Here is a 57,671-nt window from a genome sequence, read left to right as displayed (position 1 = left end):
AGAAAACTGAAAGTGAAGAAAGCTATCAAGCTAACACTCGAAAGCTAGAACGCCTAGCAGAAATCGTCAAGGACAAGTTGTTAGCAGCAGATTCGATTTACGCGGTCTTTTCAGAAAAAACGGGGGAAGCGTATCTTTTCTCAACGACCTATGATAAAGGTGAAGAGGGCTATCTCTGTTCAGACCCGATGATCATGCTATATACGCCGCGTTGGTATCACCAATTTAAGGAAACCATTGATCGTCGACCAAATTCAGTTGTGAAACTGATTGAAAATACAGCAGATAAAAAAGGAATTGAGAATTTTCTTGGGACAGCCTTTTACTTAAATGGAGCTTTGGGAGCAGCCTTTAATACCAAGGAAGTCAGCATTAGTGCTTCTGTTTTGGTTCAGAAACCAGATTTTTCGAACCTACCAGAGATACAAGTTCCTGTTATGAATCCTGATATTGTAAGATGGATGCTGTTGATGGGGCAGATGGATAAGCCTACAACAGATGACGAAGAAGTAATATATAAGCTCTATTATAAATTCTTCTCAGCAGCCATGCCAAAAGCCAAACTCCTCATTCCTTTAAATGCTACTTCGGGATTCCCCGATAAGAGTCAGGGAGCCAACTCCTTTGTATTGAAAGAAGACGCTAAGTTCAGCATCCCAGTCAGAGAAGGAAAAGATGGGCGCAATTCTGTGCCAGTATTTACTGATTGGAAACGTCTGCGAATGGTCTTTGATGAAAAGTGGAATGGCATGATTGAAGAAGCTGGTGGCATGATTGAAGGCTTTGACTATGCCATAAATCCAACGGAGTATTATGAAGCGGGTGCCTATGTTAGCCTAACAGCTTTTAAGGAAATGCAAAAGTTTAGTGAGGAACTAGAAGGCAGAGATAAAGATTAGAGAGTTTCTTTCATTGGGAAACTATATAGTTTTATCTACATCTTACCTGAACCACTACCCTTTTTCAAAGATTTTGAAAGGAAATGGAATGGCGAATAGAAGTTATATTTACTTAAAAAACGGAGATGAAGCTCGTATCTTAACAGAGGGAATTTACACGATACCTTATTTTTGGCAATTGTTTTGGGATGAAGAAGATTTAAAAGCTCCTATTGCTCTCTGGGAAACAGCAGAAGAACTTGAAGAAGATGAAGAACAAGCAGAAAGATTTTACCAAGAGCAGAATGTAGATATCTTGCTTCCTATTGAAAAATTCCAGCAAAACGCCCTCCAAAATCGGTCTTTTTTAGAAGAAAATGCTTCTCAGACCTTACAATTATATGATGCCTTTGTTCGTTATATTCTTGCAAACGTAAAAGATGGTGATGTGCTCGGATTTGATGTCTTAGATGTTGTTTTTATGGACCAAGTGTCTGTTGTTTCTGATAAACTGTTAAAAAATATACGAGCTATTCGGGAAAATCAACCCAAAGATTTAGATTTTTCTTTGACAGAAAAGAACTTAATTGGTCTTGCTATGGGCTTTCCTGATTATTATGCTTCAGAATTATTGCCAGAAGACAATATTCTAGATTCGGTTGCCTATCAGGATGAACTGAAGAAAATGAACCCCCAAGAAGATAAGAAAGCGATCGATATGACTGGAGCCGATTCACAAGGGAACAAGTCTCGTGTTCTTTTAGTGTTTTGGATTTTGTTGGCACTAGGAATTATGTGGGTTTTATATATTGTTTTTAGCTAATAAATAGAAAAGAGAAAAAATGAGAATTGCAGATTATAGCGTGACCAAGGCAGTGCTGGAGCGTCACGGTTTTACCTTTAAAAAATCCTTCGGACAAAACTTTCTGACCGATACCAACATCCTTCAAAAAATTGTGGACACTGCTGAGATTGATAAGCAGGTCAATGTCATCGAAATCGGTCCCGGAATTGGAGCTCTCACTGAGTTTTTGGCAGAAAATGCTGCAGAAGTGATGGCCTTTGAGATTGATGACCGCTTAGTTCCCATCTTAGCGGATACCTTGCGTGATTTTGATAATGTGACGGTTGTCAACCAAGACATCCTCAAGGTGGATCTCAACCAGTACATCGCAGAGTTTAAAAATCCAGAGCTTCCAATTAAGGTAGTAGCCAACCTTCCATACTACATCACGACTCCCATCCTCATGCACTTGATTGAGTCTAAAATTCCTTTCCAAGAATTTGTGGTCATGATGCAAAAAGAGGTCGCCGACCGTATTTCAGCTGAGCCCAACACCAAGGCTTATGGGTCTTTGTCTATTGCAGTCCAATACTATATGACAGCTAAGGTGGCCTTTATCGTACCACGCACCGTCTTTGTGCCAGCGCCAAATGTCGACTCTGCCATCCTCAAGATGGTGCGTCGCGAAGAACCAGCAGTGGCCGTCAAGGATGAAGATTTCTTCTTCTCTGTCAGCAAGGCTAGCTTTGTCCACCGCCGCAAAACGCTTTGGAACAACTTGACTAGTCGCTTTGGCAAGACCGAAGAAATCAAAGCCAAACTAGAAGTAGGGATTGAAGCTGCAGGCCTGCAACCATCTGTGCGAGGAGAAGCTCTTAGCTTAGAAGATTTCGCCCGCTTAGCAGATGGTCTTCTAGAAGCAGGAATAAAATAACAGAAAAGCCATAGGTTATAACCTATGGCTTATTTGCATCGTAAGGAAAGGACGGGATTTGAACCCGCGCGTGAAGAAAATCCACTTGCCGGATTTCGAGTCCGGTGCCGTACCAAGCTGGGCCACCTTTCCAAGATGCGGAGAAAGGGATTTGAACCCTCACGCCCGAAGGGGCACATGCGCCTGAAGCATGCGTGTCTGCCGTTCCACCACCTCCGCATAGTTCTATTATACACTTTTTAGGAAAATTGCCAAGGAAAAAAAGGAAACACGTCAAAGTCCCTAACATGAAAACCATAGACAGTATGAGATTACAACCTGTTACAGGAAGTGCTTGTAGATTTTCTTATCAAGCAATCCAGCCTTATTTCTCATTTTTTGGTATAATAGGAGTATTAATCTCAAAGGAGTGCGATTTGCAAGGAACCATCGTCAAGGCCTTGGCTGGCTTCTACTATGTGGAGTCAGACGGCCATATTTACCAGACACGGGCTCGTGGAAATTTTAGGAAAAAAGGACAGACTCCTTATGTGGGGGATCAGGTAGAGTTCTCTGCTGAAGAGAATTCGGAAGGCTACATTTTGAGTATTGCCCCTCGAAAAAATAGCCTCGTGCGCCCTCCGATTGTCAATATTGATCAGGCAGTAGTCATCATGTCGGCTAAGGAGCCGGATTTTAATGCCAATCTCTTGGATCGTTTTCTGGTCCTTCTAGAACACAAGGGGATTCATCCCATTGTGTATATTTCCAAATTGGACTTGCTAGAAGATCTGGAGTTTATCCATTACTACCAAGGAATCTATCAGGCTATTGGCTATGATTTTGTCTTGTCGATTGAGGAACTTTTGCCCCTTTTAACCCATAAAACTACCGTCTTTATGGGACAGACCGGTGTAGGAAAATCGACCTTGCTCAATAAAATCGCTCCGGATCTAGAGCTTGAAACGGGTGAGATTTCAGATAGTCTGGGGCGCGGTCGACACACGACCCGAGCTGTCAGCTTTTACCATTTAAATGGAGGAAAGATCGCAGATACGCCTGGCTTCTCCTCCCTCGATTATGAAGTGACAACCAGTGAAGACTTAAATCAAGCCTTCCCAGAGATCGCCGATGTGAGCCACTCTTGTAAATTTCGTACCTGTACCCATACGCATGAGCCCGCTTGTGCGGTGAAACCAGCCGTTGAAAGAGAGGAAATTGCGCCTTTCCGTTATGAGGATTACTTGCAATTTCTAAGTGAGATTGAAAACCGTCGCGAAACCTATAAAAAAGTTTCGAAAAAAATGCCAAAATAGGAGACACTACAACGATGAAAACAATGAAAATTGCACCCTCAATTTTGAGTGCCGATTATGCTAATTTTGAAAGTGAATTGAAACGCTTAGAAGCAGCTGGAGCTGACTATGCCCATATCGATGTCATGGATGGCCATTTTGTGCCCAATATCAGCTTTGGAGCTGGTGTCGTAGAGAGCATGCGTCCGCATAGCAAGTTGGTCTTTGATTGCCACTTGATGGTCACCAATCCCGAACACCATATCGAAGAATTTGCCCGTGCAGGTGCTGACATCATCAGCATCCATGTGGAAGCTACTCCTCATATCCACGGAGCTCTTCAAAAAATTCGTCAAGCGGGTGTGAAGGCTAGTGTCGTGATCAACCCAGGGACTCCTGTAGACAGTATCAAACATGTCTTGAACTTGGTGGATCAAGTCTTGGTTATGACCGTTAATCCAGGATTCGGTGGCCAAGCCTTCTTGCCTGAAACCATGGACAAGGTGCGCGAATTAGTCGCTCTTCGTGAAGAAAAAGGTTTAGACTTTGATATCGAAGTGGATGGTGGAATTGATGCTCAAAGTATTTCCCAAGCAAAAGAAGCCGGGGCCAATGTCTTTGTAGCGGGCTCTTATGTCTTTAATGGGGAGGTCAATGAGCGCGTTCAAACGCTCCGAGATGCTGTAAATGGGTAACATCGCAATACTGGCAGGAGGTGACAGCACGCTCTTGCCAAAAGATCAAGAGCTTTACGTAGGTGTCGACGGTGGCTGTTTGAAGTTACTGGAACAAGGCCTGCCTTTAGATATAGCTGTGGGGGATTTCGATTCTGTCTCTGAGACTGATTTGCATCAGATCCGAACCCAAGCCAAGCAGGTTGTTCAGTCCGTTCCTGAAAAGAATGATACGGATTTGGAATTGGCCTTGAAAGCGGTCTTTGAGGCCTATCCAGATGCTGTTGTCACTGTTTACGGTGCCTTTGGTGGTCGCTTGGATCACTTTTTGTCCAATATCTTTTTGCCGACCGATCCAGACCTAGCTCCCTACATGGAGCAGATCCAATTAGTCGATGGTCAAAATCGCTTGATCTACAGACCAGCTGGTTGCCATGAGATTCAGCCAGATCCAGCCATGTCTTATGTTGGCTTTATGCCTGTCGGACAAGGCCACCTAGAGATTACAGGAGCCAAGTATCCGCTCCATCAGGAGAATTATTTTTTGAAGGCCATGTATGGCTCCAATGAATTTTTGGATCAACCGATTCAAGTGAGTCTTGACCGTGGCTATCTTGTCATTGTTTATAGTAAAGACAGAGGTTAATATGAATATCATTCTGCTTCTGATTGGCCTGCTCAATCTGGGCCTCCTCATCTATCTCTTGCAACGGTCAGATGATACAAGACCGGCTTTAAGAGAGTTGCTGGAAGACCATGAGGATCATTTGACAGACCAGTTGGACTATCGTTTTGAAAAAGAAAGACAAGCAAGCCAGATTGCCAATCAGCAGTTAGAGATCGCTCTGACAGATCGTTTAACCGAGATGCGAGTGGAGATCCACCAGCAGACGACGGCTCTGCGCGCTGAGATGAACGAGCACTTTACTAAAAATCGGGACAAAACAGATGAGCGCATGCGCCAGATCCAAGAGTCCAATGAAGTGCGGCTAGAACAGATGCGCCAAACGGTAGAAGAAAAATTGGAGAAAACCTTGCAGCACCGCTTACAGACCTCCTTTGAGACGGTTTCAAAACAATTGGAGTCGGTCAACAAAGGGCTAGGAGAAATGCAGACGGTGGCGCGGGATGTCGGAACCCTTAATAAAGTTCTCTCCAATACCAAGACCCGTGGGATTATGGGCGAATTGCAGCTGGGTCAAATCATTGAAGATATCTTGACACCAGCCCAGTATGAGCGAGAATTTATCACTGTACCCCAGTCCAGTGAGCGCGTAGAGTACGCTATCAAGCTTCCGGGACAAGGAGAGGAACCAGTCTATTTACCAATTGACTCTAAGTTCCCTCTGGAAGACTACTATCGTCTGGAAGAAGCTTATGAATCAGGAGAGAAAGAGGAGATCGAGCGTTACCGCAAGGCCCTTCTTGCTAGTATCAAGCGTTTTGCCAAAGATATCCAACAAAAATACCTCTTTCCACCAGCGACAACGAATTTTGGAATTCTCTTTTTGCCAACCGAAGGCCTTTATTCGGAAGTCGTTCGCAATCCAGAATTCTTCGATCGCTTGCGTCGGGAAGAACAAATTTTAGTAGCTGGTCCAAGCACGCTATCTGCCCTTTTGAACTCCTTGTCTGTTGGCTTTAAAACGCTCAACATCCAAAAGAGTGCAGATGACATTAGTAAGGTGTTGGGATCGGTCAAATCAGAATTCCATAAGTTTGGAGGGATTCTCGCCAAGACCCAGCGTCATTTAAAGAATGCTTCCAATAATATTGATGATTTGCTAACCAGACGGACCAGTGCCATCGAGCGGACGCTCCGCCAAATCGAAAGCGATGAAGACCTGCTGGAACTAGATGTATATATAGAAGATGGAGAAGATGATGGTCAAAATTAACCAAATGAAAAAAGATGAATTGTTCGAAGGATTCTATTTGATCAAGTCAGCAGAAGTGCGTCAAACGCGGGCCGGGAAAAACTACCTCGCCTTTGTCTTCCAGGATGAGACCGGTACAATCGAAGGTAAACTATGGGATGCCCAACCTCACAATGTAGAGAGCTTTACAGCTGGGCGCGTGGTCCATATGGCTGGTCGTCGGGAGGTCTACAATAATACTCCGCAAGTTAATCAATTGAATATGCGCTTGCCACAAGCAGGAGAGCCCAACAATCCAGCAGACTTCAAGGAAAAACCACCAGTAGATCCCAAGGAATTGCATGAATACCTGTCAAACATGATTTTCAAAATTGAAAATCCAGTTTGGCAACGGATTGTCCGTGCCCTCTATGGAAAATATGAGAAAGAGTTTTATAGCTATCCAGCTGCTAAGACCAACCACCATGCCTTTGAAGCAGGCCTTGCTTATCATACGGCGACCATGGTCCGCTTGGCAGATAGTATCGGTGATATCTATCCTCAGTTGAATAAGAGTTTGCTCTTTGCAGGGATTATGTTACACGATTTGGCCAAAGTGATCGAGTTGACGGGACCTGAAAATACGGAGTACACTGTTCGAGGCAATCTCATTGGTCACATTGCGCTGATCGATGAAGAAATCACCAAAGTCTTGCAAGACTTGAAGATTGATGACCAAAAAGAAGAAGTGATTGTCCTTCGCCATGTGATCTTGAGTCACCATGGCTTGCTCGAATACGGTAGCCCTGTTCGCCCCAAGATCATGGAAGCAGAGATTATTCATATGATCGATAATTTGGATGCAGAAATGATGATGATGACGACAGCTCTTGGCTTAATTGGACCTGGCGAGATGACCAATAAAATCTTCGCTATGGAAAACCGATCTTTCTATAAACCGAATATCGATCAGTAAAAATAGAGATAAATACGGAAACTATTCCAAAAAAAAGAAAAAAATTAGGGAAAAACGGCCTTCTGTAAATCAGAATGTTCGTTTTTTTCGCTTCTTATGGTATAATGGTAGAAAAAAACTACATGGTGAGAAAATGAAATTAAGAAGAAGTGAACGGATGGTCGTAATTTCTAATTACTTGATCAATCATCCTTATGAATTAACGAGTCTCAATACTTTTGCGGAAAAGTACGAGTCGGCTAAATCCTCTATCTCAGAAGATATCGTGATTATCAAACGGGCTTTTGAAGAGATGGAGATCGGAAATATTGAAACCATTACAGGAGCTGGAGGAGGAGTTGTCTTTACACCGTCTATCTCCGATGAGGAATCTAAAGAAATCGTTGAAGATTTATGTAAACAGCTGTCTGAAAGTGATCGTATTCTTCCAGGTGGCTACATTTATTTATCCGATCTATTGAGCAATCCAAAGATTTTAAATAGCATCGGTCGCATCATTGCCAAAGCCTTCCGTAATAAGAAGATCGATGCTGTTATGACTGTTGCGACTAAAGGGGTTCCCCTAGCCAATGCAGTTGCAAATGTCTTGAATGTTCCATTTGTTATTGTTCGTCGTGACTTGAAAATCACAGAAGGATCAACCGTCAGTGTCAACTATGTATCAGGTTCCAGTGGAGATCGTATTGAAAAAATGTTCCTTTCAAAACGTAGCCTAAAAGCAGGAAGTCGGGTCTTGATTGTTGATGACTTCCTAAAAGGTGGTGGAACGATTAACGGAATGGTCAGCCTCTTGTCTGAATTTGATTCTGAATTAGCAGGAGTTGCAGTCTTTGCAGATAATGCTTCAACCGACCGTGAATTCTTTGAGCACAAATCCTTATTGCGCGTGACCAACATCGATGTAAAAGAAAACAAATTGAGTGTCGAAGTTGGGAATATCTTTGATTAAGAGCAACAAAGGAGGATCAAAAAGTGAAAAGAATTTTAGATCGATTTGATAATAGTCCTTTGTGGATTCGCTTGGTGACAGTTCTGTCTCTATCCTTTATTTTGGTAGCTGGTTTGTATACCGTTAAAAAGAATACGGCTGCCCAGGTAACGACAGAAATTCAACCTGCTAAAAAAACAGGTTCCCTTCCAGTGAAAAAGGAAACAAAGGAAGAAAAAGAAAAGAAGGAAGAAAAGAAAAATACAGAAGCTGCTGAAAAAGCAGTCGTTCAAATGGAAACAACTCCAAGTCAAGATTCTGTGAACGCTGCCCAAGCTGCTGTGAAGAAAGTCAAAGATGCGACTCAAAAGCAATCGCTTGAGGCCCGTATCCAATACATCGCTAACTATTATGGACTGACCTATGAGAGTGACACAGCGGCAACGCAGCAGACTCAAACAGACGCTAATGCCAACGCTGGAGTAGCTGAAGCCAATGCGACAGTTCAACCACAACAGCAACAACAGTATGCTCCGGCTGCAGATGCAGGGGCAGAAGTACCTGCTGAACCTGGTCAATAATGAACTTTTTCGACTTCTTTAAAAAATAAAAAAACATCTTGCAATCAAAGTGCCGTCATGTTATAATAATAGACGGTACTTTTTACTTTTGGTCTCTCAAGAGTGTACAGGGACGTGCTGACAAATGTTGCAAAAGTACACACAGATGGTAGCTGTCACCAAGTGTACCATCACCAAAAATAAAAAATTTCACAGGAGAATGTAGATGCCTACAATTAACCAATTGGTTCGCAAACCGCGTAAATCAAAAGTAGAAAAATCTAAATCACCAGCTTTGAACGTTGGTTACAACAGTCATAAAAAAGTTCAAACAAACGTTTCTTCACCACAAAAACGTGGTGTTGCAACTCGTGTTGGAACAATGACACCTAAAAAACCTAACTCTGCCCTTCGTAAATTTGCCCGTGTACGTTTGAGCAACTTGATCGAAGTAACTGCTTATATCCCAGGTATCGGACACAACTTGCAAGAACACAGCGTGGTTCTTCTTCGTGGTGGACGTGTAAAAGACCTTCCAGGGGTACGTTACCATATCGTCCGTGGAGCACTTGATACTGCAGGTGTAAACGATCGTAAACAAGGCCGTTCTAAATACGGTACTAAAAAACCAAAAGCATAAGGAAAGGGGATAAAGAAAAATGAGTCGTAAAAACCGTGCGCCTAAACGCGATGTATTGCCAGATCCGCTTTACAATTCACAATTAGTTACTCGTCTTATCAACCGCGTTATGCTTGATGGTAAACGTGGTACAGCTGCTTCAATCGTTTACGGAGCTTTCGAACAAATTAAAGAAGCTACTGGAAACGATGCTCTTGAAGTATTCGAAACAGCTATGGAAAACATCATGCCTGTACTTGAAGTACGTGCTCGCCGTGTCGGTGGTTCTAACTACCAAGTCCCAGTTGAAGTTCGTCCAGAACGTCGTACAACACTTGGACTTCGTTGGTTGGTAACAATCGCTCGTCAACGTGGTGAACACACAATGGTTGATCGTCTTGCAAAAGAAATCTTGGATGCAGCGAACAACACTGGTGCAGCTGTTAAGAAACGTGAAGATACTCACCGTATGGCTGAAGCTAACCGTGCATTCGCACACTTCCGCTGGTAAGATCATGATGCTAGGAACGGCAAGGATGCAAAGTGAAAATAGGAAACTGACGCAGTATTCGATGAATACAAGGAAGTTTATCTTTTTCACACAGCATCCCGTTCCGGCTCAAATCGGCTAACTAACTTTAGCCCGAGTTCAATTAAGCTTCGTCAGCTCTTGAACCCAATTCAACTCTTCTTACAAGTTGGAACCAAAACTTAGCATGAAAACACTGAGAACGGGTAGGTCCTGCCTATCCGTTTTTATTAAATCATGTTATAATAGAATATAGAAATAAAAAATATAGGAGAAACAAACCTCATGGCACGCGAATTTTCACTTGAAAAAACTCGTAATATCGGTATCATGGCTCACGTCGATGCTGGTAAAACAACTACAACTGAGCGTATCCTTTACTACACTGGTAAGATTCACAAAATCGGTGAAACTCACGAAGGTGCGTCACAAATGGACTGGATGGAGCAAGAACAAGAACGTGGTATCACTATCACATCTGCCGCTACAACAGCTCAATGGAAAGACACTCGTGTAAACATCATCGACACACCAGGACACGTGGACTTCACGATCGAAGTTCAACGTTCACTCCGCGTTTTGGACGGTGCTGTAACCGTTCTTGACTCACAATCAGGTGTTGAACCTCAAACTGAAACAGTTTGGCGTCAAGCAACTGAATACGGAGTTCCTCGTATCGTATTCGCTAACAAGATGGATAAAATCGGTGCTGACTTCCTTTACTCAGTAAGCACACTTCATGACCGTCTTCAAGCAAACGCTCATCCAATTCAATTGCCAATCGGTGCTGAAGATGACTTCCGCGGAATCATTGACTTGATCAAGATGAAAGCTGAAATCTATACTAACGACCTTGGTACAGATATCCTTGAAGAAGATATTCCAGCTGAATACCTTGAACAAGCTCAAGAATACCGTGAAAAATTGGTTGAAGCAGTTGCTGAAACTGATGAAGACTTGATGATGAAATACCTTGAAGGGGAAGAAATCACTAACGAAGAATTGAAAGCTGGTATCCGTAAAGCTACAATCAACGTTGAATTCTACCCAGTACTTTGTGGTTCTGCCTTCAAGAACAAAGGGGTTCAATTGATGTTGGATGCAGTCCTTGACTACCTTCCAAGCCCACTTGATATCCCTGCAATCAAGGGTGTAAACCCAGATACAGACGAAGAAGAAGAACGTCCAGCATCTGATGAAGAGCCATTTGCAGCTCTTGCCTTCAAGATCATGACTGACCCATTCGTAGGTCGTTTGACATTCTTCCGTGTTTACTCAGGTGTCTTGAACTCAGGTTCATACGTATTGAACACTTCTAAAGGTAAACGTGAACGTATCGGACGTATCCTTCAAATGCACGCCAACACTCGTAAAGAAATCGAAACAGTTTACTCTGGAGATATCGCTGCTGCCGTTGGTTTGAAAGATACAACAACTGGTGACTCATTGACAGATGAAAAAGCAAAAATCATCCTTGAATCAATCGAAGTTCCAGAACCAGTTATCCAATTGATGGTTGAGCCTAAATCTAAAGCAGACCAAGACAAGATGGGTATCGCCCTTCAAAAATTGGCTGAAGAAGATCCAACATTCCGCGTTGAAACAAACCCTGAAACTGGTGAAACAGTTATCTCTGGTATGGGTGAGTTGCACTTGGATGTCCTTGTTGACCGTATGAAACGTGAATTCAAGGTTGAAGCTAACGTTGGTGCCCCTCAAGTATCTTACCGTGAAACATTCCGCGCTTCTACACAAGCACGTGGATTCTTCAAACGTCAATCTGGTGGTAAAGGTCAGTTTGGTGATGTTTGGATCGAATTCACTCCAAACGAAGAAGGTAAAGGATTCGAGTTCGAAAATGCGATCGTCGGTGGTGTGGTTCCACGTGAATTCATCCCTGCAGTAGAAAAAGGACTTCAAGAATCTATGGCGAACGGTGTTCTTGCTGGTTACCCAATGGTTGACGTGAAAGCTAAGCTTTACGATGGTTCATACCACGATGTCGACTCATCTGAAACTGCCTTCAAGATCGCTGCATCTCTTGCACTTAAAGAAGCTGCTAAGACTGCACAACCAGCTATCCTTGAACCAATGATGCTTGTAACCATCACAGTTCCTGAAGAAAACCTTGGGGATGTTATGGGTCACGTAACTGCTCGTCGTGGACGTGTAGATGGTATGGAAGCACACGGTGCAAGCCAAATCGTTCGTGCTTATGTGCCACTTGCTGAAATGTTCGGTTACGCTACTGTCCTTCGTTCTGCAACTCAAGGACGTGGTACCTTCATGATGGTATTTGACCACTACGAAGATGTACCAAAATCAGTACAAGAAGAAATCATTAAAAAAGCTAAAGGTGAAGCTTAATTTACCAATGCTTAAAAACTCTTCCCACTTTGGGAAGAGTTTTTCTTCGTTCCAAAAGTGAGTACAAGTAAAATAGCGCTTTTCCGATCGATCAAGACTTTGTGAAAAACTTTAATAAAAGAGGCAGTGATCTATGATAAATCTTGCTTTTCGTTGGGAAATAGTTGCTTTTTAATGCAATAAAGTATATAATAGAGACTGTTAAAAGATGTTTGGCGCTGTGTCAAGTTACTCTTTTCACAAAAAATTTTTTTGATTTTCATAAGGAGGAAATCACGAATGGTAGTTAAAGTTGGTATTAACGGTTTCGGTCGTATCGGACGTCTTGCTTTCCGTCGTATCCAAAACGTAGAAGGTGTTGAAGTTACACGCATCAACGACCTTACAGATCCAGTTATGCTTGCACACTTGTTGAAATACGATACAACTCAAGGTCGTTTCGACGGTACTGTGGAAGTTAAAGAAGGTGGATTCGAAGTTAACGGTAAATTCGTTAAAGTTTCTGCTGAACGCGATCCAGAACAAATCGACTGGGCTAACGACGGTGTAGAAATCGTTCTTGAAGCAACTGGTTTCTTTGCTACTAAAGCAGCTGCTGAAAAACACTTGCATGCTGGTGGTGCTAAGAAAGTTGTTATCACTGCTCCTGGTGGATCAGATGTTAAAACAGTCGTATTTAACACTAACCACGATATTCTTGATGGTACTGAAACAGTTATCTCAGGTGCTTCATGTACTACAAACTGCTTGGCTCCAATGGCTAAAGCTCTTCAAGATAACTTCGGTGTTGTTGAAGGATTGATGACTACTATCCACGCTTACACTGGTGACCAAATGATCCTTGACGGTCCACACCGTAAAGGTGACCTTCGTCGTGCACGCGCTGGTGCTGCTAACATCGTTCCTAACTCAACTGGTGCTGCTAAAGCAATCGGTTTGGTTATCCCTGAATTGAACGGTAAATTGGACGGAGCTGCACAACGTGTTCCTGTTCCAACTGGATCAGTTACTGAATTGGTAGTTGTTCTTGACAAGAACGTTACTGTTGATGAAGTGAACGCAGCTATGAAAGCAGCTTCAAACGAATCATACGGTTACACTGAAGATCCAATCGTTTCTTCAGACGTTGTAGGTATGTCTTACGGATCATTGTTTGACGCAACTCAAACTAAAGTTATTGACGTTGACGGTAAACAATTGGTTAAAGTTGTTTCATGGTATGACAACGAAATGTCTTACACTGCACAACTTGTTCGTACTCTTGAATACTTCGCAAAAATTGCTAAATAATTCATGCGTATGATGAGAGGAGGGAAACCTCCTCTTTTTTTGTACTTTTTTTAGGGCTTTCTCATCATATTATAGGAATTGCTAAAATTGATTGACAGTGCTAAATAGATTAGGGTATCCTATCCTTGATTGGAGATTTCTAATACAAGAAAATGAAAGCGATTACAGATCGTGGAGGAAGGAGCCAATGGAAATCGCTCAAGAAAAAGAAAAAAACCATACAAGGAGGTCAAGATGAAAGGTCATCTATTTGAAAAGAAAGAACGATTTAGTATACGAAAATTCAGTGTGGGAGTTTGCTCCGCATTGATTGGGTTAGCATTTTTGGGAACAGGCGCTGTCTCTGCAGATGAGACGGTTTCTACTAGTGAACAACCCTTGGAAACCTCTTCAGTAGCGACTGAAGATGTTAATCATCTAGTGAGAGAAGCTGGCGTCTATACTGCAGATGCGGCCTTACCTGCTGCAGAAACGGAAAAACCAGCCGCAGAAGCGGTCACTCCGGAGGCTAGTCCTACAAGTACAGAAGCTAGCTCGACAACTACAGATCATCCAGCCGTTTCAGAGACTGAAAAACCGAAAGCTGCTGCAGAAAAAGTGGCTGATTTACCAACCAATGAAGAAAAACAATTAAGACCCAAAGAAGTTAAGTTCGATACCTGGGATGATCTCTTGAAGTGGGAACCAGGAAAACGAGTGGATGACGATATGAACAGAGCAAGCGTCCCACTTGCGAGTCGTTTCCAAGGAAAACAAATTAATGAACAAGCCAACCCTGAAGCGAAGATCCAAGCACTGTCAAATATGAACTCCAAAGCAAAGGATCATGCGTCTGTCGGCGGGGAAGAGTTTAAAGCCTATGCTTTTGATTACTGGCAATATTTGGATTCCATGGTCTTTTGGGAAGGGCTGGTTCCATCAGCAGATGTGATTGATGCTGCCCACCGAAATGGGGTTCCTATTTATGGAACACTCTTTTATAACTGGTCTAGCAGCATCAAGGATCAAGAACATTTTGCAGAAACCTTGAAAGAAGATAGTGAAGGCTCTAAAACTTTCCCGATCGCTCGTAAATTAGTCGAACTTGCTAAGTACTATGGCTTTGATGGTTACTTTATCAACCAAGAAACGACTGGAAATCTTGTAGAACCATTGGGTCCAAAATTGAGAGATTTCCTTCTTTATACCAAGGAATATGCGAAAAGTCTGAACTATCCGATTAAGTATTCCTGGTATGATGCTATGACCTATGAATATGGCCGTTACCATGAGAATGCGTTGGGAGAATACAACTACAATTTCATGCAGCCTGAAAATGGGGAAAATCCAGTGGATACCTTCTTTGCCAACTTTAACTGGGGTAAATCAGAAGTTGATTATTCCATCAGTACAGCTAAATGGATTCATCGGAATCCTTATGATGTTCTAGCTGGACTCGAACTCCAAAAAGGAGGCTCTTATAAGACTAATGTAGACTGGAATGCCATTTTAGATGAACATGGCAAGTTGCGTCTATCTCTTGGTCTTTATGCGCCAGATACCATTACAGGTCTAGGAAAGACTGGTGAAGGTTACCATACCCATGAAGATCTATTCTGGACAGGTTTCCAAGGAGATCCGACTAAAGGAAAACCAGCAGACCAATCTTGGTACGGGATGTCCAATCTAGTAGTGGACAAAACTCCTATTACAAGTGAAAATTTCAATACTTCCTTCAATACTGGACACGGAAAACACTGGTTTGTGGATGGCAAGATTTCTAAAGAAGGGGAGTGGAACTACCGTTCTGTTTCTGGCTACCTTCCAACCTGGCGTTGGTGGGTAGAGCATAGTGAGGATAGTGCGCCATTGAAAGGTCGTTATGATTTTGATCAAGCTTACAATGGAGGAAATTCTCTAGCTTTTGAAGGAGATTTAAAAGCCAATAGCAGTCAAAATGTCATGCTCTATTCGACCAAGATTCCTGTGACAGAAACGACAAAATTGAGCGTCAGTCATAAAGGTGGGATCGGAGCAGCTGCCTGGGTAGCTGTTGCCACCAAAGAAGACTACTCTGAATACGAATGGAAAGAATTGACACCGAGTGCGGATTGGTCTACTCAAACCTTTGATTTGGGAAGTTTGGCTGGCAAGACCATTTATGCTGTGAAGATGTTCTTTGACCATGATACGGATGTCAAAGACTACAAATTTAATCTCGGCCAATTGTCGATTACGTCGAACCAAGAGAAACCAGCTACTCCAGCAGAAGTATCCGTTCGGGCAAAACGCCTACAAAATGCGCAAGAAGCAGAAGCAGTCCTCAATTTTAAAGGGGTAGCAGATGCGGATTATTATGAAGTCTATGAAAAAGATGGTGACAACTGGCGTCTCTTAACAGGGTCTTCTGCGACAACCGTCTATCTACCAAAAGTTAGCCGTTCAGCAAGTGCTGAAGGAAAGACGCAGGAACTCAAGGTTGTGGCAGTTGGAAAGAATGGTCAACGTTCAGATGCGGGAACCGTGGCCTTTGATTGGGGCATGACCGTGTCAGATACCAGTCTACCAAAAGCCCTAGCGCCAAACGTAGTCATCGGAGCCAAAGTGATCGGTTCGAGCTTCCCAGATGCGGATGGTAGTGAAGGCATTGAAGGCATGTTAAATGGGACCATTACCAGTCTTTCAGATAAATGGTCTTCTGCTCAATTGAGTGGAACCGTCGATATCCGCTTGACACAACCACGGACCATTGTTCGTTGGGTCATGGACCATGCCGGTGCTGGTGGAGAATCTGTCGATGATGGCAAAATGAATACCCGTGACTTCGACCTTTACTACAAGGACGAAGCGGGTGAATGGAAGCTCGCTAAGGAAGTTCGTGGCAATAAAGCCCATGTATCTGACATTACACTGGATCATCCGATCAAGGCTCAAGACTGGCGTCTCCATGTCATTACAGCAGATAACGGCACCCCATGGCAAGCCATCCGGATTTACAACTGGAAGATGTATGAAAGTCTGGATACGGAAACGGTCAACATCCCGATGAAACATGCTGCAGCGCAAAACTTAGGTAATCATTTTGTCCAAGTCGGTTTCAAAGATGTTCCGGCCAATACTACTCTGACTCTTTATGCCGATAAAGAAGCCACTAGTCCAATTGCGACCATGACAGCCGATCAAGCTGGAAATCTCATATTTAAACCGCTCGCTTTTGAATCAACCCCGTCTCTTCTTTACTATCGCGCACAAGTTCCTGGTAAAGATATCAGTAATGTTTTGGCGATCGAAGTTCCAAAGAATGATAAAGAAATTGCGGGACTCCAATTTGAAGATGGATTGACCAAGAAGGTCTACCGGGAAGGCGATGCCCTTTCCTTGAAAAGGGCGACTCTCCGCGTTCATTATAAAGATGGCCAAGCAGATCAACTGGTCAACCTCACCAACTCAGGTGTAGAGATTCATGGATTTGATAGTAGCAAGCTGGGAGAACAACACCTAGAAGTCTCTTACCTTGGTCAGAAATTAGATAAGACTCTCACTGTTTTTGTGGTCAGTGCAGAGGAAGCAGGCGAAAAAGCGGTTGCTGGTCTAGAATTGACCGACAAACCAAAAGTGGAATATATTGTCGGAGAAGCATTGGAGAAAGAAGGCGGACGCTTTACAGTCGTCTTTGAAGATGAAACGACCGAAACGCACGCCTTGACCGATGAAGGGGTTGAAGTAACTGGATTTGATGCGACCAAGGAAGGCCGTCAAACCATCACTATCCATTACAAAGGAGCTAGCACAAGCTTTGATGTCCTCGTCAATCCAAAACCAGCTCTCAACGATGAATACCTCAAGCAAAAATTGGCTGAAGCTGAAGCTGCAAAAGCCAAAGTAGACTTTACATTTGCCAGTCCTGAAGTCAAAGAAGCCTTGTTGGCTGGAATGGCTGCTTCTGAAAAAGTCTTGAAAGAATATGATACCAGCACACAAGATCAAGTCAATGAGCAGTTGAACCAATTGACCGCTCTCTTGAAAGCCTTGGATGGACAAGCTAATCTAGTCAAAGAGAGAGAAGCTCTTTCTACTCTGACAGAGGAAGCGACCGCTCTATTAGCAAGTAAGCCAAATCACCCTTCTGGTGACGCTTTGCAGGCACTGGTTGAGAAAAATAAAGAACTCCTAGACTCTTCAGAGCTCACTCCTGAAGCGCTCGCAACCGCAAAAACAGGTCTAGAAACCTTGATTGCGCTCCTGAAAGAAGATAAGCCAGCGGTCTTTGTAGACCCTGCGACTGGAGTCGAAGTTCAATTCTCCAACTTAGAGCCAACCGTTGTCAAAGGACTGAAAGTCGCAAAAGTTGAAGCCAATCAGGCAGAAAAAGAAGAGCTGAAGGGTCGAGAAGGAATCGTCTTTGATATTGAAGGCGTGGATGCCAGCGGTCAAGATATTGATACCCACCATCCATCCCTTGTGAAAATCCCTGTGGATAAGGATAAAGAAGTGGAGCAAGTTCTCTTCTTCCCAGAAGGTCAAGCTCCTCAATCCTTGGCCTTTGAGAGAGTTGGAGATGTAGTCATCTTTACAGCTCCTCACTTTACTCACTATGCGATTGTCTATAAGCCAGCACAAACGGAAGGACCAGATCAACCGATCCAACCAGAGGAACCGGCTAAACCTGATCAGCCTGTTCAACCAGCTGCCCCAGTAACTCCGGATCCAGCTAATCCATTGAAGCCTACAGAGTCTTCTCAAGTGGATCAGTTGGCCCCAACGACTTCTACTCAAGCGGGTCATCAGGAGGAAGAACACAAGGATATGGTCGATCAAGAGATCCATCAGTTGTTAAGTGCCCACCAAGGAGCGAACTCACAGCCAACAGTTCAGCAAGGAACAAAAGATGCCAGCAAAGAAAGTCAATCGGAACACTTGCCAAATACGGCAAGCCTAGAAGCTTCCTTTGCAGCTGAAGCTGTTCTCCTAGCAGCCTTAGGCGGCTTCCTCTTGGCTGGTAAGAAGAAAGAAGAGTAAGTCTTTTACAGGATTCTTTCGTTCACTTAAAAAGTCACTCTCAAAAAACCTCTCTGGTGAAAACCAGAGAGGTTTGATCTTGTATTTAGAAGTGTCGTTCGGATCCTGTGAATTAGAGGGGAAAAGCATTGGATTTTTCTACCTCTTTTACAGCTTTTGTGATATAATTATCATGTATTAAAAAAAGAAGGAGTCATATCTAATGGCAAAATTGACTGTTAAAGACGTTGACTTGAAAGGGAAAAAAGTTCTCGTTCGTGTTGACTTCAACGTTCCTGTAAAAGATGGCGTGATCACTAACGATAACCGTATCACTGCAGCTCTTCCAACTATCAAGTACATCCTTGAACAAGGTGGACGTGCAATCCTCTTCTCTCACCTTGGACGTGTAAAAGAAGAAGCAGATAAAGAAGGTAAATCACTTGCTCCTGTAGCTGCTGACTTGGCTGCTAAATTGGGTCAAGAAGTGAAATTTATCCCAGGTGTTACACGTGGTGCTGAATTGGAAGCAGCTGTTAACGCTCTTGAAGATGGACAAGTTCTCTTGGTTGAAAACACTCGTTTCGAAGATGTTGACGGCAAGAAAGAATCTAAAAATGATCCTGAACTTGGTAAATACTGGGCATCACTTGGAGATGGTATCTTTGTAAACGATGCCTTCGGTACAGCTCACCGTGCACACGCATCTAACGTTGGTATCTCTGCAAACGTTGATAAAGCCGTTGCTGGATTCCTTCTTGAAAACGAAATTGCTTACATCAAAGAAGCAGTTGAAGCTCCAGAACGTCCATTCGTAGCTATCCTTGGTGGATCAAAAGTATCTGACAAGATCGGTGTTATCGAAAACTTGCTTGAAAAAGCTGATAAAGTCCTTATCGGTGGTGGGATGACTTACACATTCTACAAAGCTCAAGGTATCGAAATCGGTAACTCACTTGTAGAAGAAGACAAATTGGATGTGGCGAAAGCTCTTCTTGAAAAATCAAACGGCAAATTGATCTTGCCAGTTGACTCAAAAGAAGCAAACGCATTTGCTGACTACACTGAAGTGAAAGACACTGAAGGTGAAGCAGTAGATCCAGGATTCCTTGGTCTTGATATCGGTCCTAAATCAATCGCTAAATTCGACCAAGAATTGACTGGTGCGAAAACAGTTGTATGGAATGGTCCTATGGGTGTATTTGAAAACCCTGACTTCCAAGCTGGTACAATCGGTGTGATGGACGCTATCGTGAAACAACCAGGCGTTAAATCAATCATCGGTGGTGGTGACTCAGCTGCTGCAGCGATCAACCTTGGACGTGCAGACAAGTTCTCATGGATCTCTACTGGTGGTGGTGCTTCTATGGAACTCCTTGAAGGTAAAGAACTTCCAGGATTGGCTGCTCTTACAGATAAATAATCTAATGAGAATTAAGAGGCTGGGACAAAAGTCCCAGCCTCTTAATTGTCTTTGCATTGTCGAGCAAGACGCAGTGGTCGAGTGGGCTCTACTACGCTGATTTCATCAGCTTTTATAGCCCTACTCAACTGTGCGGAGGTGGGACGACGAAATCGAATTCTAACGAATGACCGATTTCTGTCCCACTCTCTTTTCTTTCTATTTTTACCTGTTCTCTCCTTTCTGAAAATATGGTAGAATAATAGAGATAGAAAGATAGGTGACCATGGATTACTTTAAACGACACAAATTTGATTGGTCCAAATTCCGTTTGGGGATGAGAACCTTTAAAACAGGGATTGCCGTTTTTATTGTACTACTTATTTTTGGAATATTTGGCTGGCGCGGCCTTCAGATCGGGACCTTGACAGCTGTTTTTAGTTTGAGGGAAGACTTTGATAAGAGTGTCCACTTCGGGGCTTCGCGTGTCATGGGCAATAGTATCGGAGGTTTTTATGCTGTTTTGTTCTTCCTTTTAAAAACGCTCTTTCATGGGGCGTATTGGGTGACTCTGATTTTTGTCCCAATTGCGACTATGTTAACCATTATGACAAATGTCGCTATGAATAATAAAGCAGGAATTATCGGAGGAGTTTCGGCAATGCTGATCATTACTCTCTCGATTCCTAACGGAGAAACCTTCTTGTATGTTTTTGCCCGAATATTTGAGACCTTTATCGGCGTTTTTGTTGCGATTTTGGTCAATTCGGATGTCGACCGCATTCGGGATTTTCTTAAGAAGCACAAAAAACCTATGTAAGATTATATAACATTTAATCTTGACATAGTTTTTTTTTTCGATATAATAGAATAGAAAGAGGAATGGTATGAAGGAAAAGGAATTACGACGCTCACTGGCTGTCTTCCCGATCGGAAGTGTTATGAAGTTGACCGACTTGACAGCTCGTCAGATTCGTTATTATGAAGATCAAGGGTTAATTTCTCCTGATCGAACAGAAGGCAATCGCCGCATGTATTCATTGGACAATATGGACCGTCTGCTTGAGATCAAAGATTATATTTCAGATGGTTTGAATATTGCGGATATCAAGAAGAGATATGCGGAAAAAGAGCAAGAGCAAACCAAGGTGGTCAGCCAAGAAGCCATTCGTAAGGCTCTTCATCGTGACATTCTTCAGCAAAGTCGCTTCACATCTTCCCCATCGCCATATGGTCAATTTCGTTGATCATTTCATAAGCTTGTAATCTATTTTAAGGAGACAAAAATGTCAATTACTGCTGCAGATATTCGCCGTGAAGTAAAAGAAAAAAATGTTACTTTTATTCGCTTGATGTTCTCTGATATTTTGGGAACCATGAAGAACGTCGAAATTCCAGCTACCGATGAGCAACTGGACAAGGTTCTTTCAAACAAAGCCATGTTTGATGGTTCTTCTATCGAAGGATTTGTCCGTATCAACGAGTCAGATATGTATCTTTACCCAGATTTGGATACATGGACAGTCTTCCCTTGGGGAGATGAAAATGGTAGCGTAGCTGGCTTGATCTGTGATGTCTATACGACTGAAGGGAAACCATTTGCAGGAGACCCACGTGGCAACTTGAAACGGGCACTTCGTCATATGGAAGAGCTTGGCTTCAAATCTTTTAACCTTGGTCCAGAACCAGAATTCTTCCTCTTCAAGTTGGACGAAAATGGAGATCCAACTCTTGAAGTAAACGACAAAGGTGGCTATTTTGACTTGGCTCCAACAGATCTTGCGGATAACACTCGTCGTGAAATCGTAAATGTCTTGACCAAGATGGGCTTTGAAGTAGAAGCTAGTCACCACGAAGTAGCCGTTGGTCAGCATGAAATCGACTTTAAGTATGACGAAGTGCTTCGCGCTTGTGACAAGATCCAAATCTTTAAACTCGTTGTGAAGACCATCGCCCGTAAACACGGCTTGTATGCAACCTTTATGGCCAAACCAAAATTTGGAATTGCCGGATCAGGTATGCACTGTAATATGTCTCTCTTTGACCAAGATGGCAACAATGCTTTCTTTGATCCAGAAGATCCACGTGGCATGCAATTGTCAGAAACAGCTTATCACTTCTTGGGTGGCTTGATCAAGCATGCATATAACTTTACAGCGGTGACCAACCCAACCGTCAACTCTTATAAACGTTTGGTTCCTGGATATGAAGCACCTGTTTATATCGCTTGGGCAGGTCGCAACCGTTCCCCATTGGTACGTGTGCCAGCATCACGTGGTATGGGAACTCGTTTGGAATTACGCTCCGTAGACCCAATGGCCAATCCTTATGTAGCCTTGGCAGTCTTGCTTGAAGTCGGCCTTCACGGTATTGAAAATAAAATCGAAGCACCTGCTCCGATCGAAGAAAATATCTATGTGATGACACCAGAAGAACGTAGAGCAGCTGGAATCACAGATCTCCCTTCTACCCTTCACAATGCCTTGAAAGCCTTGACAGAAGACGAAGTGGTAAAAGCTGCCTTGGGTGAGCACATCTACACCAGCTTCCTTGAAGCCAAACGAATCGAATGGGCAAGCTATGCGACTTTCGTATCTCAATGGGAAGTAGACAACTATTTAGATCTTTATTAAGAAACAAGAGTAAAGAGAGTGGGACAGAAATCGGTAATTCGTTAGAATTCGATTTCGTCGTCCCACCTCCGCACAGTTGAGTAGGGCTGTAAAAGCTGATGAAATCAGCGTAGTAGAGCCCACTCAACCACTGCGTCTTGCTCGACAATCCAAAAACAATTGAGAGGCTAGGACTTTTGTCCCAGCCTCTTTTTGATCCTCAAAAAGATACCATAAAACCAGTTGAAACAGTGGTCTCAACTGGTTGTTTTTTAATTTTCGTCATCTGGTGTGAGAATCATTGGAATAATGATGGGTTCACGTTCCGTGCTTTCGTATAGGAATGGACGAAGAGCATTGACAATCGCACCATTGACGGTTTGGATATTGGCATCTTTGTTCTTCAAGGCGATGCGAATTGCATTGAAGAGGATGCGTTGGCTTTCACGGATCAGATCTCCTGATTCACGCATGTAGATAAAACCACGGCTCAAGATGTCTGGTCCAGCCAGGATCATCTTCGATTTGAAGTCAACAGTCGCAACAGCAAGTACGACACCATCTTCGGAAAGGTCTCTCCGGTCACGAAGAACGGCAGCTCCGATTTCACCGATACGATTTCCATCGACATAGATATCTTGAGCATTGAAGCTTCCTGCGATCCGAGCAGAGTTGGCTGTAAGAGCGAGGACATCACCATTACTCATGATGAAGATATTGTCTTTTTCCACTCCACAATCACGCGCAAGTCCTGCGTGGATCTTCTGCATCCGGTATTCACCATGGACAGGCATGAAGTATTTTGGTTTGATCAAGCGGAGCATAAGTTTTTGTTCTTGTTGCCCCCCGTGTCCAGAAGTATGGATGTTGTTGATCTTCCCGTGAATGACCTCTACACCCGCTTCAGAAATCGTATTGATCAATTTATTCACACTGGTTGTATTTCCAGGAATCGGACTAGAAGAGAAGATCACGGTATCTCCTGGTTGGAGTTGCACTTGGCGGTGCGTTCCGTTGGCAATCCGAGAGAGGGCTGCCATTGGCTCTCCTTGGCTTCCTGTACACATGATCAGGATTTCATTGGCCGCATAGTCTTTGATCTCATTTGGCTCGATAATGGTTCCAGCAGGGACCTTGATATAGCCAAGCTCGATTCCGTTGACGATGGCTTTTTCCATCGAGCGTCCAAAGACGACGATCTTACGACCTGTCTTAACTGCTGCCTCAGCAGCTTGTTGAAGACGGAAGATATTCGAAGCAAAGGAAGCAAAAATGATGCGCCCGTGGATGCCTTCGATGATCTTCATAATGGATTGGCCAACCACTTTTTCAGAGTTGGTAAAGGTTGGGACTTCTGCGTTGGTTGAGTCTGAGAGCAGGCAGAGAACGCCTTCTTCCCCAAGGGCCGCCATACGATGGAGGTCAGCCGGTTCTCCAACAGGTGTGAAGTCGAATTTGAAGTCTCCGGTACAGACAATCTTTCCTTGAGGGGTGTGAATCACAATCCCCAAAGGTTCTGGAATCGAGTGAGTCGTACGGAAGAAGGTTGCTTTAAGATTTTTAAATTGAAGCTCAGTGTTTTGGTTGATTTCGTAGAGTTTGGCATCACGAAGAAGGCCGTGCTCTTCTAATTTTCCACGGATCAAGGCAAGCGCCAAAGGTCCAGCGTAGATAGGGACATTGGCTTGCTTCAAAAGGAAGGGAATCCCACCGATGTGGTCTTCGTGTCCGTGGGTAATGAGAACCGCTTTGACGCGATCGATATTGTCAACGATATAAGAGTAATCCGGGATTACATAGTCGATCCCAAGGAGGTCATCTTCTGGAAATTTGATCCCGGCATCGACAATGATGATTTCATCTTGGTATTCGATCCCGTAGGTATTTTTTCCGATTTCTCCAAGGCCACCAATGGCAAATACACCAACTTCTTCAGGTTTTAAGGTATAAGCCATGGATTAGTACTCCGTTAGTTCAAAAGCACCTGACTCTTTCTCGTAAGCAAGGTGTTGCTCAGAAAGTGGTGTGATAAATTCAATGTTGAAATCTGTGTTTGCTTCAACCAATTGACGTGCTTGGATACGTCCTTCGCGTTCATTTGGTGCATCAATATCGAGATAAAGTGCATGCGTGGTTTCACGACGAGGGTTCCGGTCTTTTGTTTCCTGATAAAAAACTTTGTAAATCATGAAGTAATTTTCCTTTCATTATTTCGGTCTATTTGTTAGCTGCGAAGGAGTGCAATCACTAGAGTTTCCTACTCGCAACTAGTGGACCTGATTCGATACAATTAATTATTATTATATCATAAATTCGCCTGTAAGTAAAAGATAGACTGGAAAAGTCAGAAAGGCAAAGACCTATAATAGAGAAGCTTTTAAGCGGTTTTGGATAGGAAAATCCTGCGTTCTAGAGGAGAGTTTCGCTGGGATTTGAAGGGAATTTGTAGTATAATATAATCCAGTTCAAGAGGAGTAGGAAATGAAATTATTAGCATTTGATACCTCGAGTAAGGCTCTTTCTGTAGCGATTTTAGAAGATGAGACTCTACTTGCAGAAACAACATTAACCATTAAAAAAAATCATAGTATTACCTTGATGCCGGTCATCGATTTTTTGATGCAACAAATCGACTTGACACCCAAGGACTTGGACCGGATCGTGGTGGCAGAAGGTCCTGGGAGTTACACTGGACTGCGCATTGCGGTCGCAACCGCAAAGACCTTGGCTCATACCTTAGGAATTGAATTGGTCGGGGTTTCGAGCCTCTTAGCCCTAGTGCCAGATGATCTAGAAGGTTTGGTAGTGCCTGTCATGGATGCCCGTCGGAACAACGTTTATGCAGGTTTTTACCAAGATGATCAGCTGGTCGCACCAGAAGGGTATTTTCCATTTGAGGAAGTCCTAGAGCATGCAGCGACGAGTGAGCAGGTCACCTTTGTCGGAGAAGTCACGGCCTTTAAGGAGCAGATCGCCTCTAGCCTGCCAAGGGCTACTTACTATGAAACCTTGCCAGATGCAGTGAAAATCGGACGTCTCGGTCTCAAACAAGCGACTGCTAGCCTCCATGATTTTGTCCCTCATTATCTCAAACGGGTCGAAGCAGAGGAAAATTGGCTCAAAGACCACACGGAAACAACGACCTCTTACATCAAGCGTCTATGATGAAAGGAACAATCAAGAAAGGGAGCAGCCAGGATGCGGCTGCCATTCTCGCTGTCATGGAAGATGTCTATGAAGCGAGTCCCTGGAAGTTGGAGCAGATTGAAGCCGATTTAGAGCAGGAATCGACCTCCTATTTCCTAGCTGTGGATGAAGGACAAGTCCTTGGATTTGTCGCCATTCAAGAGACTCTCTATGAAGCAGAGGTCCTACAGATTGCGGTCAAGCGCGCCTTTCAAGGCCAAGGCCTAGCTCAGCAGTTACTCGCGCAGTTGCCGGACCATAAAGAAATTTTCTTAGAAGTGCGCGTGTCCAATCAACCGGCCCAAGGCCTATACAAAAAAATGCATTTTGAAGAAATTGCACGGAGGAAAAACTACTATCACGATCCCATAGAGGATGCTGTGATCATGAAGAGGAACCCAAATGAAAGATAGATATATTTTGGCTTTTGAGACATCTTGTGATGAGACCAGTGTGGCTGTCTTGAAAAATGACGACCAACTCTTGTCCAATGTCATTGCCAGTCAAATCGAAAGTCACAAGCGTTTTGGTGGGGTGGTGCCTGAGGTAGCCTCTCGTCACCATGTGGAAGTCATCACCGCTTGTATTGAAGAAGCCCTGGAAGAAGCCGGTATCACAGAAGCAGATGTCACAGCTGTGGCTGTCACCTACGGTCCAGGCCTAGTTGGAGCTCTTTTAGTCGGCCTAGCTGCAGCCAAGGCCTTTGCCTGGGCGCATGGACTTCCTTTGATTCCTGTCAATCATATGGCAGGGCATTTGATGGCCGCTCAAAGCGTCGAGCCCTTAGAGTTTCCGCTTTTGGCCTTGCTGGTGAGTGGAGGACATACAGAACTAGTCTACGTCAGTGAAGCGGGTGATTATAAGATCGTCGGAGAGACCCGTGATGATGCTGTCGGAGAGGCTTATGACAAGGTTGGGCGCGTGATGGGCTTGACCTATCCAGCAGGACGTGAGATTGATCAGCTGGCCCACCAAGGGGCTGATATCTATGATTTCCCTCGGGCCATGATCAAGGAAGACAATCTGGAATTCTCCTTTTCAGGACTCAAATCTGCCTTTATCAATCTGCACCATAATGCCGAGCAAAAAGGAGAAAGTCTCTCCAATGCAGACTTGTCTGCAAGTTTTCAGGCAGCCGTACTAGACATTCTCATGGCCAAGACCAAGAAGGCCTTAGAAAAATATCCGGTCAAAACCCTGGTCGTTGCTGGTGGGGTCGCAGCTAACCAAGGTCTTCGCGAACGCTTGGCTTCTGAGATCACAGATGTTAAGGTCATCATTCCGCCTCTGCGCCTCTGCGGGGATAATGCAGGGATGATCGCCTATGCCAGTGTCAGTGAGTGGAACAAAGAAAACTTCGCAGGCTGGGACCTCAATGCCAAACCAAGCCTAGCCTTTGAAGGAATTGAATAAGAAAAAGGAGCCAATTGGATGTGCGATTCCAATGGCTTTTTTGCTGGGATCTCACCAACTAGTAGCGGATTTGCGAGGTGAAAGAAAATTCGGTATGATAGAAGGAAAAAAAGAATGGTGAGGGAGAGAATAGATATGAAGAAAGAGAAGAGCTCTAAATATAGAATTGGTACGATTCTTGTCATTGTTGTCTGTTTGCTACTGGTTGCAGGATGCGAATCACAAAAGAAAATTGAAAAAAGTGATAAGAGTAAAGAGTCCTACGAATTTTCGGTCTATAATGCGAAATCCGACATTAAAGACTTTCAATTTATCCATAATAAAAATGGGCTTCTGGTCGAATGGAAGTTTGATGAAAAAGAACGGAAGAAATCTTTACAGTCTCCCGATTCATCAGATTGGGTTGAGGTGAACTCTAATTATTTGGTTAGGAAAAGAAACAGAGTAAGAGATATTATTCCATCGAAAAAAATGAAGTCAGATGAATACGCCCATTTAGAAATCTATGATTTAACAGGGAGTAAGGCGAAACGAAAGGAAGTCGATCTTTGGAAGATGATGGTGGAGTATGTAAAAAATGATGATTTTGAGCTCTATAGTCCTTTCCCGACTCTTCGAAAAATGAATGGGAAGGACTACGCTATCATTGAAATTAGGAAGCAAACTCAGCCACGTTATTTTTTGCTTAATCTTAAAACCCTTAAAATTGATAAAGAAATAACAGAAGAAGACGTGAATGAGAAAAATAGAGTGTATCTCTCAATTTCTACCCGTAAAGGCTACACTGCTGGAGTTCATCCCTTTTATAATGGTTTTTGGAAGGATGAATCTTACAAAGGTAATATCAATTTAAAAGCATCCTATCCGACTGCATTTAAACTCTTTTCAAAACCAGAAGGTTTTGCTTATAAAGTGATCAATTCTGAGAATGGTGCCATTACGAATGGAAAAGAACTGATAGATCTTGAATCAGAATTTCTTACATTAGGTTCCTCTGTGTACGATTATGCCTATCTGCCTAAAGAACTGAGTATAGAAAATAAGGATACGAAAATCTCTCAGTTCGACGAGATTCAACAGTATTATAACGGTAAATCTTTTTCATATTGATACTGAGAGAATTTTTAGAAAACATACAAGGAGAGTGAAAAAGAGGTTGTTATGCAAACAATGATTAATTTAGGAATATGGGAGAACAAGAATTACCATTTTGATTGGGAGGAAAAAATCATACTAGAAGAGACATCTTCTCCTAACTACTGGTCTTATGTACTGCTCCCTATTACATTATTTATTATTAACAAAATTTCGGATGGATTAGTGGAGGCTGGAATATTTGACAATCAGTTGGTACGACTTGGAACGATTCCAATTTTAGGTGTTATCTCCTACTTCCTAGCTGCGTGGATCATTCGATATTACCATGCAAGCCTGAAATTACAGACATCTAAGTTGGATGAGGATCAGTGCAAGAAGTTAATCAAGGCATTAAAGAGACGGAAGGTGTACTTTACATTTCTTGTCAATCTTTTTAGGTTCCTAACTGTAGCCGCTATTCTTTTGTTTGTCATCGGAAATGAAACCATTGCAGCACTCTTTTTGCTCATTAGTTTTTCAGTGATTTTTATGTTTAAATTTGATTACCAATTATCTAAATGGCCTGATATGATAGAGATCATATCTCAAGAAGTGGAAAATGGTGAGTAAGAAAGATTTGATAGCTTTTAATATTCTTAAAAATAGGAGGTAGAAAAATGCCAGTATATATTATATTTCTTTTTGCAATAGGGGGCGGGTCTATCTTTTTCCTAACTGTTTTTTTTCATCTACTCCTGCATTTCTAAGAGTTTTGCAAGAAGGAAAAATCTAGCAACAGAACGGCTTGATGGTATTGTTGTTGGGTATGCATATGCACAACAGGTAAATCCACCAATTGTCGAATACATTGTTGATGGAATGGCATATAAGAGACAACTGGAATATCGTTGGACCGTGGTGAAATCGGCCCCTTGGATGAGTCGGAAGGCTGTAGCTGATACACCGGATCTTTTAAGTGAAAATTTAGTGATTTCTAGAAACTCAATGGTCTCCTATACAAACGTTTTAGAAGAAGCCTTTCCCAAAGGATCTACTATGACCGTCTGGTATAATCCTCAAAATCCAAAAGAGTCTTATGTTGAACGTTTTTGTAATAAAGATAAACTGTATAAAAGGTTGGCTCTTTTCTTTCTTATTCTCTACATCATTTTTATGATCGTTTTTGTAACCCTTACAATTTTATCTATAATATACGATTGGAAGGCTAATTAAGATTTTAAAATATAAGGGCAGTAGAAATGGATTGAGTCTCTCATTGGTCCTTTTTCAACCTTTTTTCTTGTGTTATAATAGAGGTCAATGATTTAGAAAGGAGTGAGAGAGTGGAAAAAGATTTTTGGCAGGGGGTGAGGGACGCGCTACCGACGGCTTTGGGCTATATCAGTATTGGCCTGGCTTGTGGTGTGGTGGCGTCTCCCTATCTTTCTCCTTTGGAGATGGCCTTGATGAGTATCTTGGTCTATGCTGGGGCGGCTCAGTTTGCGATGATCTCTCTGATTGCGGCCCATTCTTCGATCTTGAATATGGCCTTGACGGTTTGTTTGATCAATCTCCGTAATATGTTGATGAGTCTGCATACGTCGTCTGACTTTAAGGATGCTAGTCTCGCTCATACCATTGGGATTGGAAGCCTCCTGACTGATGAGAGTTATGGGGTCTACTTGAGCGAGAAGTTAAAGACGGATACCATAACAGTTCCTTGGATGCATGGGAACAATCTAGTAGGCTATGTGGCCTGGATCAGTGCGACGGTTATCGGAACAGCTCTAGGATCTCTCCTACCTGATCCAAAGGCTTTTGGACTTGATTTCGCTTTAGTGGCTATGTTTATTGGGATTTTTGCAGCCCAGTTTCAAGGAATGCAACTGACAGAAAAGACCAAGACCATGCTCATGGTGCTGTTAGCAGTAGCAGTGAGTTTCTTTCTCTTACTCTTTTTTGTTTCGCAACCGCTAGCTGTGCTAGCTGCGACTTTGATCGGCTGTTTTGTGGGGGTGGTCTGCGATGCGCGTGAATAGTTATATCTTCATGGCCATTCTGGCCTCAGCCCTCGTTACCTGGATTCCTCGGATCCTGCCCTTCCTCTTAGTCAAATACAAGGGACTGCCGGCTCCTGTGACCCGCTTTCTCAAATACCTGCCCATTTCCATCATCTTTGCCTTGGTTTTATCAAGCTTAGTAGATGGGAAAATTGGAAGCCTTCCGCAGTTTCACTGGTTGGACCTAGTAGTGACCATTCCCAGTCTCTTTGTAGCCTTTCGTTACAAAAATCTTATGGGAACCGTTTTGTTTGGAATTGTCTTGATCGCCCTATTGCGATTGGTGTTTTAAATGTAAAAATATGTTACAAAAAAATTACAATTGTTACAAAAAAACTTGATTATTGTAACAATTGGAGTATAATGGGAGTCAGAAAGATAAAGAGGTGATCGTATGAAAAAATCAATCTTCCGTTGGAGTGCCGCTGTTCTGGTGGCTGCTTCACTTGGTCTAGCTCTCGGTGGTTGTGGTGCAAAGGATAAAAAAACAGCTTCCTCATCCGAAAAAGCATCTACCAGCAAGGTAGAGAAAAAAGCCAAAAGTAATAGCAAAAAGAGTGCGGCATCTTCCTCTCAGGCAAACGATACAGCTAGCTCTTCGACTCAAGCAAGTAGCGCGACAGCTTCAAAAGACTCTGGTAAGACAGAGAATGCGTCTACTACGACGCAAGCTCCTGTCCCTGCAGAATTGGTGGGAACTTGGGTAGGATCTAGTCCACAAGCGGATGCGATTAAAATGACAGTGGATGCCAATGGAGATGTGACAACAGTGGTTAGCTTCAAAAATGATAGCGAACCGACTCGGACAGCGACCTATACGGCTAGAGCTGTCAAAGCAACTGGAAATATCTACTATTGGGATGCTGAAGGTCTTGATGGAGCGGATGCCTTACTTCCTGGGATCACAGGGCTAGGTGTAGCCAACTTCCGACTGGAGCCAGGTTTTGTCTTGGAAGAAGGCCATTATACCCCAATTGTTTTCACAGCGCCTGTCAATACAGAATTTGACTACACCAAATACAATGATTTCCGTTTTTCATTAACCAAAGAACAATAAAAAGACGAACTCGATGGAAAATCGAGTTCGTTTCAGATTGAAGACAAAGTCATCTTAAAAACTTTCCTTAAGTGAGTACGGACGTCAGCGAACTTCGTAGAAGTTCCATGACTAATTATTGAGCCTAAGGTCTCAATAATTCCGAGTGCCTGAAACAAAAAGTTTCAGGCACTTTTCTCACAGCGGAAAGTTTCGGCATTTTCTTGATTCATTCTAAGACGAGCTCGAACAAATCGAGTTCGTTTTTTAGTAATGAGGGCTTCCTGCTACCCAACCGGTACAGAGGGCGGATGTGATATTAAAACCGCCTGTATGGGCATTGATATCGAGGACTTCTCCTGCAAAGTGGAGCCCAGGAACTAGCTTACTTTCTAGGGTTTTAGGATTGATTTCTTTGAGGCTGACGCCGCCCTTGGTGACAAAGGACTTAGCTAGAGACATCTTCCCAGTAACAGGAATAGGCATCTCTTTGATGTTTTGAATGAGCTCTTCTGTCTGAGGAGGAGTGAGTTGCTTGGCTTTTTCAGGGAATCCTTGCGCCAAGAAATCAGCTAATCGTTCAGGAAGAAGGGCTTTGAGGCTATTTTTAATCGCCTTTTCTCGATGCTCTTTTAGAAAGTCTTTTAACTCTTGAGAAGAGGTAGTCGGAAGGAGGTCCAGAGATAAGATTTCGCCGCCTTTAACAAAGCTGGACATCCGAAGGGCTGCAGGGCCAGAAAGTCCAAAATGGGTAAAGAGAAGGTCGTGTGTGATGATGTGTTTGCCGTAGCTGAGGGTCACATCTGTCAGAGAGATGCCTTGGAGGGCCTTGTGTGGAAAATCTGTCAAAAGAGGACTTTCTGCCGCTTCGAGATCGGTGATGGTGTGTTTAAAGTGGCGGGCAATTTCGTGTCCATAGCCGGTAGAGCCGGTAGAAGGGTAAGATTTTCCTCCAGTCGTAACGATCAGCTTATCGGCTGTCCAAGTGTTTTCAGATGATTTGACGATGAAGATGTCTTCTGGCTTGGTGACAGAGACCACTTCACAGTTGGTGGCAATACTAGCACCTAGCTCAAGGATCTTATTTTCTAAAGCTTGAATAATGGTGCGAGATTGATCACTAACAGGAAAGACCCGACCATGGTCTTCGACTTTTAGCTTTACCCCATTATCGGTGAAAAATTGGATGATATCATGATTATCAAATTGGGAAAACACACTGTAAAGGAAACGGCCATTTCCAGGGATACCGGCCATCAAATCGTCTAAGGTCCCGTTGTTCGTGACATTACAGCGGCCTCCTCCGGTACCAGCAAGTTTCTTACCCAGCCTTTTATTTTTTTCGATCAGTAGTGTAGGTTGGCCATAAGAGGCGCTGGCAATGGTCGCCATCATACCTGCTGGGCCACCGCCGATGACAATGGTGTGAAAATGAGTCATGTCGTTCTTCCTTCTTTTGTTTCTTTCATGATTTGCTTTGTCCATTATATCATTTTATGGACGGCTTCGGAAAATGAAGGAATCAAAAAAACAAGCATCTTTCGATGCTTGCTTTTGAATGATTCTTCGATCAACTTATTACATGATTCCAAGGAAGTAACGGATGAAGAAGAAGGCAAGGACAGCACCAACAAATGGAGCAGTACCTGGTACAAGAAGACCATATTGCCAGTCGTTGTTTACTTTATCTTTGATTGGCAAGATTTGGTAAGCGAAACGAGGTCCAAGGTCACGCGCTTGGTTCATCGCGAAACCTGTAGTACCACCAAGACCCATACCGATAGCCCAAACGATCAAACCAACAGTGAATGGAAGCATTGCTTCGTTGGCGTGTTCAGCAGCCATGATAGATGTCAAGAAGATAAATGTTGCGAACGCTTCGACGAAGTAGTTACGTGGAAGGTTACGGCAGTTAGGGTTAGTTGAGAAGATGTTACGGATAGCAACACCATCAATTTGACCTTCAGAAATCTTGAAGTGATCAGCATACATAAAGTAAGCAATCAAAGCTCCAAGGAAGGCACCGATCATTTCAGCGATTGCAATTGGGAAGAATTGAGCGATTGTCAATTTACCAAGAAGGACTTTCAACAAAGCCATAGCAGGGTTCATTGAAACGCCGCCAAAGACGAACAAGCAGACAGTGATACCGAATGCCCATGTAGTGATCGCGAATAAGTGTCCAGTTCCAGCATATTTTGTTTTCTTCAAAACGTCGTCACAGTGTACGCCAACCCCGAAGATAATCATCAAAGCTGTACTCATAACTTCTGCAAGTAATTGATGTGTCATGTTAATTAATGTCTCCTAAATTAATAAATGTATTTTTGTAATTGGTGATAAACTTCTTGAATCGGCAACTGCATCTCCGTAGCAATACGCTGACAGTCTTCGTATTCAAGTGTTTTTTTAGTGGTAGATCCGTACTGGTTAATTTTTACCGTAACGGGTCCAAATTCCGTATCGATTTGTTCAAATCGACGTTGCATGACCTTTCGGTCGACTTGTTGGTATCGAAAACCAATGGTACTGGTTTCTTTGAACAAGAGGGCTGAAAAATCTTCCAACTGACTTCCTTGAATCAAGAGAATCAATTCAAAGCCAGGGCGATTCTTTTTCATAACGACGCTACGATAGTAGACATCTAAAGCTCCAGCGTCCAGGAAACGGTGGATAATATAACCAAGTTGCTCTGGTGTTTGATCATCGATCGTAGTGGTGATCTCAATAATTTGATCTTCCGTGCGATGAACAACAGTGGTGCTGTGAGAGGTGTCTTCTTTCAATAGCGAACCGCGTAAAGCATTGAATTTTCCAGTCTCTCTTTTACCAAATCCATATCCCACACTTTCGATGGAAAGGTGAGAGGGGATTGGTTCAAAGATTGGTGACAATGCTTTAAGGAGGGCTAACCCTGTCGGAGTAATCAACTCCGTTTTAACTGTGAAGTCTTGAGTAATCGGAATAGTCGTTCCTTTTCTCAACTGCATCACAGCGGGAACCGGAACAGGCATTTCTCCATGGGCAACTGAAATGGTCCCACTTCCCTCAGTGAGAGGAGTAGAGTAAACTGTATCGATACCGAGCGATTCCACTAGGATGAAAAAGCTAACGATGTCGACAATGGAGTCAATTGCACCAATTTCATGGAAATGAATCTGTTCGACAGGCATGTTATGCACAGCTGCTTCGGCCTTTGCGATATCAAGAAAGACTTCAAGACTTTTTTCTTTCACAAAAGGACTCAACTGTGAAGCGGCAATCAAATCGTGGATATCCGCATAACTGCGAGCATCCGCGTGGGAATGGTGATGATGGTGTTCATGATCGTGATGATGTTCGTGATCATGATGGTGTTCGTGATCATGATGATGTTCGTGATCATGATGATGTTCGTTATCATGATGATGTTCATGATCATGATGATGTTCATGATCGTGATGGTGTTCGTGATCGTGATCGTGATCGTGATCGTGATCACGATCAAAATCACCTTCAATCCCCGTATCTTTCTCCCCGTGGTGAAGGTGAACATCGAAATCAGTTCCCCAAATTGCGCTTTTTGCGACGCGATGAACGTGGAGGTGGAAACCATCCACTCCCAGTTTCTCGAGTTTTGTGTGAAGAAGGTCGACATCTGCCCCAAGGTCCACAAGAAGACCATTGAGCATATCGCCACTTATTCCAGAAAAAGGTTCTAAAAATAGACTGGTCATCAGTTTTCCTTTCGATTGTGGTTGAGTCGATTGATCATACATGCTGAATAAGCTGCACCAAATCCGTTATCAATGTTGACGACCGTTACACCAGAAGCGCAAGAGGTCAACATACTCATCAAGGTTGTTAGCCCTTGAAGGTTGCTTCCGTATCCAATGCTGGTCGGAACGGCAATAACGGGGACATCCACAAGGCCTCCTACGACACTGACAAGAGCTCCTTCCATACCGGCAATCACGATGATCACACTGGCTTTTTGGATCTCTTCTAAGCGATTGAAGAGGCGATGGATGCCGGCGACTCCCACATCATAGATTCGGCGAACCGAATGGCCAAAGGTTTCTGCAGTGACTGCAGCTTCTTCTGCAACAGGAACATCACTTGTCCCTGCTGTGACGACCGCAATGTAGTGTTCAGGATCGGCTTCTTCCTTTTTAGAGTTGAGAACGAAGCAGCGGGCTTCTGGATAATAGTGGCCAGTCGGAAAGCGCTGAGAAAGAGCCTCTCCCTTTTGGAGAGAGACTCTTGTTGTGAGGATCGGCAATTCTTTTTGTGAAAGAAATTGCAGGATTCCTTCCATTTGCTCAACTGTCTTTCCTTCGCCGTATACGACTTCAGGGAAGCCGTTGCGACGTTGCCGGTCAGTATCAATTGCTGCATACCCTAGTTCTTTAACCCCGTTGATTTGCTCCAGCGCATCCTCAACTGAGAGATGGCCTGCTTGCAAAGAACGGAGTGTCTGTTCTAGATTGGGTTGAAAATCCATGTTTGATTCTATTCAACAACGACAGAAAGTCCGTCGCGGATAACTGCTACTTTAGCATCTTTTCCTTCACGAGCAAAGGCTTTTTCAAGCGCTTCGTCAAATGAAGTTGCAAGTTCCATATGCATACCTGTGATCAATTCAGGATCTACAAGGTCAGATACAAAGATAACATGGTGGTGTACCAAAATACGTGCCAAGATTTGAGAAGTCCATTGGTCTGGGACAGTCTCTAAACGAGGTGTATTGATGGCTTGTTCCAAGAATTCTTTTGGATCTTCTACGTCAGCAAGGTTGCGATAGAAACCTTCTCCACCGTGACCATCTGCACATCCAGCCACCATGATGATTGTTCCGCCTTCTTTGTTAGAAGCTTCGGCTGCAGTCATCCCTTTAACAGCTTGGTAGATATTTTGGTCAAGTGGGAAACCACCGTTTGTTGAAATTGTGATGTCGCTTTCGATCTTAGACACATGTGCCAAGTCTGCAACGAAGTCACAACCAACTTTGTGGGCTTCAACCATGTCCCCAGCGAAAGATCCGATGATGTGTTTTTCGCCGTCCAATACAACGTTGACGATGAAGGCCAAGTTTGCAGTACGAGCAGCGTAAAGCATATCTTCGTGGATTGGGTTGTGGTCAAGGTTACCAGTACGTGCCTTATCAGAATTGATGAAGTCACCTGAGTGGTTCGCCATGATAGTTTTGTATGATGCGATACCTGGAAGGACTGATTTACGTCCACCTGAGAATCCAGCGAAGAAGTGAGATTCGATGAATCCTTCTGCTATCAACAAGTCAGCTTCAGCAGCGATTTTGTTGATGATACAATCACCACCTGAAGGAAGTTGACCGATTTTAACCATGTCGTCGTCGTTTGTTGAAATGTGCATAACGATTTCTTCATTGTCAACGATTTCTTGGCCGTATTTGTTGATCAATTCTTCACGAGTTGAAGGACGGTGGAAACCAGTAGCAACCAAGATACGCACGCGTGCATCAGGGTTAACTGAGCGAATACGACGCAAAATGATTGGAGTGATGATGTGAGAAGGAACGGGACGAGTGTGGTCAGAACTGATCAACACGATGTCTTTTTTGCCTTTAGCAAGTTCTTCCAAAGTAGGGCTGCCGATAGGGTTATCCATTGAACGTTCAACAGTTTCTTCTTCAGACAGTGGGTTATGGAAGTTTTCCGCTTTTGACTCTAACAAACCAGCAAAGTTTTCATCTGGAATCTTTGCAACAATCGTCTTTTTGTCGTACGGTAATTTAATTTCTACCATTATTTGCGATCTCCTTTATTAATACTGATACTTATAGTATAATTCTTTTTTAAAAGAGGTGTGTGCCATTTGTTGTCAACAAATGATGACATAAAAAAACAAGAACAGGTGTATCATTAGTGTGATTTCAAGAAAGAGCAGATGGGGAGGAAAAACCGTCGTGAATTCAGAATTTTTAGTGAAATTTTTGGAAGAGAGGCGAACGCCGATCGTCAAGAAAAAATACCATAGTTACCTCTCCTATCGTGGGATCAAAGAGGATTACATCTACATCTTGAAAGAAGGTGTGGTCAAGACAAGTGTCATCATGCGTGATGGGCGTGAGTTTAACTTTTCCTATCTAAAAGCCATTGACATTGTCTCTTTGATTCGTGATGAGGTGTCCAACTATACAGACTCACCTTTCAATGTGCGAGTGGAGACAGAAGAAGCAAGTTTTTATCGTATTCCTCGGGTCAAGTTTTGGAATTTTGTCAAAGAGCATAAAGAGCTGCAGGACTATGTGAGGGACTATTATCGTAATAAACTGTCTGAAAGTATGGAGTCTCAGCAGTATATGATGATGAATGGTAAAAAAGGGGCGGTTTGTTTTCATTTGCAAAAACTAAGCAGTTTGTTTGGTGTGGAGCAAGAAGACGGCGTCTTGATTGATTTCAACATTACCAATGAAGATATTGCCGGTTTTTGTGGGATTTCGACGCGAAACAGTGTCAATCGCATTCTCAATGAATTAAAACGAGAAGGTGTTTTGGATATTCGACAGCAAAAGATCGTGATTTTGGATAATGAACGGATTGAAGAATTTATCGGAAGGGAGCTATTCTAAGATGGCAACAGAAGCACAAATCAGAAAAGAAAAAGAAGAAAAATTACAAGATATTTTACGAAAAATCGGAAAGGTAGCCGTTACCTATTCAGGTGGGATTGACAGCTCTTATCTCTTGAAGGTGGCCTTGGATACCTTGGGACCTGACAATGTTATTGCGGCCGTCGTGAACTCTGAGATGTTTTCAAATGAAGAATTCGATCTAGCGCTCGACTTGGCCGATCAGCTAGGAGCACCTGTGCTTGGACTGGAAATGAGAGAATTGAGTGATCCACGGATTGCTGCCAATACGCCCAATATTTGGTATTACACCAAACAATTGATGTACCAAACTATTAAGGATTCAGTTACAGAACTGGGCTTTAAGCAATTGGTAGACGGCAATATTATGGATGATATCGACGATTTTCGCCCTGGTATCAAGGCTAGGGACGAAGCGGGTGTCCGCAGTGTCTTGCAAGAAGCCGGCCTCTATAAGACAGAAATTCGTCAATTGGCCAAGGAAAGAGGGGTCTCCAATTGGAATAAGGTGCCATCTTGTAGCGTTGCCTCACGCTTCCCATACGGAGTGAAAATCACTTCAGAAAATGTACAACGGGTTTTTGAAGGGGAAGAGTTCCTTGTAGGACTTGGCTTTGAGCAAGTCCGTGTGCGTGTGCATGGAGACTTGGCGCGCATCGAAGTGGAAGAAGACCATCTGCTTAAAGCCATCCAACTGCATGACAAGATCAATGACTACATGAAAAAAATCGGATTTACCTATGTAGCCTTGGATTTGGCTGGATATAAGTACGGCCGGATGAATGATGCATTGGATGAAAAAACAAAAGAAAAAATTATGGCAGGTTAAGCAATGAAGGAAGTGATAAGGTTCTGGTTCGAAGAGTTGAAGCCAGAGGATTGGTTCAAAAAATCAGAAGCACTGGATCAAGAAATGCGGGAGCGCTTTGAGGAACTTTATTGGAAGGCCAGTCGTGGGGAATTGTTTCACTGGCGGGCTACGGCAGAAGGGCGTTTAGCAGAGATTTTGCTCTTGGACCAAATTCCTCGCAATATTTTTCGAGGGACTGCCCAAGCTTTTGCGACAGATTCCCTGGCCTTGGTCTTGGCCCAAGAAGGCTTAGAGCAAGCCTTGGATCTACCAGTTGTACAAAGAGGATTTTTCTACATGCCTTTTATGCATTCTGAGTCCTTAGTCATTCATGAAGAAGCCCTGCGCCTATTTGATCAACCGGGCTTAGAAAAGCGTTTGAAGTATGAGAAGATGCACATGGACATTCTTCAACAATTTGGGCGTTATCCACATCGGAATGCCATCTTAGGACGGCCTTCGACCAAGGAAGAAGAGGAGTATTTGAAAGGACATTCTGGCTTTTAAAGGAAGATGAGGCCCACAGATTTCAAAACTCTTTTCTCTCTTCATGAAATTGCCTGAAACAGCAGGCATGATGTCAGAGTTCCCTCACCAAAGCTTTTCCAAGCGTCTAAAAAATGGTATAATGAACTGTAAATTTCAGAAGTTGGAAGGAATGTAATTGCTATGATGAATATGCAAGACTTAATTTAAGATTCTTAAAGTCTTGTTATTTATCAAAATACTGATTTTAAGCGATTTTGCATTCGATAAAATCAACAATTTTTAGATGTATTACACTATATTGGACAGTAAATGGACAGTGACAGAGTATTTGAAGGAGAGAAAAAGAGGCCTAAGGGTCTCTTTTATGTTAATTACTTTTATTATTATAAATAATAATAAATCAATTTCAGAAATTATTAAACGTAATTTAGTAAGAGTTGATAGAATGAATCTTTCTAAACTTCTAAAAATTAGTTTGAGTACATTACATAACTTTTTATTTGATTATCATTTTATTGAATTATATTTTGATATAATTAATGAAATAAGATAATAAAAGGTAGAAAATATGCAGAAGATAAAAGAGAATACTGCTTTTGAAAAAATTCCTGAGATTTCAAAAAAAATAGAAGAAGTGAAAATCACCTCTTTCTATATGTTGAGCACAGATTTATATAAGATAGACAACAATAAACTAATAGAGATAATTACTAAAAAATTTGAAAATCATCCGGCTACGATTATGACACTAATAGGTACAAAAAATAATACTCTTTTAAAAAAGAAATATAAGCCATGGAAAATTCCCAAAGAGTTGCAACATTTAAAAAACAAAGTGGATGAGAAAACTAATTATTATTTAGACTTATATTTTGCAAGATTAGAAAAAGGAAAACAAAATTGTCTTTTTAGTTCTAAATCTAATCAATTTGTTAAATTTATTTTTGCTCCTTTAATAGAAGTGGATAGTGAGGAAGAATTACATTTTTTCTTTGTGACACTCACTGTTTTTCAAAACGGATCAATAGTCATAGAATTATTTGAAGATTTAAGATCATCATTCTATAGATTTGACTTTTTTCATCCGATTACAATGATGAGATGGCAAATATTTCCTGATTTTGAAAAGAGTGATAGAGAGTATTCTTTAAATACTAAACATCAACTTGATGATATATTGAAGTATATAAAAAAAGAACTTTCCTCCATAAACGGAGGATTGAAGTTAACTGAGAGTATATTTTATTTACATTTTGTTACAAATATGAAGCAGATGAATAAAATGGATTTTTTTAAAAATAAAAAACTGTATACATGGATGATAAATGCTCCCTATAGTGTTAACAATGTATCTTCAGAAATTAAATCAAAAAACTATTTAACCAACTATTATAATTTAGGTAGTATTAATTATATAAATAAAGGAGCAAATTATATAGTATGGAGTGAGGATGATTCTGACAAATTTGAATCAAATTTTTTAAGACAAGCCAGTTTCTTTTTATCTTCAGCCACTCCATTCTTTCAGTTAGTGTGTCTAGATGAGACTATTATGGATGGGCTGGAAAAATTCCAACTTTCAAATGATAAACAACTAATAAAATTTAACGAGTGGGTTCACGGTTATAAACGATCTTTTCTATATATCTATCGAATAAATCATATTGCTATTTTTGATTTATTTAATCATTTAAAAGAAAGTTCTTATTTCAAGCATGATGAATATATAGAAAAAATTAAGCAGGAGGAATACGATTTGTTAAAGGATAGAAATCAATTTAATGAGTCACAGAAGAATAGAGTTATGGAAATTATACTTTTCTTCGTTAGTTTGGTCTCTGTTTTACAAGTTGTAGATATATTTACTAAAAGTAAAATAATATTATTGATGAGTGCTCTACTTACTATAATTTTGTCGGTTAGTATGCTTATTTACAGAAACCGTAAATGATATTTAAAGTTTGATAAAATAAATGTAAATGGCATCCGAACAGTTGATTTGTATAACTGTTCAGATGCTTTTCAATTTCTATCAATATTTTTTTCGAATATGACATATTGTACTTGATTATGAATTCTGCCTTATTCTTGAAATTTATCAGGAAAAAATAACATCAATAAATGAATTAAGATACCAACCAAATATAAAATCACACTGATATCATCTTGCGAACTAGATCCTTCGAAGAATTCTTATTTATAGCAAATCGAATTTCATTTTATTGGGAGATATAGATTTCTAAAATGGAACATCGACTAACATTTATATAAAATTTATATCTTTCTGAACATATATTTGAATTTTTAATTTAAACATATTACAATTAATATTGAAGTCAAAATCAATTAGAAAAGGAATATCCAAACGTGGGTACATTATTAGCAACAAGATTAAAAAATAGACGAAAAGAATTAAAAATGTCACAAAAAGAATTGGCTGAAGGGATTTGCAAACAAGGTCAAATTAGTCGGTTAGAGAGTGGAGAATATACTCCAGGGGCAGACTTCTTGTATGCTTTATCACGCAGACTAAAAATCAGTATGGATTATTTTTTTGAAGAACATGTTGAACAGAAAATAGACGAGCTAACAGAATTTAAAAAAATAGCACGTATTTTTATTATGAATCGGAATTATGAGTCTTTAAAATATATACTTGAATTAGAAAATATTAAGACCCATCGTTTATCTTTATCTGATAAACTTTATATGGAGTGGATAAAAACACTTGTTGATTTTTATTTTTATGGAAAGAAAGACGAGGCAGTTCAAAAATTAGAGGGAGTACTTGAGCAACTAAGTACATCTGATTTGAACTATCTTCAATTCTCTAATACATTATTTAATTTTTATTATGAAGTTGGGAGTATAGAACGATTTAATAAAATTAGAGATCGAATAGAGGAAAGAGTTAACCAATTGAGTTTAAATACGATAGAAGAACTAGAATTGTCAATCAAATTTAACTATAACGTATGCCGGTATTTATGGCTCCAAAAAGATACTGAACAAGCAATTTCTAGAATTTCTACTACAATTAAACAATGTAAAGATTATAGAACTACCTATCTATTAGCAGATTTATATGTATTAATGGGAAATATAAGTAAAAGTATTTCATCAAAAGATAACACATTAGAAAATTATGAAGTTGCCCGTTTTTTGTACAAACTTGATGAGAATATCCCTATGATGCTAAAAGTAGAGCAGTATATTTTAAAATTGACGGAATAATATGTAACGATGTTTTTAAATAACATCGTTTTAAAATACAAAAAAGCATCTAATTATAAATAGATACAAAATGATTATATTATGTATTGACTTGTTATGCATGAGGTGCTAAAATAAAATGCAATAATACAAAAGGGAGGAGATCAAGAAGGATTTGTTTTTGTCATGGGTTAGCTGACTTGCTCTATTCGTGCGATGATAAGTATTCAACAAAAGATATTCAAAGAGTATTGTAGATTACTGGAAAGAAATTATTTCAATAACAAAGTACATAATGAATATAGTGTTTGAGGAGTATTAAGTGACAAAATAGGAACTTTATTATCATATGTTGCACTTAAACATAAGATAATAATTTGTGAAGAAATATTTGGAATTTTTAAATGAGGCTGGAATATGACATTAAAAACTTATTTAATTAGATGCAAACGAAGTAATTCTATATGGTTGTTTTGGATTTTTATTAATTCATTATGTGTTTATTTAAATGGTATATTGAGTGCAAAAGCAATTTCTACAATTGTAAATTTTGATTTACAGGGATTTTTGTATTTAAGTGGAGCGATTTTAGCTGTAAATTTAATATGGGTATTGCAAATATATCAAAACTCAAAAGCAAGTGAAAAAGCTATACAAGAAATGTGTACCGAAATACGTAAAGATATTGTAAAAAGTATTGAAAGTAAGGGTGTGATACGTTTTGGCTCAAAAAGTGTTAGCGCCTATACCTCATGGCTGACAAATGATCTTAATACTATTCGAGATCTTGGCTTTGAAACACTTGAATTAATGATTAGTCAAGCATTAAATATCATTTTTGCAATTATTGCCTTTTTTAGTTTCCATTATTCATTATTGTTTACAATTTTGATATTCTTCCTTTTAATGGTAAATCTCCCTAAAATATTTACAAAGAAAATGGAGAATAAAGCTGTTTACTTTACTGAGAAGAATGAAGAATTAGTTAAAGCAATTGATGATTCTTTAAGTGGATTTCGAATGTTATCCAATGCTAATCAACTTCATTTTTTAATGGTAAAAATTTTATCTTATTCAAAAAAATATTCGAAGTCCAGAGTTTCATATTCAAAAACTTTTGGTGGGCTTATGTCTGTTCAAAATGGGACTAGTTTTGTGAGTCAAATTGCCATGTTGACCCACGCAGGGGTCTTATATTTTAACCGATTAATTCCGATTGGTGCTGTATCTTCTTCTCAATATTTTTCATCAATTATATTTGCTGGCTTAACAGGCTTAACGGCAAATTACGCTGAGTTTAAAACTGTAAACAAAATATTTGAAAAGTTTGAATTGGAAGGTGATCAAAGGATTAATGAAAGTAATGTTAATAAACAAACTTGGAAGAAATTTATAGATAAAGTAGAACTTCAGTCGGTAACTATTGAACGTGACGGCAAAATTGTTTTAGATAATTTAAATGTTATAATTGAAAAAAATAAGAAGTATGCAATATCAGGGTCATCAGGTTCAGGAAAATCAACTATATTGAAGGCCATTAATGGTGAAATCCCAATTTCGAAAGGCCACATCTTCTATGACAATATCGATTCAAAAAATATAAATTTCAAGGATCTTCATGAAAATATTTCTTATGTTAGTTTGGAAGATCATATTTTTAACGAATCCATTTTATTTAATTTGACATTAGGCCGAGAAATAGAAGATTCAAAAATCGAAAAAGCATTGGAATTATTTTATTTAAGAGACTGGATTAATGGATTGAATCATGGATTGGAAACTACTTTATCAGAAATTAGCCAAGACATTTCTAGTGGACAGAAGCAACGAATTAGTTTAGCTAGAGCATACCTTGAAGAAAAACCAATTTTGATTATTGATGAGGCAACTGATGCTATTGATAAAGAAAGACGATATCAAATTGAGAAACATCTATTCTCAATGACAGAAAAAACTGTTATTTTTGTAAGCCATCATCTAGATAAAAATATAAGATCTCTTTTTGATAAAATTATATATTTGGATTAGTTTTAACATACTGAGATCAGTTGGTTAAATTAAAGATTCATCTACCAGATTTGAAAACGCACCAAAATTGGTGCGTTTTTTCTTTTTGTGATATAATAGGAATAATTTAAGGAGGACCCTCATGATCGGAGAAAATATTAAAACGTTACGCAAGGCACATAACCTAACTCAGCCTGAGTTCGCAAAGATTGTTGGTATCTCTCGAAATAGTCTGAGTCGTTATGAAAATGGGACAAGTCGAATTTCGACAGAATTAATAGATCGTATCTGCAAGAAATTTAATGTTTCGTATATCGATATCGTAGGGGAGGAAAAAATGCTCACACCAGTAGAAGATTATCAATTAACTCTGAAAATTGAAGTGATTAAAGAACGAGGGGCGAATATCTTAGCGCAACTTTATCGTTTTCAAGATGACCAAGGAATTGCATTTGATGATACTTTGAATCCTTGGGTTCTAATGAGCGATGATTTGTCTGATTTGATTAACACGAGGATTTATCTTGTTGCAACTTTTGAGGATTTAGAGCGATATAATGGCTATTTGGATGGCATTGAACGTATGCTAGAACAAGCTAGTCATCTGGTGGTGGCTTAATGAAACTAGAAGAATTTAGTCCAGATAATTTTGAACAAGCCTCCAAACGACTCATTCGTTCTTTAACTCGTGGTAAAACAACTTCATCTCAGCCTAAAGCTATTTTGCTCGGTGGACAGAGTGGCGCTGGTAAGACAACGATTCATCGTGTGAAACAAAGGGAATTTCAAGGAAATATCATTATCATTGATGGAGATAGTTATCGCTCTTTTCATCCGAACTACCTTGGCCTACAGGAAAAGTATGGTAAAGATAGTGTGGATTATACTAAAGTATTTGCGGGTCGAATGGTTGAATATCTCGTAGATGAATTGAGTAAATTAGGCTATCATTTGTTAATTGAGGGCACTTTGAGAACAACAGAAGTTCCTCGAAAAACGGCCCAATTATTGACAACTAGAGGTTACCAAGTCTCTCTTGCACTGATTGCGACTAAGCCAGAATTGTCCTATCTCAGTACCTTGATACGTTATGAAGAGCTCTATGCTATAGATCCTCGTCAAGCTAGAGCAACTCCCAAAGAGCACCATGATGGAATTGTAGAACATTTAGTTGATAACTTACGAGAGTTAGAAAATGACAAGATTTTTAATCAAGTTCAAATTTACCGAAGAGATCAATCGTGTGTTTATGATTCGCAAGTAGACGAAACATCAGCAGCAGTAGTCCTACACGAATGCCTATTTGGAAAATGGAATAAGGTGGAAAAAGAGATGTTGAAGTTGGGACAGGAACGGTTGAGAGAACTGGGAGGAATTGATAAGTGACGAAGGGCTAATTTATGAGTACATGATAAATTGCAAGAATAAGTGCAACATTTACTTGAACTCATCCTCTTAAAGCACTGTCAGAACAAAGCGTACGTCTAATTTTAAAGAAGCTGGTTAAGAAAAACAACTTATCTTTAACTATCACGCCACATATGTTCAGACACAGCTTTGCTACAATGCTACTGGATAAAGATGTAGATATTCGTTATATACAGCAAATACTTGGACATAGTTCTATTTCTGTAACTCAGATCTATACTCATGTGTCTCAATCAAAACAAAAAGAAATACTCACTCTGTGTAATCCCATATCTTCCATTCGTTCTCGACCACAAAAGTAAAATAACTATAGCTAAATCAAAGCAGTTTGATGATTCCCCTCTAGAAATTTTTACTCTATTTATTTTAAAAGAACAAGTATCTAATTTCATTATTATCAACAAAAGGTAGTTCTATATTTTTGAACTACCTTTTACATATTATAAATATTTCGTGTCTTCTGTTTTATTTAGATTATGTGATTTTCTCTAGCTAAAGATACACTTTTTTATGAACAATCTTCCAGGAGAACTTTATCAATAATTTCTTATTTTAATTTAGGAAAATAAGAACGATTCTTTACTTTTTTTGCGATTTCTATTCCATAACGATCAATCAATTTAATCATGTACTGAAGATTAGAAATGTTTATCCCAAATTGATTAGAAAGACGTCTAAAGCTCTCCCCTTGCTTTCTCAATTCATATATTTTAACTATATCCTCATACATAATAAAAGCACCCCAAAAGTTAGATTTTTTCTGTCTAACTTTTGGGGTGCAGTTCAGAGTAGTCGATTTCTATCTATTTCCTTTATTTTTAACTTGAAATTTTCTAGCTTTTTTAAAACTTCCATTATTCTGTCTCGTAGATATATTTTTAGACCGCTGATCAACTTTATGTTCTTTTTTAAAATTATTCTGCATAACTTTCTGGTTCATTTTCTATTCCCTCACTTTCCTTAAATGGATTGTTAATAAATAACAAATAAAATCCTACTAATACCGTAAATATATTTATCGTTATTCCTAGAATATGTATATCCGAATAAAATTGAGGAACTATTAAGAATACAATTGAAAATAAAGCATATAAGCTTGAATTAGTAGAGTAGATTAACCCCATATTTTCATAGTTATATTCAGAATAAATCATTTTTTCAAACATATTACCAGATATACCAATAATTATAAAGGATAATCCAAATAGCAAAAGCTTAATCAATGGAATTGGTATTACAAATACTAAGAATAAAGAGAAGCCCGATACAATATAATCAATAAAGAAAAACTTTTTATATGATATTTTTATCCTAGGTGCCACAAAAGCACCTGTCAAATCTGCTAATCGTTGTACTGCCAATACCAACCCAAGATACTGAATGGGAATTCCTTCCGATACAAGATATAAGGGGGCTAAAGTTAAAAGTAGATCTGTTCCACCACTTAAAATTGACTCTGTAATTACAATAAAAGACGCAAATTTTGATTCTCGAAAAGCAGAAATTGTGTCCAAGAGTTGAAAAGTTGATTCACTTTCGCTTTCTATATTTTCAGACATACCATCTGACTTTTTTTTATCAGGTATATCTAACCTGATTTTCAACATAAAGTATATCGCAGCTACAAAAAATGGAATACTCATATTGAAAACAACAAAATAGGATAACACTCCTAACAGTAACGAGGCAAACAGGTTACTAATAATGTCTAACACATTTGAAGCCATATACTGAACATCTATAGATTTGTTTATCGTTTCTTCATCATTTTCTAATGTTTCTGGAACAATCTTCATTTGTAATGTGTTGAGTAGATTTGTTGATAAACTAAACAAAAAATTAAAAATATAAAGATAGAATACTTCAAAGCGATATCTTAAGCATAGAATAGTAATGAAAATTATAAAAAGTTGAAGAACTTGAAAAGTTACTAGCCAGACTTTATCTCTTTGGATTTTATTTACAAAACTTCCATAAAAAACGGCAAGTAAGTTAGGGATAAAACCTATTAGAGTAAATAAAGATAACTGACCAGCTTCAATATTATAAACTTTGATTAACCCAATCGACAATGCAATGAAGTAAAAACTATCTGCAATATTTCTAGAAGATCTACCTAATATCAAGTTTTTAAAGTTACTACTGAATTTTTCTAATATCATGTTGATATACCTCGAAATTCATACAATCGATTTGGATATAATTTGTTATATTTAATAATCCTGTCAAGGAATCCAATACTTTGTAGGAAATAATTGCTGCTGCCATATACGATATCGGTGAAATTACACTGTACGGTGTCTTACTATTTAAAATATGATCATCTGATATCATAAAATTCCCATAGAACTCTCTTAAAGAAAGAGTTTCTCCAGGAATAATGTGCAAATAGTTTATTACTGTAGATGCGTAGGAACCCACTATAATTGGTTTATTATACTTATGTGCTAAATCATCAAACCAATAGTCAATTTCGATACTTGGAGTATCAGCACAACATAGTGCAATATCAAAACTATATGATTTAAAAAGTTTCTCTAAGTCATTCTTACATCTCAACTGTTTGGATATAGTCACAACTTTTGAATCAGAAATTGCTTGAATATTTCTTTGTATTACCTCTACTTTTGATTTACCTATATCAGATTTTTTAAAACCGCTTTGTCTAGTCAGATTTGATTCTTCTACAATATCAAAATCAACTATAATGAATCTCCCTACTCCTAATCGAGCTAATATTTCCACAACCGTAGAACCAATGCCACCTACACCGACAATTAACACTGTAGATTCTAATAGCCTTTTCTGATACTCACATGGATTTAAGTTTTTAGAAAGATCTATCCATTCAAAAAAGTTGATATTACGAGAGTATTTTGTATCATCGTATTGATTATTAGTTAACAATCCTTTTGATAACATAAATTTTACAATTTTTCGCTCTTCAATAGATAACTGTTGAATGTCAACATCCTCGTCTAACTTTTTAATCAAGTTGATATTCATCTCATTACAATCAATATCCCTCTCAAGAGAAACATTTCCAAAACCAAATTTTATTTTATCATTCAACACATAAGGCTGAAGAGTTCTCTTTACTCTCACTTAGATAACCTCCATTTTGAAAAGTAGTAATCTATACAAAACAGAGTTTGGAGTTAGTAAGCTCCAAACTCCAGTGTAATTAACGGCCTCCTACACGATGACCAGGGAATGTTTGTACTGCAACAACAGTCATTTTCTTTTCCTCCTTCTTCTACTACATAATATTAAAACTCACATTATTAAATAAGATAATATAGTTCCAACAATGTAGATATTTCCTTACTAAGTAAAGACAAAATAAGATATAAAAATACGATTTGCTAGCTTAATTTTCATCTGCGAATAATATTAGCTGGACCCGGATCAATTTCTGTAGCCATTTTATGAATTTGAGGTTTCCCTACAATCCCTAGCAGAATTAATCCAATAACTAGCATTGTAGCAATTTTCCTAAACAGACTTCTCATATATCTCTCCTTTAATTTTCTTGCATTTATTTTAGCACTCCAGCATCATGTTGTCAATATATTTTATAAACTTTTTTTATTTTTTTTTTATATAACTCATTTTTGTATCTGTGCAATATTAAAAAAACGATGCTCAATTGAACATCGTCTTCATTATTCTGCCATATTTGCAATGTAATGTTCGACTTTCAAAGCCATTGACATATTTTCATCCAATTTATAAAGAAAATGTGCTGTCTCAAAATATTCTTTTACCGAAATCTTAGAAGAAAAGTCCTTACTTACATTTCCCATCAATAAATACAAATCAGCTAAAAGATAAGTTGTTCTGTAAGCCTGACACTGCTTTATAGTAGTTGTGATTTTAGTAATAGCTTCTTCAATATTATTCTGCAGCCATAGATATCTACAAACGTTATAGTTGAACTTAATAAATAGTTCTAACTCTTCAAGTGTATTTAAATTGAGTTGATTTACTTGATACTCTAATGTTTCTCGAATCTCATCAAATCGCGTTAAATCTCCAATATCGTAATAAAAATTGAATAGAGTATTTGAAACTTGGAGATAGTTCATATCAGAAATACTTAACTGTGACAGCACCTTCTCCAATCTTTCAACTGCCTCCTCTTGTTGCCCATAGAAATAAAAATCTATCAGAGATTTTATCCACTCCATATAAAATTTATCTGCTAGAGATAAACGATGAGACTTTACATTTTCTAATTCATATATATATTTCAAAGACTCATAATTTCTATTTATGATAAATGTATGTGCTAATTTCTTAAACTCTGCTAACTCATCAACCTCCTCAACAATCTGCTCATCAAAAAAATAATCCATACTAACTTTTAATTTCTTAGCAAGTGCATGCAAAAAATCCGCCCCCGGAGTGAACTCTCCACTCTCTAATCGACTAATTTGCCCCTGTTTACAAATGCCTTCGGCCAATTCTCGCTGGGACAATTTTAATTCTTTTCGTCTATTTTTTAATCTGGTTGCTAATAATGTACCCACGTTTGGATATTCCTTTTCTAATTGGTTTTGACTTCAATTTTAATTGTAACATGATTAAATTAAAAATTCAAATATATGTCCAGAAAGATACAAATTTTATATAAAAGGTGTCAAATGTTTTTTGATCTACCTCGTCTTCTTTTGAAAATAATCTACTCAAATAATTTCTAGTTTGTCAAATTAAGTTAAACTTTTCATGTAACTCAGAAAAACATATATGGGATTTGAGAGTTCAAGTAATTCCTAAAAGTCTTTGAAATTAAAAACGCATAATATCAGGTATTCAAAAAACTGATATTATGCATTTTATTTTAGTCTAAATTAGGGAAATTATTTCCAGATAAAGTTTTTGGCAAGCCTCTTATCTGTTTAAGGTACATTTCCCCATCGAAATGAGCGAGCTACTCTTATTAAACGATCAAAAGAGTTAGGTTTACCTAATTATGGTTTTCAAATATTCCGCCATACTCATGCGTCTTTAATGCTCAACGCTGGAGCAAATTGGAAAAAACTGCAAGAACGTATGGGACACAGATCTATTTCAACCACAATGGATATCTATACGAAATTAGATCCTAACCGAAAGAATGAAGCAGTCGATATTTTAATAGAACGACTTGCACAAATTAAAAAAAACTAATTAGAGACTATTATATTTAGCTATAATAAATCACTTTACAATTAATGTAAATTTTATAATGTTACTATAAAATTTTAGGTATACAAAGATCTATAGATACTTTATTGGTAAGATTAATTTTATAACATTACTACAGTTAAAAAAATCCTACATTATAGTTTCAATTGTAAAAAACTCATTATTGATATAGGAATGTTCTCAGAGATTTTTCAACTACTTTTGTACAATGTAAGTCAAATACAAAATTACCTACTTAATAATAGTTTAGAATTTTTTCAAAAAAGGCCTTAATGGTTGAATTATATAATCTTTAACAGTATAATCAAGGTAGTAGCTTTATCAGGAGGTTCTATGCTACAATATAGCGGGTGGCACGGCACCACCAATAAAAGGAAAAATAAGATCCTATCTGCTGGTTTTTCTTATAAAAAATATGAACCTGGTATTAGTAAACAGAGACATCCGAACGACTTGGGTAATGGTGTTTACTTTTTTCTGCCTTTTAATAACGATACTGGTAAAACTATTGCTTCTGCTTATGTAGCAAAGTATAAATCATTTGAACTAAGCAAACCTGGGGTTACGCCCGGATTAGTTAATGCCGAAATCACTATAAAATCTATAGACAATATTTTTATTTTAGATGACCCAACAAACCAAAGTCTATTAGATGAATATCGACAAAAGGCATATATTGAAATTGAACGTGAGATTGCAGGTATTTCAGATAGCGGAGCCAAAAATAGAGCTACTCTTCTTAACCAAAATCAAGGGTTAATTATTGAACTGCTACTTGATTTAGCGTCTCAGTATGGAAAGAATTTTAAAGCCGTACAGTCCAAAACATATACTGATATTTCATTTTTACCAGTGATTAACGGCAAGAATGGAGAAGAAATTTGTATCCGTGATTTAAATTGTATTACAAATATTTTATAAATAAGGAGGCTTTTATGAGTTTATTATCAAACTTTTTAGGAACTGAAGAATTTTCTTTGATGGATTCTCCAATGTTTCAAGAATTAGTTGAAAATATTAAGGCCAACAAAATCTATTCAGTAAACAATGAATTTGATTATTATTTGAATATGTCAGGAAGTCCTAAAAAATATAAAGATGAAATACATTTTACCTCTCAATTAGATAATCAAAATGATTTTTATGATTTGAATTCTATAAATAAAGTAGATGCAATGTCTAAATATATTATAAAAAACAAGAAATCATGTTTTTCATATTTCCCAATAGATTCTGAAAACTTAATTACAACAAAAGAAAGTAGTGAGGTGGCAGCTTAATGTCCTCTTTACAATTTAAAGATTATTTTTTAAATGAAGTATCATATCGAAGAAATCCTAGTTTTGATCAAACAAATAGTACTATTAATTTAAAACCTGAATTATCTGCACAAATTTTAATAAGAAAGTCTGAAAATCTTGCTTACGTTAACTTAATAACAAAGCAAGGAAATATACATTCAGATGATTCTGCTTTTGAGCTTATTGTAGATATTGTTGGAGAATTTTCGTTTATATACGACAAAACAGAATTTGATATTAGTTTTGAAACTTTTCTTAAAGAGAATGGTTTAGCAATTCTTTGGTCCTATATTCGGCCTATTGTATCTGACATGATCACTCGTGGTAATGAGTTCCCAAACTTCTTATTACCTGTCATTAACATTAAAAAAATGCTTGAAGAAAAAGATTCAATCAAGTTAACATACGAATAAAAATAGTGTAATGTTTTTCAAAGATCCAATGACGTGCTTTTTCTACTTTAATGTACATTTAGAAGGTCTTTAGGAAAATATAAATAAATAAGTAAAATTTGTGATGAAAATAAATACACCCAAAGAGTTTTGTATTGTAGTGATGCAAGTTAAAACTCTACCTTTTTCACTACCTTTTTTAAAATAAAAATAATGATTAGGATATTTAAAAGAAGAGGAACTTTAGTGTGAAGTTCCTCTTTTTGTTATTTGTTCTTTTACTTATAAATTGTAATATCTGTTTTGAACACCTCGTATTTGAATGAATTTCAATATATGCTTAATATCAATGTTTCCACATGTTTTTAAGAAAGAAATATTTCATCTAATTGAATAACTTTCAATTGAATGGTGTGAATTTTACCCTAAAAATAAACGAATTGAGCTAGATTTCACCAAAAAGTTCACACCATTTGAATTGTTACTGTTTTGTACTTTTTATAGATTTAGAATTCTTTGTTTTCAAATAGTTTAGTGTCAATGTAAAAAATTACTATTGAATAAATAACAGTTAAAAGTAGTTGAATGGTGTAGCTAATTATCGAAATATTCCTTTCTTAAGAACTGGTTTTGAAAGTATGGGTTTCAGTTGGACTAAAAGCAGCTTAATATCGAGACTTTTCAGAACGATATTTACTGATTGATTTCATAAAATTTGAATCAAAATTTCTTAAATAGATGTAAAGTATCTTACAAAGTTCTTTTAGCAAAGAAAGATATTGAAAAAGAAACTACCTCAATATATAACATTAGAGTACAAAAATTACAACATCCACGGGATTCTCTTATCATCTAGTATTTCATTGGCATGTAATGAAGCTATTTCATGTTCAATAATTTTTAATAGATCGGTTTCCTCAAGTAATCGAAGTATTTCAATATTTTTTTGTATTAGCTCCTCGTTGGAATCACATATTCCAATTCTAATTGAATGAAAAGCAATTGCATCATATCGCTTAAGTAATTTTGCTGTCTCAACAACTATTGAGCAGATATAACTACACATAGGAAAGTGTTTATAATAAAAATAAACAGTAGACAGATTGGATAGTATTGCAAGCTTTAAGGGTAATATATCATGGAAATTAGAGTATTTTTCTAGTCTTTGAAGTACTAACTGTGTAGTATCTATAATTGTCTCTAAAGGAAGGCAGAAAAGAATAGAATTTAAAATTTTAAAATCTGATTCATACCACGTATCATGATGCTCTAGATCATTCCACAAACAACTTACAAGATCTTTCGTCAGTAAATCCTTGTTGGATAGTCCATGCTCTCTAATTTGAAGTATTATCTTCAAAGAATAGTAAAATTTTTGAATAGAGATATCGTAATTGGTTTTTAGATAAGACTCGCATTTATTTATAATATATTCAAGTTGTTCTGTTCCGCTAATTGTATGAAGATTACTTATATCATTAATTATTTCAGTATGTTTATTAGGACGATAAAGATTACATATATAATCGAATTCATCAAAACTCATATTGATTTGTTGAAGTAAGAAAGCCATGTTCTCATACTTTGGAACAACATTCCCATTTTCTATCTTAGAAAGAGTTGTAGTAGACAATACATTTCCACACACATCTGACTGTCTTAAATTTTTTGATTTTCGAATTTCTTTATAAATTTTACCAAAATCATATCTCATAATATAACCTCTAAAACAACTTGAAAATAGTTAAAAAAATAATTGGTAATTCTGAATGTATTGTATACTTTAGTTAGATGAAAAGCAAATAAAAAGAAAATATTTTGGGAAGCGATCAGGTGTTATTTTCTCGTGTTCCTTAATTATCACTATGTAATTATATAGGATTGCTGTTATGTTAGATAGCAATTGGAGGTGAGTACATTGGTTTGTATAACATAAAATTTGTTAGGCTAAATTTTTATAAATTTATTATTGTAGTTATAATTATATACAGCTGTACATAAGTTACTAAGGAGTAGGAAAAATGAAAAAATTATTAGCATTGGGATTAGTTGCTGGTGCAAGTGTTATGTTGTGTACAGGAACTATCGTTAAAGCAGAAGAAAGAATGACAAGTCAACAGATTGAACAAGTAACTCAAGGTCTGGAGGATGATCAATATGTATTAACCACCCCTGGAGGAGGTATTATAACTAACAAAGATGGGAGCGATAATTTTCCGTCAGAACAGGTGGCTAGTGAAGGAAAGGTAATGAAGGTAGCTGACTATAAAAAATATCTAGCTACGCAAGATATTTCCCAAAACCAAGAAACTCCTTCTGGCACTACATTCTTTGGTGCTTGGATTCCGACTCGCGTGCATGTCTTATATCCAAATCAAGAGTATCAATCTAATCCGTTTTATGCAAGAGGTTGGCGCTATGGTGAAGAACGCTTTAAACCATCTAGAGGTAGTGGAGACTACTTGTATTGGCAAGCTCAAGGCGATAGTGGTTTAGTAGAAGATGGATATGGTATTTCGGTTGTAGTAAATGATGGTGGGTATGTAGCTGTAAATAGTCGACGGGGAACATTTTTCAAAACATATAATCCTAAAACAGGATCAAGATATAAAGTAAGTAATCCTGTTTAATATAGGAGGTAGAAAGATGGCAAAGAAAAAAATGTTAGTAACTCTCTCAGTTTTATCATTGGGTTTGGTTTCATATGTTTTATTTAAACCAGCTATTGCAGAGACTACTAGTGGCATAACAAGAGAAAACAAAACTATAGAAATTTATAAAGATTTATTAAAAGGTAAATCAGAAAAAGAAATTAATGACTACTTTTCTGATTTACCAGACAGTAAATTGATTATTGCAGATAAATCAGGAGGTTATACAACTAGCTTAACTGATGACTATAGTAATCCTGTGGAATCAACTGATGAAAATGGCAATGAGGAACTAAAATCATTCCACGATAAAAGTGTTGCTGCAACAGTTGGTGAAATTAAAGAAGCGTTAAAATAGAAAAAACTAGGTAATCAAAATACTGGTAATAAGAAGGGTTCTACTGAAAGTGTAGAACTCTTTTTCATATTACTTGTTAAATGGTTGTAATTTGGATTTTCTTAAGTTGAACTTGTAAAATAGAAGTGTATACATTTTTAATCTATAGTCGTAGAGATTTAGTAAAACTATAGCCAAATATAGATCTTTTTTAAAATGTACTAATGTCTGTTATAATGGACATTAGTTGAAATTTCCATTATAACAGACATTGATACAGTTTTGTAACATTATTTTGGTATAGTAATATTATAAAATGAGGCGAGAAACATGAGAAAATTTGTTAGCATATTATTGTTGTCATTATCAATAATTACGCTAATTGCTTGTACTAAAAATAAGCAACAATCTCTGGATGGCGAATACTATTGGATATCAAGTGAAAGAAATGAATTAGCATTTATTATAAAAGGGAATAGAGGTTCAATAAAACACGGAGAAGCTGATAGTTTTACAATTGATCAAGAAAGTAACACCTTCCTTTTATCAGGAGAAGGTAGAGCTGATTCAACAGTAAAATATAAAGTTAAGGATGGCACCATTACAGTCGATATATCTGGAATAGAACATGAATATTACCAAAAAGGAAGTAAAGCATATAATAAAGCACTTCGACAGTATAATAAGTAGAAATAGAGCGATGAAGTTTGGATTTCTTATTTATATTAGGTTATTAGAAAACACCCTGAAAGATAGATGGAAATCTAACTTTTGGGGTGTTATCAATTTTAAGGCGTTGAATATGTCTTTATTTTGTGAGTGAAACACGGAAATCATTGTATTTGCTGTAATCAAAATCTTCATTGAGACCTGTTACAAACACAATTGGTGTATAATGGCCCTCTTCCAAAATGAAACCGGCTTTTACCTTGGCATTGGCTCCCCCAAGTCCAGCAATACCTGGAAGAAGGGCATCAAAAGCTCCAGGTTCGTCTGTTTCCCAGTAATAGATATTACCAGAAGCTTGAACAGCTTTTGCTCTAGTCGTTGCTGTACGAATTGGGTTCACATCTGCTTGATAAAAGTTTGCTGTCGTAGTTACCGTTCCGTCCGCAGCCACTGTCATTTGGACATCTTTTGCGATTTCAGTTGTACCTGTCCAAGTCCCTACCAGCTCTGCAGGAACCATTTGAGATGAATCTGTAGCTTTGTCACCACTTGTTGTATTAGACGCTGTGGTTGTTTGACTTGATTGTGTTGTTTCTTCTGGACTAGATTCAGTAGCTTTTGTATTTTTCTTTTTAGAAGACTGATTTGTTTTATTCTGACCAGATTTCATAGAAGTCTGTGTTTCTTTTACAGAAGAACTGTTCTCCTCTTTTTTAGAACCACAAGCTACTAGTAGAGTTGCAGAAGTTAAGCCTAAAAGTGCTAAACTTGTCCATTTTTTCATAATTATAATACCTCACCTAAATTTATATTAGCTATTATATTACAAAGTTATAGAATGTCAAGTTTTTTTGAAATATTTTTGTAACATTTGTAATTTATCTAAATTTTTAAAGGGTGGCGCATAGGGTTACAAAGTAAGAGATTTCTATATTCTTTGTTACATAATTATCAGAAATAGAAAATCAACGTAAGAAAACTACTGTTAGAGTCTCATTGGTACAAAATTCCCAACAATAATTCCTACAATTCTAGGATCTTCATCATACGATAAAAAAATATCTTGATACTTTAGATTGATAGAAACTAATCTTAATCC

The 57,671-nt window shown here is 38.9% G+C and carries 54 protein-coding genes, 2 tRNA genes and 4 pseudogenes (1 of these 60 running past the window's edge); 44 read left to right on the top strand and 16 right to left on the bottom strand.

The features are described 5' to 3' along the window. The 3 genes from ACESR9_RS06140 to rsmA form a co-directional block, all read left to right on the top strand. On the top strand, window positions 1-899 hold the 3' portion of the coding sequence (locus ACESR9_RS06140) for an SseB family protein (RefSeq protein WP_049471810.1). It extends 511 nt beyond the left edge of the window; only the last 899 of its 1,410 coding nucleotides appear in the window; the start codon falls outside the window, past its left edge; the stop codon is at window positions 897-899. Between the two features lie 88 nt (window positions 900-987). Then, entirely contained in the window at window positions 988-1,701 is a 714-nt protein-coding gene (locus ACESR9_RS06135; protein ID WP_049471809.1) for a hypothetical protein, read from the top strand. Between the two features lie 19 nt (window positions 1,702-1,720). Continuing rightward, a complete protein-coding gene (gene rsmA, locus ACESR9_RS06130; protein WP_021153984.1) occupies window positions 1,721-2,596 on the top strand; it encodes a 16S rRNA (adenine(1518)-N(6)/adenine(1519)-N(6))-dimethyltransferase RsmA in 876 nt (291 codons plus the stop codon). Window positions 2,597-2,639: 43 nt separating this feature from the next. On the opposite strand, the gene ACESR9_RS06125 is transcribed toward rsmA, so the two are convergent. Continuing rightward, a tRNA-Ser gene (locus tag ACESR9_RS06125) sits at window positions 2,640-2,728 on the bottom strand. A gap of 4 nt (window positions 2,729-2,732) precedes the next feature. Further along, window positions 2,733-2,815: transfer RNA gene (locus ACESR9_RS06120), tRNA-Leu, on the bottom strand. A gap of 197 nt (window positions 2,816-3,012) precedes the next feature. Here ACESR9_RS06120 and rsgA point away from each other — a divergent pair. The 16 genes from rsgA to glnA all read left to right on the top strand — a co-directional run bounded on the left by rsgA (window position 3,013) and on the right by glnA (window position 22,681). Continuing rightward, window positions 3,013-3,891: a ribosome small subunit-dependent GTPase A gene (gene rsgA / locus ACESR9_RS06115; RefSeq protein ID WP_373106046.1), complete on the top strand. Its 879-nt coding sequence runs from the start codon at window positions 3,013-3,015 to the stop codon at window positions 3,889-3,891. Between the two features lie 14 nt (window positions 3,892-3,905). Next, window positions 3,906-4,565 (top strand): ribulose-phosphate 3-epimerase, encoded by a 660-nt coding sequence (rpe, locus tag ACESR9_RS06110; RefSeq protein WP_023919231.1) that lies wholly within the window; start codon window positions 3,906-3,908, stop codon window positions 4,563-4,565. After that, on the top strand, window positions 4,558-5,190 hold the full coding sequence (locus ACESR9_RS06105; protein ID WP_023919229.1) for a thiamine diphosphokinase: 633 nt from the start codon (window positions 4,558-4,560) through the stop codon (window positions 5,188-5,190). Before rpe ends, ACESR9_RS06105 begins: the two co-directional genes overlap by 8 nt. A 1-nt stretch (window position 5,191) precedes the next feature. After that, complete coding sequence (locus tag ACESR9_RS06100; protein ID WP_373106042.1) at window positions 5,192-6,442, top strand: DNA recombination protein RmuC; 1,251 nt, start codon at window positions 5,192-5,194, stop codon at window positions 6,440-6,442. After that, window positions 6,429-7,376, top strand: a complete 948-nt coding sequence (locus ACESR9_RS06095; RefSeq protein ID WP_373106039.1) for a 3'-5' exoribonuclease YhaM family protein — start codon at window positions 6,429-6,431, stop codon at window positions 7,374-7,376. The genes ACESR9_RS06100 and ACESR9_RS06095 overlap by 14 nt, the downstream gene beginning before the upstream one ends. A gap of 133 nt (window positions 7,377-7,509) precedes the next feature. Then, the gene (gene purR, locus ACESR9_RS06090; protein ID WP_373106036.1) at window positions 7,510-8,325 is read left to right on the top strand and encodes a pur operon repressor; all 816 of its coding nucleotides are present in this window, start codon (window positions 7,510-7,512) and stop codon (window positions 8,323-8,325) included. Window positions 8,326-8,348: 23 nt separating this feature from the next. Beyond that, window positions 8,349-8,885 (top strand): hypothetical protein, encoded by a 537-nt coding sequence (locus ACESR9_RS06085; RefSeq protein ID WP_373106034.1) that lies wholly within the window; start codon window positions 8,349-8,351, stop codon window positions 8,883-8,885. A gap of 205 nt (window positions 8,886-9,090) precedes the next feature. Beyond that, complete coding sequence (gene rpsL / locus ACESR9_RS06080; protein ID WP_003003125.1) at window positions 9,091-9,504, top strand: 30S ribosomal protein S12; 414 nt, start codon at window positions 9,091-9,093, stop codon at window positions 9,502-9,504. Between the two features lie 19 nt (window positions 9,505-9,523). Then, the gene (gene rpsG / locus ACESR9_RS06075) at window positions 9,524-9,994 is read left to right on the top strand and encodes a 30S ribosomal protein S7 (RefSeq protein WP_003003105.1); all 471 of its coding nucleotides are present in this window, start codon (window positions 9,524-9,526) and stop codon (window positions 9,992-9,994) included. Window positions 9,995-10,297: 303 nt separating this feature from the next. After that, entirely contained in the window at window positions 10,298-12,379 is a 2,082-nt protein-coding gene (fusA, locus tag ACESR9_RS06070; protein WP_003003071.1) for an elongation factor G, read from the top strand. 279 nt (window positions 12,380-12,658) lie between these two features. Beyond that, window positions 12,659-13,669, top strand: coding sequence for a type I glyceraldehyde-3-phosphate dehydrogenase (gene gap, locus ACESR9_RS06065; RefSeq protein ID WP_003003093.1), 1,011 nt, complete (start codon window positions 12,659-12,661; stop codon window positions 13,667-13,669). A gap of 234 nt (window positions 13,670-13,903) precedes the next feature. Continuing rightward, the gene (locus tag ACESR9_RS06060; RefSeq protein WP_373106029.1) at window positions 13,904-18,667 is read left to right on the top strand and encodes an endo-beta-N-acetylglucosaminidase; all 4,764 of its coding nucleotides are present in this window, start codon (window positions 13,904-13,906) and stop codon (window positions 18,665-18,667) included. Window positions 18,668-18,869: 202 nt separating this feature from the next. Then, the gene (locus tag ACESR9_RS06055; protein ID WP_003008876.1) at window positions 18,870-20,069 is read left to right on the top strand and encodes a phosphoglycerate kinase; all 1,200 of its coding nucleotides are present in this window, start codon (window positions 18,870-18,872) and stop codon (window positions 20,067-20,069) included. Window positions 20,070-20,334: 265 nt separating this feature from the next. Further along, the gene (locus ACESR9_RS06050) at window positions 20,335-20,868 is read left to right on the top strand and encodes an FUSC family protein (RefSeq protein ID WP_003008874.1); all 534 of its coding nucleotides are present in this window, start codon (window positions 20,335-20,337) and stop codon (window positions 20,866-20,868) included. 67 nt (window positions 20,869-20,935) lie between these two features. Beyond that, window positions 20,936-21,295 (top strand): MerR family transcriptional regulator, encoded by a 360-nt coding sequence (locus ACESR9_RS06045; RefSeq protein WP_014713966.1) that lies wholly within the window; start codon window positions 20,936-20,938, stop codon window positions 21,293-21,295. A 39-nt stretch (window positions 21,296-21,334) separates the two neighbouring features. Further along, complete coding sequence (glnA, locus tag ACESR9_RS06040) at window positions 21,335-22,681, top strand: type I glutamate--ammonia ligase (RefSeq protein WP_003012492.1); 1,347 nt, start codon at window positions 21,335-21,337, stop codon at window positions 22,679-22,681. Between the two features lie 251 nt (window positions 22,682-22,932). Here the strand turns inward: glnA and rnjA are convergent, their stop codons facing one another. Continuing rightward, a complete protein-coding gene (rnjA, locus tag ACESR9_RS06035; protein ID WP_070586717.1) occupies window positions 22,933-24,615 on the bottom strand; it encodes a ribonuclease J1 in 1,683 nt (560 codons plus the stop codon). Between the two features lie 3 nt (window positions 24,616-24,618). Next, window positions 24,619-24,849 (bottom strand): DNA-directed RNA polymerase subunit epsilon, encoded by a 231-nt coding sequence (locus ACESR9_RS06030; RefSeq protein WP_003008866.1) that lies wholly within the window; start codon window positions 24,847-24,849, stop codon window positions 24,619-24,621. 292 nt (window positions 24,850-25,141) lie between these two features. Between ACESR9_RS06030 and tsaB the strand changes: the two genes are divergently transcribed. From tsaB to ACESR9_RS05985, 9 genes are all read left to right on the top strand, one after another. Continuing rightward, window positions 25,142-25,825, top strand: coding sequence for a tRNA (adenosine(37)-N6)-threonylcarbamoyltransferase complex dimerization subunit type 1 TsaB (gene tsaB, locus ACESR9_RS06025; RefSeq protein ID WP_024054741.1), 684 nt, complete (start codon window positions 25,142-25,144; stop codon window positions 25,823-25,825). Further along, window positions 25,822-26,259 (top strand): ribosomal protein S18-alanine N-acetyltransferase, encoded by a 438-nt coding sequence (gene rimI, locus ACESR9_RS06020; RefSeq protein WP_024054742.1) that lies wholly within the window; start codon window positions 25,822-25,824, stop codon window positions 26,257-26,259. Before tsaB ends, rimI begins: the two co-directional genes overlap by 4 nt. Beyond that, the gene (gene tsaD / locus ACESR9_RS06015) at window positions 26,249-27,259 is read left to right on the top strand and encodes a tRNA (adenosine(37)-N6)-threonylcarbamoyltransferase complex transferase subunit TsaD (protein ID WP_024054743.1); all 1,011 of its coding nucleotides are present in this window, start codon (window positions 26,249-26,251) and stop codon (window positions 27,257-27,259) included. The genes rimI and tsaD overlap by 11 nt, the downstream gene beginning before the upstream one ends. 135 nt (window positions 27,260-27,394) lie before the next feature. Continuing rightward, the gene (locus tag ACESR9_RS06010; RefSeq protein ID WP_042759808.1) at window positions 27,395-28,369 is read left to right on the top strand and encodes a hypothetical protein; all 975 of its coding nucleotides are present in this window, start codon (window positions 27,395-27,397) and stop codon (window positions 28,367-28,369) included. A gap of 51 nt (window positions 28,370-28,420) precedes the next feature. Beyond that, a complete protein-coding gene (locus ACESR9_RS06005; protein ID WP_373106025.1) occupies window positions 28,421-28,966 on the top strand; it encodes a hypothetical protein in 546 nt (181 codons plus the stop codon). Window positions 28,967-29,215: 249 nt separating this feature from the next. Next, window positions 29,216-29,569, top strand: a complete 354-nt coding sequence (locus ACESR9_RS06000; RefSeq protein ID WP_373106023.1) for a DUF3592 domain-containing protein — start codon at window positions 29,216-29,218, stop codon at window positions 29,567-29,569. A gap of 110 nt (window positions 29,570-29,679) precedes the next feature. After that, entirely contained in the window at window positions 29,680-30,375 is a 696-nt protein-coding gene (locus tag ACESR9_RS05995; RefSeq protein WP_049474651.1) for an AzlC family ABC transporter permease, read from the top strand. Beyond that, window positions 30,362-30,688, top strand: a complete 327-nt coding sequence (locus tag ACESR9_RS05990) for an AzlD domain-containing protein (protein ID WP_023919193.1) — start codon at window positions 30,362-30,364, stop codon at window positions 30,686-30,688. The genes ACESR9_RS05995 and ACESR9_RS05990 overlap by 14 nt, the downstream gene beginning before the upstream one ends. 102 nt (window positions 30,689-30,790) lie before the next feature. After that, window positions 30,791-31,453, top strand: a complete 663-nt coding sequence (locus ACESR9_RS05985) for a hypothetical protein (protein ID WP_342983339.1) — start codon at window positions 30,791-30,793, stop codon at window positions 31,451-31,453. A gap of 246 nt (window positions 31,454-31,699) precedes the next feature. Here the strand turns inward: ACESR9_RS05985 and aao are convergent, their stop codons facing one another. The 5 genes from aao to larA all read right to left on the bottom strand — a co-directional run bounded on the left by aao (window position 31,700) and on the right by larA (window position 37,198). Continuing rightward, window positions 31,700-32,872, bottom strand: a complete 1,173-nt coding sequence (gene aao / locus ACESR9_RS05980; protein ID WP_373106021.1) for an aminoacetone oxidase — start codon at window positions 32,870-32,872, stop codon at window positions 31,700-31,702. A 138-nt stretch (window positions 32,873-33,010) separates the two neighbouring features. After that, a complete protein-coding gene (larD, locus tag ACESR9_RS05975; RefSeq protein ID WP_024056458.1) occupies window positions 33,011-33,724 on the bottom strand; it encodes a D/L-lactic acid transporter LarD in 714 nt (237 codons plus the stop codon). A 20-nt stretch (window positions 33,725-33,744) separates the two neighbouring features. Beyond that, window positions 33,745-35,148 carry a nickel pincer cofactor biosynthesis protein LarC gene (larC, locus tag ACESR9_RS05970; protein ID WP_373106018.1) on the bottom strand — a complete coding sequence of 468 codons (1,404 nt, stop codon included), beginning with the start codon at window positions 35,146-35,148 and terminating at the stop codon, window positions 33,745-33,747. Further along, window positions 35,148-35,915 (bottom strand): nickel pincer cofactor biosynthesis protein LarB, encoded by a 768-nt coding sequence (larB, locus tag ACESR9_RS05965; protein ID WP_049497124.1) that lies wholly within the window; start codon window positions 35,913-35,915, stop codon window positions 35,148-35,150. The genes larC and larB overlap by 1 nt, the downstream gene beginning before the upstream one ends. 8 nt (window positions 35,916-35,923) lie before the next feature. Further along, the gene (gene larA, locus ACESR9_RS05960; protein ID WP_049497126.1) at window positions 35,924-37,198 is read right to left on the bottom strand and encodes a nickel-dependent lactate racemase; all 1,275 of its coding nucleotides are present in this window, start codon (window positions 37,196-37,198) and stop codon (window positions 35,924-35,926) included. A 160-nt stretch (window positions 37,199-37,358) separates the two neighbouring features. Between larA and ACESR9_RS05955 the strand changes: the two genes are divergently transcribed. From ACESR9_RS05955 to ACESR9_RS05915, 9 genes and pseudogenes are all read left to right on the top strand, one after another. Continuing rightward, window positions 37,359-38,024, top strand: a complete 666-nt coding sequence (locus ACESR9_RS05955) for a Crp/Fnr family transcriptional regulator (protein ID WP_045759927.1) — start codon at window positions 37,359-37,361, stop codon at window positions 38,022-38,024. Between the two features lies 1 nt (window position 38,025). After that, the gene (gene larE, locus ACESR9_RS05950) at window positions 38,026-38,874 is read left to right on the top strand and encodes an ATP-dependent sacrificial sulfur transferase LarE (RefSeq protein ID WP_023919180.1); all 849 of its coding nucleotides are present in this window, start codon (window positions 38,026-38,028) and stop codon (window positions 38,872-38,874) included. 3 nt (window positions 38,875-38,877) lie between these two features. Next, window positions 38,878-39,402: a DUF924 family protein gene (locus ACESR9_RS05945; RefSeq protein WP_070507038.1), complete on the top strand. Its 525-nt coding sequence runs from the start codon at window positions 38,878-38,880 to the stop codon at window positions 39,400-39,402. 550 nt (window positions 39,403-39,952) lie between these two features. Further along, entirely contained in the window at window positions 39,953-41,335 is a 1,383-nt protein-coding gene (locus ACESR9_RS05940) for a hypothetical protein (protein WP_373106012.1), read from the top strand. A gap of 416 nt (window positions 41,336-41,751) precedes the next feature. Further along, a complete protein-coding gene (locus ACESR9_RS05935) occupies window positions 41,752-42,618 on the top strand; it encodes a helix-turn-helix domain-containing protein (RefSeq protein ID WP_373106009.1) in 867 nt (288 codons plus the stop codon). A 396-nt stretch (window positions 42,619-43,014) separates the two neighbouring features. Then, the gene (locus ACESR9_RS05930) at window positions 43,015-44,625 is read left to right on the top strand and encodes an ATP-binding cassette domain-containing protein (protein WP_373106006.1); all 1,611 of its coding nucleotides are present in this window, start codon (window positions 43,015-43,017) and stop codon (window positions 44,623-44,625) included. 121 nt (window positions 44,626-44,746) lie between these two features. Continuing rightward, the gene (pezA, locus tag ACESR9_RS05925; protein ID WP_371608937.1) at window positions 44,747-45,223 is read left to right on the top strand and encodes a type II toxin-antitoxin system antitoxin PezA; all 477 of its coding nucleotides are present in this window, start codon (window positions 44,747-44,749) and stop codon (window positions 45,221-45,223) included. Further along, window positions 45,223-45,990, top strand: a complete 768-nt coding sequence (gene pezT / locus ACESR9_RS05920; protein ID WP_373106002.1) for a type II toxin-antitoxin system toxin PezT — start codon at window positions 45,223-45,225, stop codon at window positions 45,988-45,990. Before pezA ends, pezT begins: the two co-directional genes overlap by 1 nt. Window positions 45,991-46,052: 62 nt before the next feature. Then, a pseudogene (locus tag ACESR9_RS05915) lies at window positions 46,053-46,334 on the top strand (tyrosine-type recombinase/integrase); the annotation flags it as partial. Window positions 46,335-46,582: 248 nt separating this feature from the next. Here the strand turns inward: ACESR9_RS05915 and ACESR9_RS05910 are convergent. The 4 genes and pseudogenes from ACESR9_RS05910 to ACESR9_RS05895 form a co-directional block, all read right to left on the bottom strand. Next, window positions 46,583-46,762 (bottom strand): annotated as a pseudogene (locus ACESR9_RS05910) (IS3 family transposase); the annotation flags it as partial. A 184-nt stretch (window positions 46,763-46,946) separates the two neighbouring features. Further along, complete coding sequence (locus ACESR9_RS05905; protein WP_070594332.1) at window positions 46,947-48,194, bottom strand: MFS transporter; 1,248 nt, start codon at window positions 48,192-48,194, stop codon at window positions 46,947-46,949. Then, a complete protein-coding gene (locus ACESR9_RS05900; protein WP_070594331.1) occupies window positions 48,172-49,137 on the bottom strand; it encodes a HesA/MoeB/ThiF family protein in 966 nt (321 codons plus the stop codon). Before ACESR9_RS05900 ends, ACESR9_RS05905 begins: the two co-directional genes overlap by 23 nt. A gap of 560 nt (window positions 49,138-49,697) precedes the next feature. Further along, window positions 49,698-50,564: a helix-turn-helix domain-containing protein gene (locus tag ACESR9_RS05895; RefSeq protein WP_049514389.1), complete on the bottom strand. Its 867-nt coding sequence runs from the start codon at window positions 50,562-50,564 to the stop codon at window positions 49,698-49,700. Window positions 50,565-50,952: 388 nt separating this feature from the next. Here ACESR9_RS05895 and ACESR9_RS05890 point away from each other — a divergent pair. The 4 genes and pseudogenes from ACESR9_RS05890 to ACESR9_RS05875 all read left to right on the top strand — a co-directional run. Next, window positions 50,953-51,204, top strand: a pseudogene (locus ACESR9_RS05890) (tyrosine-type recombinase/integrase); the annotation flags it as partial. Between the two features lie 351 nt (window positions 51,205-51,555). After that, window positions 51,556-52,143, top strand: a complete 588-nt coding sequence (locus ACESR9_RS05885) for a hypothetical protein (protein WP_141751568.1) — start codon at window positions 51,556-51,558, stop codon at window positions 52,141-52,143. Between the two features lie 14 nt (window positions 52,144-52,157). Then, the gene (locus ACESR9_RS05880) at window positions 52,158-52,502 is read left to right on the top strand and encodes a hypothetical protein (protein WP_003002962.1); all 345 of its coding nucleotides are present in this window, start codon (window positions 52,158-52,160) and stop codon (window positions 52,500-52,502) included. Then, window positions 52,502-52,936, top strand: a complete 435-nt coding sequence (locus ACESR9_RS05875) for a protein-export chaperone SecB (RefSeq protein ID WP_003003041.1) — start codon at window positions 52,502-52,504, stop codon at window positions 52,934-52,936. The genes ACESR9_RS05880 and ACESR9_RS05875 overlap by 1 nt, the downstream gene beginning before the upstream one ends. Window positions 52,937-53,738: 802 nt before the next feature. Here ACESR9_RS05875 and ACESR9_RS05870 read toward each other — a convergent pair. After that, the gene (locus ACESR9_RS05870) at window positions 53,739-54,629 is read right to left on the bottom strand and encodes a helix-turn-helix domain-containing protein (RefSeq protein WP_049514386.1); all 891 of its coding nucleotides are present in this window, start codon (window positions 54,627-54,629) and stop codon (window positions 53,739-53,741) included. Window positions 54,630-54,936: 307 nt separating this feature from the next. Here ACESR9_RS05870 and ACESR9_RS05865 point away from each other — a divergent pair, with 307 nt between their 5' ends. The 3 genes from ACESR9_RS05865 (at window position 54,937) to ACESR9_RS05855 (ending at window position 56,593) form a co-directional block, all read left to right on the top strand. Further along, window positions 54,937-55,545, top strand: a complete 609-nt coding sequence (locus tag ACESR9_RS05865; protein ID WP_315378018.1) for a hypothetical protein — start codon at window positions 54,937-54,939, stop codon at window positions 55,543-55,545. 16 nt (window positions 55,546-55,561) lie between these two features. Beyond that, window positions 55,562-55,924: a cytochrome c-type biogenesis protein gene (locus ACESR9_RS05860; RefSeq protein ID WP_049474682.1), complete on the top strand. Its 363-nt coding sequence runs from the start codon at window positions 55,562-55,564 to the stop codon at window positions 55,922-55,924. A gap of 309 nt (window positions 55,925-56,233) precedes the next feature. Continuing rightward, entirely contained in the window at window positions 56,234-56,593 is a 360-nt protein-coding gene (locus ACESR9_RS05855; protein WP_373105996.1) for a hypothetical protein, read from the top strand. 118 nt (window positions 56,594-56,711) lie between these two features. Here the strand turns inward: ACESR9_RS05855 and ACESR9_RS05850 are convergent, their stop codons facing one another. Both ACESR9_RS05850 and ACESR9_RS05845 read right to left on the bottom strand, forming a co-directional pair. Continuing rightward, a complete protein-coding gene (locus tag ACESR9_RS05850; RefSeq protein WP_373105993.1) occupies window positions 56,712-57,356 on the bottom strand; it encodes a hypothetical protein in 645 nt (214 codons plus the stop codon). A 201-nt stretch (window positions 57,357-57,557) separates the two neighbouring features. After that, window positions 57,558-57,671: pseudogene (locus ACESR9_RS05845) on the bottom strand (DNA-binding protein); the annotation flags it as partial.

This window comes from Streptococcus parasanguinis, from assembly GCF_964238605.1.
In the GTDB taxonomy this organism is placed as follows: domain Bacteria; phylum Bacillota; class Bacilli; order Lactobacillales; family Streptococcaceae; genus Streptococcus; species Streptococcus parasanguinis_AJ.
Note: the sequence above shows the minus strand (reverse complement) of the source record. Positions and strands in the feature narration are given on the sequence as shown.

Bases quoted from the DNA above. Each gene is read 5' to 3' on its own strand.
- ACESR9_RS05930 (WP_373106006.1), top strand. From the start codon at position 43,015: ATGACATTAAAAACTTATTTAATTAGATGCAAACGAAGTAATTCTATA.
- larD (WP_024056458.1), bottom strand. From the start codon at position 33,724: ATGACACATCAATTACTTGCAGAAGTTATGAGTACAGCTTTGATGATT.
- pezT (WP_373106002.1), top strand. From the start codon at position 45,223: ATGAAACTAGAAGAATTTAGTCCAGATAATTTTGAACAAGCCTCCAAA.
- larA (WP_049497126.1), bottom strand. From the start codon at position 37,198: ATGGTAGAAATTAAATTACCGTACGACAAAAAGACGATTGTTGCAAAG.
- aao (WP_373106021.1), bottom strand. From the start codon at position 32,872: ATGACTCATTTTCACACCATTGTCATCGGCGGTGGCCCAGCAGGTATG.
- ACESR9_RS06105 (WP_023919229.1), top strand. From the start codon at position 4,558: ATGGGTAACATCGCAATACTGGCAGGAGGTGACAGCACGCTCTTGCCA.
- purR (WP_373106036.1), top strand. From the start codon at position 7,510: ATGAAATTAAGAAGAAGTGAACGGATGGTCGTAATTTCTAATTACTTG.
- ACESR9_RS06095 (WP_373106039.1), top strand. From the start codon at position 6,429: ATGGTCAAAATTAACCAAATGAAAAAAGATGAATTGTTCGAAGGATTC.
- rpsG (WP_003003105.1), top strand. From the start codon at position 9,524: ATGAGTCGTAAAAACCGTGCGCCTAAACGCGATGTATTGCCAGATCCG.
- ACESR9_RS05885 (WP_141751568.1), top strand. From the start codon at position 51,556: ATGCTACAATATAGCGGGTGGCACGGCACCACCAATAAAAGGAAAAAT.
- ACESR9_RS05850 (WP_373105993.1), bottom strand. From the start codon at position 57,356: ATGAAAAAATGGACAAGTTTAGCACTTTTAGGCTTAACTTCTGCAACT.
- rpsL (WP_003003125.1), top strand. From the start codon at position 9,091: ATGCCTACAATTAACCAATTGGTTCGCAAACCGCGTAAATCAAAAGTA.
- ACESR9_RS06055 (WP_003008876.1), top strand. From the start codon at position 18,870: ATGGCAAAATTGACTGTTAAAGACGTTGACTTGAAAGGGAAAAAAGTT.
- ACESR9_RS06005 (WP_373106025.1), top strand. From the start codon at position 28,421: ATGCAAACAATGATTAATTTAGGAATATGGGAGAACAAGAATTACCAT.
- ACESR9_RS06045 (WP_014713966.1), top strand. From the start codon at position 20,936: ATGAAGGAAAAGGAATTACGACGCTCACTGGCTGTCTTCCCGATCGGA.
- ACESR9_RS06100 (WP_373106042.1), top strand. From the start codon at position 5,192: ATGAATATCATTCTGCTTCTGATTGGCCTGCTCAATCTGGGCCTCCTC.
- ACESR9_RS05905 (WP_070594332.1), bottom strand. From the start codon at position 48,194: ATGATATTAGAAAAATTCAGTAGTAACTTTAAAAACTTGATATTAGGT.
- ACESR9_RS05945 (WP_070507038.1), top strand. From the start codon at position 38,878: ATGAAGGAAGTGATAAGGTTCTGGTTCGAAGAGTTGAAGCCAGAGGAT.
- glnA (WP_003012492.1), top strand. From the start codon at position 21,335: ATGTCAATTACTGCTGCAGATATTCGCCGTGAAGTAAAAGAAAAAAAT.
- ACESR9_RS05870 (WP_049514386.1), bottom strand. From the start codon at position 54,629: ATGAGATATGATTTTGGTAAAATTTATAAAGAAATTCGAAAATCAAAA.
- rpe (WP_023919231.1), top strand. From the start codon at position 3,906: ATGAAAACAATGAAAATTGCACCCTCAATTTTGAGTGCCGATTATGCT.
- tsaD (WP_024054743.1), top strand. From the start codon at position 26,249: ATGAAAGATAGATATATTTTGGCTTTTGAGACATCTTGTGATGAGACC.
- ACESR9_RS05875 (WP_003003041.1), top strand. From the start codon at position 52,502: ATGTCCTCTTTACAATTTAAAGATTATTTTTTAAATGAAGTATCATAT.
- tsaB (WP_024054741.1), top strand. From the start codon at position 25,142: ATGAAATTATTAGCATTTGATACCTCGAGTAAGGCTCTTTCTGTAGCG.
- rimI (WP_024054742.1), top strand. From the start codon at position 25,822: ATGATGAAAGGAACAATCAAGAAAGGGAGCAGCCAGGATGCGGCTGCC.
- ACESR9_RS06000 (WP_373106023.1), top strand. From the start codon at position 29,216: ATGGCATATAAGAGACAACTGGAATATCGTTGGACCGTGGTGAAATCG.
- ACESR9_RS05985 (WP_342983339.1), top strand. From the start codon at position 30,791: ATGAAAAAATCAATCTTCCGTTGGAGTGCCGCTGTTCTGGTGGCTGCT.
- ACESR9_RS05865 (WP_315378018.1), top strand. From the start codon at position 54,937: ATGAAAAAATTATTAGCATTGGGATTAGTTGCTGGTGCAAGTGTTATG.
- ACESR9_RS06060 (WP_373106029.1), top strand. From the start codon at position 13,904: ATGAAAGGTCATCTATTTGAAAAGAAAGAACGATTTAGTATACGAAAA.
- gap (WP_003003093.1), top strand. From the start codon at position 12,659: ATGGTAGTTAAAGTTGGTATTAACGGTTTCGGTCGTATCGGACGTCTT.
- pezA (WP_371608937.1), top strand. From the start codon at position 44,747: ATGATCGGAGAAAATATTAAAACGTTACGCAAGGCACATAACCTAACT.
- ACESR9_RS05855 (WP_373105996.1), top strand. From the start codon at position 56,234: ATGAGAAAATTTGTTAGCATATTATTGTTGTCATTATCAATAATTACG.
- ACESR9_RS05990 (WP_023919193.1), top strand. From the start codon at position 30,362: ATGCGCGTGAATAGTTATATCTTCATGGCCATTCTGGCCTCAGCCCTC.
- ACESR9_RS05940 (WP_373106012.1), top strand. From the start codon at position 39,953: ATGCAGAAGATAAAAGAGAATACTGCTTTTGAAAAAATTCCTGAGATT.
- ACESR9_RS06010 (WP_042759808.1), top strand. From the start codon at position 27,395: ATGAAGAAAGAGAAGAGCTCTAAATATAGAATTGGTACGATTCTTGTC.
- ACESR9_RS06030 (WP_003008866.1), bottom strand. From the start codon at position 24,849: ATGATTTACAAAGTTTTTTATCAGGAAACAAAAGACCGGAACCCTCGT.
- larB (WP_049497124.1), bottom strand. From the start codon at position 35,915: ATGGATTTTCAACCCAATCTAGAACAGACACTCCGTTCTTTGCAAGCA.
- rnjA (WP_070586717.1), bottom strand. From the start codon at position 24,615: ATGGCTTATACCTTAAAACCTGAAGAAGTTGGTGTATTTGCCATTGGT.
- larE (WP_023919180.1), top strand. From the start codon at position 38,026: ATGGCAACAGAAGCACAAATCAGAAAAGAAAAAGAAGAAAAATTACAA.
- ACESR9_RS06050 (WP_003008874.1), top strand. From the start codon at position 20,335: ATGGATTACTTTAAACGACACAAATTTGATTGGTCCAAATTCCGTTTG.
- fusA (WP_003003071.1), top strand. From the start codon at position 10,298: ATGGCACGCGAATTTTCACTTGAAAAAACTCGTAATATCGGTATCATG.
- ACESR9_RS06135 (WP_049471809.1), top strand. From the start codon at position 988: ATGGCGAATAGAAGTTATATTTACTTAAAAAACGGAGATGAAGCTCGT.
- larC (WP_373106018.1), bottom strand. From the start codon at position 35,148: ATGACCAGTCTATTTTTAGAACCTTTTTCTGGAATAAGTGGCGATATG.
- rsmA (WP_021153984.1), top strand. From the start codon at position 1,721: ATGAGAATTGCAGATTATAGCGTGACCAAGGCAGTGCTGGAGCGTCAC.
- ACESR9_RS05860 (WP_049474682.1), top strand. From the start codon at position 55,562: ATGGCAAAGAAAAAAATGTTAGTAACTCTCTCAGTTTTATCATTGGGT.
- ACESR9_RS05880 (WP_003002962.1), top strand. From the start codon at position 52,158: ATGAGTTTATTATCAAACTTTTTAGGAACTGAAGAATTTTCTTTGATG.